Annotated in this window: 42 protein-coding genes and 1 pseudogene; 21 read left to right on the forward strand and 22 right to left on the reverse strand. The window is 36.9% G+C overall.

Annotated elements, in window-relative coordinates; all coding sequences use genetic code 11:
• Positions 1 to 230: 230 nt before the first annotated feature.
• A complete protein-coding gene (gene brnQ / locus ACSC97_RS09200) occupies positions 231 to 1,532 on the reverse strand; it encodes a branched-chain amino acid transport system II carrier protein (protein ID WP_436660570.1) in 1,302 nt (433 codons plus the stop codon).
• A gap of 344 nt (positions 1,533 to 1,876) precedes the next feature.
• On the opposite strand from brnQ, the gene map reads away from it, so the two are divergent.
• Positions 1,877 to 2,671 carry a type I methionyl aminopeptidase gene (gene map, locus ACSC97_RS09205; protein WP_419372145.1) on the forward strand — a complete coding sequence of 265 codons (795 nt, stop codon included), beginning with the start codon at positions 1,877 to 1,879 and terminating at the stop codon, positions 2,669 to 2,671.
• 25 nt (positions 2,672 to 2,696) lie between these two features.
• Here map and ACSC97_RS09210 read toward each other — a convergent pair whose 3' ends face one another.
• On the reverse strand, positions 2,697 to 3,620 hold the full coding sequence (locus tag ACSC97_RS09210) for a LysR family transcriptional regulator (protein WP_004954132.1): 924 nt from the start codon (positions 3,618 to 3,620) through the stop codon (positions 2,697 to 2,699).
• A gap of 52 nt (positions 3,621 to 3,672) precedes the next feature.
• Positions 3,673 to 4,098: a guanosine-3',5'-bis(diphosphate) 3'-pyrophosphohydrolase gene (locus tag ACSC97_RS09215; protein WP_436660572.1), complete on the reverse strand. Its 426-nt coding sequence runs from the start codon at positions 4,096 to 4,098 to the stop codon at positions 3,673 to 3,675.
• 79 nt (positions 4,099 to 4,177) lie between these two features.
• Here ACSC97_RS09215 and ACSC97_RS09220 point away from each other — a divergent pair, with 79 nt between their 5' ends.
• Positions 4,178 to 4,501 (forward strand): hypothetical protein, encoded by a 324-nt coding sequence (locus ACSC97_RS09220; protein WP_004911419.1) that lies wholly within the window; start codon positions 4,178 to 4,180, stop codon positions 4,499 to 4,501.
• Between the two features lie 34 nt (positions 4,502 to 4,535).
• Here the strand turns inward: ACSC97_RS09220 and grxD are convergent, their stop codons facing one another.
• Complete coding sequence (gene grxD, locus ACSC97_RS09225) at positions 4,536 to 4,877, reverse strand: Grx4 family monothiol glutaredoxin (RefSeq protein WP_004772459.1); 342 nt, start codon at positions 4,875 to 4,877, stop codon at positions 4,536 to 4,538.
• 163 nt (positions 4,878 to 5,040) lie between these two features.
• On the opposite strand from grxD, the gene ACSC97_RS09230 reads away from it, so the two are divergent.
• Positions 5,041 to 6,255 carry an aspartate aminotransferase family protein gene (locus tag ACSC97_RS09230; protein ID WP_125299255.1) on the forward strand — a complete coding sequence of 405 codons (1,215 nt, stop codon included), beginning with the start codon at positions 5,041 to 5,043 and terminating at the stop codon, positions 6,253 to 6,255.
• Positions 6,256 to 6,306: 51 nt separating this feature from the next.
• Here ACSC97_RS09230 and ACSC97_RS09235 read toward each other — a convergent pair whose 3' ends face one another.
• The 3 genes from ACSC97_RS09235 to ACSC97_RS09245 form a co-directional block, all read right to left on the reverse strand.
• A complete protein-coding gene (locus ACSC97_RS09235) occupies positions 6,307 to 6,738 on the reverse strand; it encodes a CBS domain-containing protein (RefSeq protein ID WP_348953230.1) in 432 nt (143 codons plus the stop codon).
• Between the two features lie 133 nt (positions 6,739 to 6,871).
• The gene (locus tag ACSC97_RS09240) at positions 6,872 to 7,252 is read right to left on the reverse strand and encodes a DUF2750 domain-containing protein (protein WP_004911409.1); all 381 of its coding nucleotides are present in this window, start codon (positions 7,250 to 7,252) and stop codon (positions 6,872 to 6,874) included.
• A 257-nt stretch (positions 7,253 to 7,509) separates the two neighbouring features.
• A complete protein-coding gene (locus tag ACSC97_RS09245) occupies positions 7,510 to 7,743 on the reverse strand; it encodes a hypothetical protein (protein ID WP_004911406.1) in 234 nt (77 codons plus the stop codon).
• Between the two features lie 226 nt (positions 7,744 to 7,969).
• On the opposite strand from ACSC97_RS09245, the gene ACSC97_RS09250 reads away from it, so the two are divergent.
• The 6 genes from ACSC97_RS09250 (at position 7,970) to ACSC97_RS09275 (ending at position 12,347) form a co-directional block, all read left to right on the forward strand.
• Positions 7,970 to 8,329 (forward strand): hypothetical protein, encoded by a 360-nt coding sequence (locus ACSC97_RS09250; protein WP_004954146.1) that lies wholly within the window; start codon positions 7,970 to 7,972, stop codon positions 8,327 to 8,329.
• 106 nt (positions 8,330 to 8,435) lie between these two features.
• The gene (locus ACSC97_RS09255; RefSeq protein ID WP_004962130.1) at positions 8,436 to 8,765 is read left to right on the forward strand and encodes a hypothetical protein; all 330 of its coding nucleotides are present in this window, start codon (positions 8,436 to 8,438) and stop codon (positions 8,763 to 8,765) included.
• A gap of 118 nt (positions 8,766 to 8,883) precedes the next feature.
• The gene (ftsY, locus tag ACSC97_RS09260) at positions 8,884 to 10,023 is read left to right on the forward strand and encodes a signal recognition particle-docking protein FtsY (protein ID WP_004954150.1); all 1,140 of its coding nucleotides are present in this window, start codon (positions 8,884 to 8,886) and stop codon (positions 10,021 to 10,023) included.
• 245 nt (positions 10,024 to 10,268) lie between these two features.
• On the forward strand, positions 10,269 to 10,865 hold the full coding sequence (locus tag ACSC97_RS09265) for a nitroreductase family protein (RefSeq protein WP_125299253.1): 597 nt from the start codon (positions 10,269 to 10,271) through the stop codon (positions 10,863 to 10,865).
• Between the two features lie 221 nt (positions 10,866 to 11,086).
• Entirely contained in the window at positions 11,087 to 11,764 is a 678-nt protein-coding gene (locus tag ACSC97_RS09270; protein WP_130575810.1) for a YccT family protein, read from the forward strand.
• Between the two features lie 52 nt (positions 11,765 to 11,816).
• Positions 11,817 to 12,347, forward strand: coding sequence for a GNAT family N-acetyltransferase (locus ACSC97_RS09275; protein WP_436660579.1), 531 nt, complete (start codon positions 11,817 to 11,819; stop codon positions 12,345 to 12,347).
• Positions 12,348 to 12,434: 87 nt separating this feature from the next.
• Here ACSC97_RS09275 and ACSC97_RS09280 read toward each other — a convergent pair whose 3' ends face one another.
• The 8 genes from ACSC97_RS09280 to ACSC97_RS09315 all read right to left on the reverse strand — a co-directional run bounded on the left by ACSC97_RS09280 (position 12,435) and on the right by ACSC97_RS09315 (position 18,300).
• Complete coding sequence (locus ACSC97_RS09280) at positions 12,435 to 12,731, reverse strand: cyd operon YbgE family protein (protein WP_130575812.1); 297 nt, start codon at positions 12,729 to 12,731, stop codon at positions 12,435 to 12,437.
• Positions 12,732 to 12,735: 4 nt separating this feature from the next.
• The gene (gene cydX, locus ACSC97_RS09285; protein ID WP_002120988.1) at positions 12,736 to 12,837 is read right to left on the reverse strand and encodes a cytochrome bd-I oxidase subunit CydX; all 102 of its coding nucleotides are present in this window, start codon (positions 12,835 to 12,837) and stop codon (positions 12,736 to 12,738) included.
• A 14-nt stretch (positions 12,838 to 12,851) separates the two neighbouring features.
• Entirely contained in the window at positions 12,852 to 13,997 is a 1,146-nt protein-coding gene (gene cydB / locus ACSC97_RS09290) for a cytochrome d ubiquinol oxidase subunit II (protein ID WP_087546913.1), read from the reverse strand.
• Positions 13,994 to 15,571 (reverse strand): cytochrome ubiquinol oxidase subunit I, encoded by a 1,578-nt coding sequence (locus ACSC97_RS09295; RefSeq protein ID WP_005160020.1) that lies wholly within the window; start codon positions 15,569 to 15,571, stop codon positions 13,994 to 13,996. Before ACSC97_RS09295 ends, cydB begins: the two co-directional genes overlap by 4 nt.
• Positions 15,571 to 15,762 carry a cytochrome oxidase putative small subunit CydP gene (cydP, locus tag ACSC97_RS09300; RefSeq protein ID WP_004677296.1) on the reverse strand — a complete coding sequence of 64 codons (192 nt, stop codon included), beginning with the start codon at positions 15,760 to 15,762 and terminating at the stop codon, positions 15,571 to 15,573. Before cydP ends, ACSC97_RS09295 begins: the two co-directional genes overlap by 1 nt.
• Positions 15,763 to 16,330: 568 nt before the next feature.
• Positions 16,331 to 16,942: an OB-fold-containig protein gene (locus ACSC97_RS09305; RefSeq protein WP_171062101.1), complete on the reverse strand. Its 612-nt coding sequence runs from the start codon at positions 16,940 to 16,942 to the stop codon at positions 16,331 to 16,333.
• Between the two features lie 22 nt (positions 16,943 to 16,964).
• Positions 16,965 to 17,270 (reverse strand): Rieske (2Fe-2S) protein, encoded by a 306-nt coding sequence (locus ACSC97_RS09310; protein ID WP_087545480.1) that lies wholly within the window; start codon positions 17,268 to 17,270, stop codon positions 16,965 to 16,967.
• A 16-nt stretch (positions 17,271 to 17,286) separates the two neighbouring features.
• On the reverse strand, positions 17,287 to 18,300 hold the full coding sequence (locus tag ACSC97_RS09315; protein WP_199955008.1) for an adenosine kinase: 1,014 nt from the start codon (positions 18,298 to 18,300) through the stop codon (positions 17,287 to 17,289).
• A 278-nt stretch (positions 18,301 to 18,578) separates the two neighbouring features.
• Between ACSC97_RS09315 and ACSC97_RS09320 the strand changes: the two genes are divergently transcribed.
• From ACSC97_RS09320 to ACSC97_RS09330, 3 genes are read left to right on the forward strand one after another with little or no spacing between them, the layout of a single operon-like run.
• Positions 18,579 to 21,518: an insulinase family protein gene (locus ACSC97_RS09320; protein ID WP_436660584.1), complete on the forward strand. Its 2,940-nt coding sequence runs from the start codon at positions 18,579 to 18,581 to the stop codon at positions 21,516 to 21,518.
• A gap of 21 nt (positions 21,519 to 21,539) precedes the next feature.
• Positions 21,540 to 22,703: a phospholipase A gene (locus ACSC97_RS09325; RefSeq protein ID WP_436660586.1), complete on the forward strand. Its 1,164-nt coding sequence runs from the start codon at positions 21,540 to 21,542 to the stop codon at positions 22,701 to 22,703.
• The gene (locus tag ACSC97_RS09330; RefSeq protein ID WP_212639514.1) at positions 22,704 to 23,231 is read left to right on the forward strand and encodes a cysteine peptidase family C39 domain-containing protein; all 528 of its coding nucleotides are present in this window, start codon (positions 22,704 to 22,706) and stop codon (positions 23,229 to 23,231) included.
• Here ACSC97_RS09330 and ACSC97_RS09335 read toward each other — a convergent pair.
• The 3 genes from ACSC97_RS09335 to ilvA form a co-directional block, all read right to left on the reverse strand.
• Positions 23,219 to 24,556 carry a TrkH family potassium uptake protein gene (locus tag ACSC97_RS09335; protein ID WP_436660588.1) on the reverse strand — a complete coding sequence of 446 codons (1,338 nt, stop codon included), beginning with the start codon at positions 24,554 to 24,556 and terminating at the stop codon, positions 23,219 to 23,221. The genes ACSC97_RS09330 and ACSC97_RS09335 overlap by 13 nt on opposite strands.
• Positions 24,557 to 25,207: a potassium channel family protein gene (locus ACSC97_RS09340; protein ID WP_340790532.1), complete on the reverse strand. Its 651-nt coding sequence runs from the start codon at positions 25,205 to 25,207 to the stop codon at positions 24,557 to 24,559.
• A gap of 162 nt (positions 25,208 to 25,369) precedes the next feature.
• Complete coding sequence (ilvA, locus tag ACSC97_RS09345) at positions 25,370 to 26,914, reverse strand: threonine ammonia-lyase, biosynthetic (RefSeq protein ID WP_171265899.1); 1,545 nt, start codon at positions 26,912 to 26,914, stop codon at positions 25,370 to 25,372.
• 98 nt (positions 26,915 to 27,012) lie between these two features.
• Here ilvA and rpiA point away from each other — a divergent pair, with 98 nt between their 5' ends.
• A complete protein-coding gene (gene rpiA / locus ACSC97_RS09350) occupies positions 27,013 to 27,684 on the forward strand; it encodes a ribose-5-phosphate isomerase RpiA (protein ID WP_436660591.1) in 672 nt (223 codons plus the stop codon).
• Between the two features lie 2 nt (positions 27,685 to 27,686).
• Positions 27,687 to 28,379, forward strand: coding sequence for a M48 family metallopeptidase (locus tag ACSC97_RS09355; protein ID WP_436660593.1), 693 nt, complete (start codon positions 27,687 to 27,689; stop codon positions 28,377 to 28,379).
• Here the strand turns inward: ACSC97_RS09355 and ACSC97_RS09360 are convergent.
• The gene (locus ACSC97_RS09360; RefSeq protein WP_436660595.1) at positions 28,372 to 29,889 is read right to left on the reverse strand and encodes a hypothetical protein; all 1,518 of its coding nucleotides are present in this window, start codon (positions 29,887 to 29,889) and stop codon (positions 28,372 to 28,374) included. The two genes, ACSC97_RS09355 and ACSC97_RS09360, sit on opposite strands and share 8 nt — an antisense overlap.
• Positions 29,890 to 30,186: 297 nt before the next feature.
• Between ACSC97_RS09360 and argC the strand changes: the two genes are divergently transcribed.
• From argC to ACSC97_RS09385, 5 genes are all read left to right on the forward strand, one after another.
• Positions 30,187 to 31,242, forward strand: coding sequence for an N-acetyl-gamma-glutamyl-phosphate reductase (gene argC / locus ACSC97_RS09365; protein ID WP_171065677.1), 1,056 nt, complete (start codon positions 30,187 to 30,189; stop codon positions 31,240 to 31,242).
• A gap of 81 nt (positions 31,243 to 31,323) precedes the next feature.
• Positions 31,324 to 32,073, forward strand: a complete 750-nt coding sequence (locus tag ACSC97_RS09370; protein ID WP_004911333.1) for a DUF6776 family protein — start codon at positions 31,324 to 31,326, stop codon at positions 32,071 to 32,073.
• A 22-nt stretch (positions 32,074 to 32,095) separates the two neighbouring features.
• On the forward strand, positions 32,096 to 32,506 hold the full coding sequence (gene clpS / locus ACSC97_RS09375; protein ID WP_005402579.1) for an ATP-dependent Clp protease adapter ClpS: 411 nt from the start codon (positions 32,096 to 32,098) through the stop codon (positions 32,504 to 32,506).
• Between the two features lie 279 nt (positions 32,507 to 32,785).
• Complete coding sequence (gene clpA, locus ACSC97_RS09380) at positions 32,786 to 35,071, forward strand: ATP-dependent Clp protease ATP-binding subunit ClpA (protein ID WP_004962073.1); 2,286 nt, start codon at positions 32,786 to 32,788, stop codon at positions 35,069 to 35,071.
• A complete protein-coding gene (locus ACSC97_RS09385; protein ID WP_419378193.1) occupies positions 35,071 to 35,433 on the forward strand; it encodes a YnfA family protein in 363 nt (120 codons plus the stop codon). Before clpA ends, ACSC97_RS09385 begins: the two co-directional genes overlap by 1 nt.
• Positions 35,434 to 35,473: 40 nt before the next feature.
• On the opposite strand, the pseudogene ACSC97_RS09390 reads toward ACSC97_RS09385, so the two are convergent.
• Positions 35,474 to 37,044, reverse strand: a pseudogene (locus tag ACSC97_RS09390) (ATP-binding cassette domain-containing protein).
• Between the two features lie 608 nt (positions 37,045 to 37,652).
• On the opposite strand from ACSC97_RS09390, the gene ACSC97_RS09395 reads away from it, so the two are divergent.
• On the forward strand, positions 37,653 to 38,693 hold the full coding sequence (locus ACSC97_RS09395) for a 3-deoxy-7-phosphoheptulonate synthase (protein WP_039047343.1): 1,041 nt from the start codon (positions 37,653 to 37,655) through the stop codon (positions 38,691 to 38,693).
• 49 nt (positions 38,694 to 38,742) lie between these two features.
• On the opposite strand, the gene ACSC97_RS09400 is transcribed toward ACSC97_RS09395, so the two are convergent.
• Together ACSC97_RS09400 and ACSC97_RS09405 are read right to left on the reverse strand one after the other, a co-directional pair.
• Positions 38,743 to 39,663, reverse strand: coding sequence for an alpha/beta fold hydrolase (locus ACSC97_RS09400; RefSeq protein WP_004911317.1), 921 nt, complete (start codon positions 39,661 to 39,663; stop codon positions 38,743 to 38,745).
• Positions 39,663 to 40,223 carry a PadR family transcriptional regulator gene (locus ACSC97_RS09405; protein ID WP_099948622.1) on the reverse strand — a complete coding sequence of 187 codons (561 nt, stop codon included), beginning with the start codon at positions 40,221 to 40,223 and terminating at the stop codon, positions 39,663 to 39,665. The genes ACSC97_RS09400 and ACSC97_RS09405 overlap by 1 nt, the downstream gene beginning before the upstream one ends.
• A gap of 124 nt (positions 40,224 to 40,347) precedes the next feature.
• Here ACSC97_RS09405 and ACSC97_RS09410 point away from each other — a divergent pair, with 124 nt between their 5' ends.
• Positions 40,348 to 42,372: an FAD-dependent oxidoreductase gene (locus tag ACSC97_RS09410; protein WP_436660599.1), complete on the forward strand. Its 2,025-nt coding sequence runs from the start codon at positions 40,348 to 40,350 to the stop codon at positions 42,370 to 42,372.
• Positions 42,373 to 42,517 lie beyond the last annotated feature (145 nt).

Raw genomic sequence — 42,517 nt, forward strand, 5'->3', positions numbered from 1 at the left:
AAAAGAACTTATTTAGACCAATCATCAAAGACTTCATTGATGACTTTATTCTCGATAAAAATCATCTGCTACCACAGAGAATCTATAAATGATAGTGCGTAAGTCCTAAATCATTAATTTAACAGTTAAAAAGATTTGTCGTAAACAAAAAATGAACGTTGGATAAAAGAACATTTTCTGTATAGCTAAAATCATGTCTGGATAAAACATCATTTTAACGACAAATCATTTTAAATTTTTTCTTTACGCATTCGATCAATAGCAGTAGTTACCACCAGTATGATAAGAGATGGAAGTAGCCATGCCAAATTTTGTTCATTCAAAGGTAGATGTTGAATGAAAACTGGTAAATATTCGTTGAATCCTGCAGCTTTTACCGCTTCGATAATTCCAAAAATGAAAGCAACTGTAGTAACTGATCCAATAACTAATGATGGTTTATTCCAGAATTTCCAGAAAAAACTCAACATAATAACCACGATAGCTGGTGGGTAGATAGCACTAAGCACTGGTACTGAAAATGCAATAAGTTTAGTCAAGCCTAGATTCGAAATTACCAATGAAAAGCCGATCAAGATAAAAACAAGTAATTTATATGGTAGACCAGTCAATTCAGTAAAGTATTCAGCACAAGCACAGGTTAGCCCAATAGCAGTTACCATGCATGCTAAAAAGATTAATCCAGTCAGGAAGATAGAACCTAAGTCGCCAAATGCGTGTTGAACATATGCATGCAAAATAATAGCGCCATTGTCAGCATTCGCAGCAACTTCATGACTACCCAAACCAAGTTTGAATAGGCTGATATATACGAGTGTAAGTCCAACACCTGCAATTAAACTTGCAATAATTGCATATTTAGTTATCAGTTTTGAGTCTGTCACACCACGTGATTGTATTGCTTGAATAATTACGATACCAAAGACCAATGCACCAAGCGTGTCCATGGTGAGATAACCATTAACAAAGCCTTCAGATACTGGACTACTCACATAGTTGTTGATCGGCGGTGAGATATAACCAGTCGGAATAACAATTGCTGCAATACCTAAAATTGCCAGTGCAATAATTTTTAAAGGCGCAAGAACATGCCCTACAGTGTCTAGCAGCTTATTTGGGTAGAGTGATACTGCAGTCACTAAAGCAAAATAAATCACACTATATATAAATAAACTACTACTCGAAGTTCCAAAATAAGGAGCAAAACCAATTTCATATGAAACTGTCGCAGTCCGTGGAGTAGCGAATAATGGACCAACAGAGAGATAACAAACAATTGTTAATAAAAGGCTAGCAAATCGACCTAAAGGAGAACTAATAATCTCAATTGAGCCTTGCATTCGCGATAAAGCCATAATGGTAAGCACTGGTAAACCAACAGCAGTGATTAAAAAACCAAAAGCAGCAAGCCAAACGTGTTCACCTGCTTGTTGTGCGACAATAGGTGGGAAAATAATATTACCTGCACCAATAAACAGTGCGAAGGTCATAAAACCTAAGGCAATAATATCTCCTGTACGAAGATGATTCATAAAATGGGAGGTTTAAAATAAAAGTGCGAATTCTAGACCAAAAATGTTCTCTTTTGAAACTAATTTTATGTGAAAATTGATTGATTTTTGACTAAAAAGAAAGCTTGTAAATCATATAATTAGGATTGGTAAACATAATTGTTTGAAATAATTTTAAAAGTGAAAAAATGGGTTAAACATGATGATATTATGATAAAAATCTAAATTAAATGTACAATTAATTGGTGTTAGTCCATAAAAGGATTGAACATTTGAAAGCTAAGGCGTAAAACTATAGAAATGATGAATGCAACGCCTATGCATTATTTTTTGATTTTATTATTTTTTAATAAGGAATATCTCGAATGAGAGCTTCTACTGTGACCATCAAAACGGAAAAAGATATTGAGAAGTTAAGAATCTCAGGACGTTTAGCGGCACAAGTTTTAGAAATGATAGGCGAGTATATTAAGCCTGGCGTAAGTACAGAATACCTCGATGATATCTGTAATGATTACATTGTAAATACGCTGCAAGTGATACCTGCCAATGTTGGCTACCATGGTTTTACGAAGACTACGTGTATCTCCGTCAATGAAGAGGTTTGTCATGCAATTCCTTCTGCAAAGAAGATTTTAAAAGACGGTGATATTTTAAATATTGATGTAGCTGTCATCAAAGATGGTTACTTTGGTGATACAAGTAGAATGTACTTTGTGGGCGAACCTACACCTGAAGCAAAAAAATTAGTAGAAACAACCTACGAAGCGATGCTTGCTGGTATTCATACTGTGAGGCCAGGTGCTACTTTAGGTGATATTGGTCATGCAATTCAATCTGTAGCACAGCGTGAAGGCTATAGTATTGTCCGAGAGTATTGCGGTCATGGAATTGGGCGCGTATATCATGAACAGCCAAACATTTTGCACTACGGGCAAAAAGGTCAGGGTATGGTGCTGAAGAAAGGCATGGTATTTACGATTGAACCCATGGTTAATGCTGGGAAACCATTTGTTAAAGAGTTGAGTGATGGTTGGACGGTTGTTACTCAGGACAAATCTTGGTCAGCGCAATGGGAGCACATGGTTGCTGTGACTGATGATGGATTTGAGCTATTGACGCCATGGCCAAATGGAACTGGACATTATCCTTCAATTTAAAGGGTTTCGAATCATCAAGGCTTGATTAAAAATCAGGCCTTTTTCTTGTAGAGCACATCGTTAGTTGTTCAACCAGATAATCAATAAATACACGTACGGCAGGTAGCAAACCTCTTCTCGATGGATATACAGCGTGAAAAATACCATGAGGTGCAGTCCACTCTGGTAATACTTTTACTAATTGTCCTGATTTTACAAAATCTTGAGCAATACTATCTGGTAATAAAGCGATACCGCAATTTTGGCTTGCAAGTTCTGCCAACATTAAAAGATTGGAAGCCATAATCACTGGATTAACTTTAATTTTTTGTTGTTGATTATTTGGGCCGCTTAATAAGAATTGTTGATCGAGATGATCTTCTGACATACTAATAATACGGTGTTTGCTCAGTTCTTCAGGTGTATTCAGGTGTCCAAATTCATTAAGATATGCTTGACTGGCAAAAAGACGTTGTTCTATTGCTTCAAACTCTCTCAATACGAGATTGGGGTCATCATCTAATTTAGAACGAACCCTTAAAGCTAGATCAATACCTTCATTAATAACATCAACACGACGGTTACTGACCATCATTTGCACGCGTACTTCGGGATATTTCTTCAAAAAAGCGGGTAGTATTTTCGCCATTTGGTTTTGGGCGATGTCGACAGGAACGCTTACTTTGATCACGCCACGAGGTTCGCTACTTAAGTGATTAACCACATCATGTGCTGCTTGCGCGGCATTCATCATGACTTGTGCGTGTCGATAGACATCCATACCGATATCAGTGACAGCAAAATGTCGTGAACTACGTTGAATGAGGCGAACGCCTAGTTGTTCTTCTAAATTATAGACCCTACGGCTAAGCTTAGATTTTGGGATGTCAGTTGCACGTTCGGCTGCGCTAAAACCACCATGTTCTACAACCAGTGCAAAGCAGTAAAAATCATCTAAATCCGTTAGCATTCCGCCATAAACTCCAGCTTTTATAAGTTCTAGGTTAGTATAAACCGATTGATTAAATACTTTGTGTCAAAATATCGCGAACCAGTTGATATTCTTTAATTCGTTCAAAATCTTTATCTGTAGGTGAGTGAATCCTCGATAAGTCCATATTGTCAGTGATATCTGCAATTTTCACAACACGTGCTATAGGGTTTTGAAGGGTGCGTTTTGCAGCCTCAGTTCGAGGTTCACCCTTTAGTTTAGTCAATGCTAGAATTGCTTCAACAATATCGTTATCACATCCTAATTCATATAGTTCATCTACAGTAGTATTAGTATCTTCGAGAACATCATGTAACACGGCTACAATTTTTTGCTGAATCGTTGAGACGTTCATCATGACGCGTAAAGGATGTAATATATAAGGGGCATTCGCCTTATCGACTTGTCCCATATGCTTTGTAGCGGCAAAAGCGATAGCTTGTTCTATAGAGACCATGTGCTAAATACTCCTGAGCTGAATAGCTTTGATTACGATATTCTTTTAAACTGTTTTTAATTTCTTAAGCTTTATCATCATGTCTTATCAACTTATTAATATTGCCGATTCAACTCAAAATATTGTCTGCCCATATTGTCAACAAGCTGTACTAGATTGGGAACAAGAGCAATATATCCAACCATGTGATCATACGTTATTTATCGCTATGGACTTGGGCTTTGAATATATAGCAGATCGTTTTGAAGAAACTTTGTCACAATCTGTTGATGAAATTCATGAAGATGCCAATATGAATATCTTTTCTAGTATTTCAAAGTCAACATATGAAGATGTAATTATTTTAAAATCAGATTTGGGCGTCGAAGGGATGTTTCGTTATATCGGTTTAAGTTGTAAGTAATAAAAAAGCCAATCAAGAGATTGGCTTTTTAAACTTATGCTTCAGGTGCTGGGCTATATTGCTCAACTAATGGTTTTAATTCACCATTTTGGAACATCTCAAGCATGATATCGCTACCACCAATAAGCTCACCATTTACCCATAACTGTGGGAAAGTAGGCCAGTTTGCAATTTGAGGTAATGTTGCACGAATATCTTGGTTTTCTAAGATATTTACATAGGCAAATGGACGACCAATTTGACTAAGTGCTTCAACTGCACGAGCTGAAAAACCACATTGCGGGAATTGTGGAGTGCCTTTCATGTAAAGTAAAACAGGGTGTTTCGCAATTTGATCACGAATTAACGCTACTGTATCACGCGCTTGTTCCGTCATAGATAGATCCTCAACTAATCTTCCCAAATTATATACCGAAAAATTAGCTGCGGGCTATTGCTAAAGATTTTTCTTGTATAAATGTGAGTTTAAGCTTTCAATCTAGACAGGTTTTTGCTTATATAACCTTTTTCAACACAACTAACGATAGATTGAGTTTGTTATGACTAATATCACTCTTGCTCCTGTGCAACCTGATCAACCTTCACATCTTATGGCTACTTATGGTCGCCAAGCGATCAGTTTTGTTCGAGGACGAGGGGCGTATCTGTACACAGCAGATGGTACTGAATATTTAGATGCTTTGACAGGTATTGCTGTATGTGGTTTAGGTCATGCTCATCCTGTGATTGCAGAAGCAATTGCAGAGCAAGCTGCAACATTAGTACACACCAGTAACTTATTTGAAATTCCTTGGCAGACAGCTGCTGCGCAGAAACTTGCTGAAGTTTCAGGAATGGAAGAAATCTTTTTTTCAAATAGCGGTGCTGAGTCAAATGAAGGTGCAATTAAAATTGCGCGTAAATTTGGTGCGCAGCAAGGTGTGAGTAATCCTAAAATTATCGTTGCTGAACAATCTTTTCATGGTCGTACTTTGGCAACCTTGTCTGCAACAGGGAATAAAAAAGTTCAGGAAGGTTTTGCGCCATTAGTTGAAGGGTTTATTCGAGTTCCATTTGGTGATGTTGAGGCAATCCAAGAAGCTGCGATCAATCATCCAGACATTGTTGCTATCTTGATTGAGCCAATTCAAGGTGAAGGTGGTGTCAATACCGCTCCACAAGGCTTCAGCTATTTAGAAGAAGTTCGCGCACTATGTAATCAGCACAATTGGTTGATGATGCTTGATGAAATCCAAACTGGTAATGGTCGTACAGGTAAATATTTTGCATACCAACACACCAATATAGTTCCTGATGTGATGACAACTGCAAAAGGTTTAGGAAATGGTTTTCCTGTTGGCGCGGTCATGACTCAAGGTAAAGCAGTTGGACTATTGGGTGCTGGTAGTCATGGTTCGACGTATGGTGGAACTGTTTTAGGTTCACGTGTTGTTTACACAGTGATTGACACACTTCAAAATGAAAATGCTGTAGAAAATGCTGCTAAAGTGGGTGCATACATAGTTGAACAGCTCAAAGTGCATTTAAATGATTTGAATGTTCAAGTTCGTGGTTTTGGTATGATGATTGGTATTCAATTACCTAAAGATTGTGCTGAAATTGTTGCAATCGCTCGTGATGAATACAAATTAATTGTTAACGTAACCGCAGGTTCAGTAGTTCGTTTACTTCCTCCATTAAACATGACACAAGAACAAGCAGACGATCTTCTTAAGCGTCTTGTACCAGCCATTCAGAATTTCTTGAAAGGTTGATTTTTGTAAATAAAAAAGGGCAATTTAATTGCCCTTTTTTATATTAATCACTTAGCCAGAAATATACTGTTGTAACTGTTCAATTAAAACGCGCTGATCTTCCATAGCAGCTTTGACTAAATCACCAATTGAAATAAAACCAACTAATTTTTCATTCTCAAGGACAGGTAAATGGCGTAAATGACGATCTGTCATTAAGTTTAAGCATTCTTCAACTGTATTGTTTAAGCTTACAGAAATCACTTTTGAAGTCATAATGTCTGAAACAGGCGTATTATTTGAAGAGCGCTCCATCAAGGCGATTTTACGTGTATAGTCACGCTCAGAGAAAATTCCAACCACTTTTTCATCTTCTGCAACGACTAAAGCACCAACACCTTTATCTGCCATGATTTTAATTGCTTCAAGTACAGTCGCATTTGGTGAAATCGTAAAAATAGATTGTACTGCTTTATTCTTGATGACTTGAGCAACGATTGTCATTATTTATCCACCTGTGTTGTATTGTCATTTTCATTTAACTTAACGGTATTTTTTTTAAATGCAAAGCCCTAATTTATCTTCGATGATGACTTTTTAATGTAAGTGCTTAAAAAGTCATCATTGATTAGATGCTTTATACTGCTGGCATTACAGTGTCTTTTGGCATAAAGAAAAAGTGCTGCATTTGTTGAGTAGAAAGTTTGAATTTTCTGTGCGAAGAATTAAACAAAGCAGGTTCAACTTGTAATCGGGTCAAAGTAGGAAGCAACGATTCGTGAAAATCTTTAGGTGTGATTTTACGTGGTTGGTAATGTTTCCAATGTGATTTTGCATAACGGTGTGCTTGGACGCCATTTAGCCAAAAAGGGAATACGTGACCATCTTGATCAGATTTGATTGCCCAACCTTGATGATAAAGACCCCAAAGTACACCGCAATACATCATTGTTTTTAGGATTGAAATTTTAATCATCAACTCACGAGAAACTGGTTGAAAATGGTTAAACCGATACATATTCTTAAACTTATATAGTTATAAACTCATGTTTTATTATAAGAAATATACTTTGCATTTATGTTTAATCAATTCATCAAAATCGTAAGCAAATATTCTAATTATTTCAATAAATCGTAATCTGCATCACATTTATTGAAAAAAGTAAGCTCTAATTAAATTTTAGATGCTAAAGAAATTACATTTTTTAACTCAGATAAAGATAACTTTTTATCTTTATTACAGGCATAAAAAAACGCCACCTAGGTGACGTCTCTTTATGCTTGTAAGGTTGCCATCTTTTGCCAGTATTGTGCTTTAAGTGAATCACGCTCTACTCGGAAACCTTGATAATACAATTCTGCTAGAAACAATGCTGCTTTACCATGACCTGCTTTTGCTACTTCTTCAAGTTCTTTCACTGCATCTTGAAAGTTTTTTTGCGATTGAATGGTATTAACCGCATTTGCATACACATGCTCTAGTTCGTGTTGTGTGAAATGTTGAATCATATATAACTCCTTATTTTAATTATGATTACCGCAAAATCTATCCAAAGACACTTTACTTTGAATATAAGCTAATTTAACTTTGAATTGTTAAATTATTATGACAAAAATAATGGAATTGTCAAATATATCGAGTGTCTTTCTGTAAATAAAAGCTTACACGATTAAACATTTCTAGCAAATAATTTTAAGTAAAATCAAAGTGAAAATAATAGAAAAGGAGAATAACATGTCAAACGTAATCGATGGTTTAACCTTTGATGTTCCACCATCTGAAAATCAAATTATTGAATTGGCACATCATCATCGAAAATTACTTGATGAGGCTATTTTCCATCAAGAAATTCATTTGGGTGATTATTGTTTAGCTCAGCGTAAAAGGGTTTATGATTTTGCGAGTACGCTTAGCCCAGAGCAAAAAGATCGTTTTTATGAAATTTATAACGGAGAGCTGCGCCGTATAGCAGATGATGATGATTTACATCCAGCAGATGCAGAAAGTGGAGTGGGAATGTTCGCTGTATTTGTTAGTTTAGTGATTATTGCATTTATCCTTTACTTCGCCTTTGTACGTACATTAGTAAGTTGACCTATAACCATCACGTTCAATAAACGATATTTTGGCGGCTTATTGAACGTGAGTCTTGTACTGAGTTACGTAGGCACATACACTACTTCTAATATTGAGGTTAGTCATGCTGTCTAAACATTTAAAACATAAAATCTTAGAGCTAAAATTAGGGCATAAATTAGATCAGTTTAATGTCTATTTAGTGATATTTATTCTAATAGCCATTTTTATTCTTGCATTTAATGCTCTACTACGACCAGTGAATCAGGATCAATATCTGAAGGTTATGCAATTGGCTGAACAAGCTAGCCATCCCAAAACGCAGGCTATGGCTTTGAATGTTTTACAAGCTCAAAAAATTCGTCGGGTTGAATATTTAAAACTATTAAATGCGTTTCAATTTGAATCTACACGTATCCAAGAATATCCTGCACTTTCGCTCGATGATGAGTGAGTTTTAATCAAAGTAATTTATTTATAAATGGGGGATTTGTAGCAGTCGGGAAAATAAAATCTATTTATGCTAGACTGACCATCTTTTTAAAAAGCTGCTTTATTCTCAAGGAATTGACATGCAACAGCAATCGAATATGCAAAATAAATTCTTGATAGATGCTGATATTGGCGATGATGATGTCACATTACCGAGTTTACCTGCTGTCGATGTTCCCATTATTGAGCCAGCTGTAAAAACAACAGTTGAGACAACACCTGCACCAGCTACTAACGTCGAAATAACTGAGCAACACCAATCAGTATCTTCAGAAGAGGAAGAAGAAACCAAATCAACAGGTTTCTTTGGACGTATGAAGGATGGATTAACCAAAACTCGTCGTAGTTTTACCGATGGTATGGTCAATATTTTGATCGGTGGTAAAGAAATCGATGATGAGCTATTAGAAGAAGTTGAAGAACAACTTTTGGTTGCAGATATCGGTGTTGAGGCAACAAAAACAATTATCGCAAATCTGACAGAGCGTACAGCACGTGGAGATTTGATCTATTCACATGCTTTGTATAAAGCATTGCAAGAAGAGTTGGTAGCATTATTGGCTCCTCGCGTGAAGCCATTACATATTGATCCTAATAAATCTCCTTATGTCATTTTAATGGTGGGTGTAAATGGTGTTGGTAAGACAACAACCATCGGTAAGCTTGCAAAACGTTTACAGGGTGAAGGAAAGAAGGTCATGCTTGCCGCTGGTGATACTTTCCGTGCCGCAGCGACTGAACAATTGCAGATCTGGGGTGAGCGTAACGATATCCCAGTTGTTGCACAGGGTCATGGTGCAGACAGTGCTTCTGTGATTTTTGATGCATTCGAAAGTGCCCGTGCAAAAGGCATCGATGTTCTCATTGCTGACACGGCAGGGCGTTTGCAAAACAAATCTAACTTAATGGAAGAGTTAAAAAAAGTTAAGCGCGTAATGCAAAAGATAGATGCGACTGCACCACATGAAATTATGCTTATTGTGGATGCTGGTACAGGGCAGAATGCGATCAATCAAGTACAGCTTTTTGATGAGGCTGTTGGCTTGACTGGTATTACAATTACTAAGTTAGATGGTACTGCTAAAGGTGGTGTCTTATTCAATATCGCAAGTCGTACTCATGTGCCGATTCGTTATATCGGTGTTGGGGAAAAGATTGACGATTTGCGTCCTTTCTCTGCTAAATCATTTGTTGCTGCTTTGTTCGAGACTGAGAAATAATTTTTAATTATTTAGCTTATTCTTTTAAAAAGAGGTTCTTAGAGCCTCTTTTTTATATTCAAAGCAATGAAAGGAAATTATGGTAAATCTACAGTTTTATTGTGATCTAAAAATAGGCAACCATATATGGTCGTTTCAAAAATAAAACGATCTGTTATATTTTTTGGTCTACTAATAAAAAATAAGCCGTTATACACTACATTCAATCCAAGATAACACCCAAAGGGTAAAAGAGGAATAACAACATGAGTAACTTTTTAAACAGCATCAAAGCTCGTCGTACGATTTATGCAATTGGCAAAAACGTGACAGTAGATCAAGCGAAAATTGAAGAAACGATTCGCGAAGCAGTAAAACAAAGCCCTTCAGCATTTAACTCACAAACATCTCGAGTTGTGACGCTTTATGGTGAATCACATACAAATTTCTGGAACATCGTTCGTGAGACTTTACGTAAAATCGTACCAGCTGAAGCATTTGAAGGCACAAATCAAAAAATTGATAGCTTCGCAGCAGGTTTCGGTACTGCATTATTTTATGAAGATCAAGATGTTGTAAAAGGTTTACAAGAACAGTTTGCTTTATATGCTGATAATTTCCCAGTATGGTCTGAACATTCAAGTGCGATTGCTCAGTTTGCAACTTGGACGGCGCTTTCTGAAATTGGTATCGGTGCATCATTACAGCACTATAATCCGATTGTGGATGCGGAAGTTGCTGAGACTTATGATATTCCTGCAAATTGGAAATTACGTGCTCAGTTAGTATTTGGTTCAATTGAAGCGCCAGCAGGCGATAAACCATTTATGGATGACGCTGCACGTTTCAAAACTTTTAACTAAGTTTTCAAGATTATTAAAAAAAGGGCACTTTCAAGTGCTCTTTTTTGTTTTGAAGTAATGGGTTCGTCTAAAGTTCTATTTTTTATATCACCAAAAAAGATGTATATCTAATAAAAGCCGAATTGTAAGCACGGTCGGTTTGGTTTATTGTCATAAAATAGTCACAATCTCGTAGCATAGTGCATACGGGTTTATAAATAGTTTATATCGAGAAGAGTCTAATGTCTTTAAGAGTTGGTGTTGCTGCTTTAGGTTTATTTTTAAGTGGTTCAGTTTTTTCAGCAGTTACAATCACTGCACCAGAAGAAATTGTCATTCTTGCTGTAAACGGTCAAGAAGTAAATAATGGTCTTCTCGCATCAAAAAAGAATAACTATCAAGTTGATCCTGGTAATTTGACGGTCAATGTACGCTATCGTGAATATTTTGAGCATTTAAATGGTGAGCATGACATCGTTAAATCTGGCGTTGTAACTTTACAAGCTACAGAACTTAAGGATAACCAGTCTTATGTACTTGGATTAGTGAATGCGCCTAAAAGTTTTGAAGCTGCAAAGAAATACGCTGAACAACCAACAGTTGCTTTGTATGATCAAAACAAAAAATTAGTTGTGCAGCAAACAGGTGCGAATAATGAAGCTCAACCATGGTTCACTGGTAGTAATTTAATTAGTCGTACTCTAGATTTAACTAGTAAGAATAAAAATAATGCAGTAAATCAACCAGCACCAGTTTATGGTGCAGCAGCAACTAATCAAGTTATCGAAGCACCGATAGCAACTGTTGCGAGTACAAATTCGATCAAATCCATAGATCAGCAATTGGTTGATTTATGGCAGAAAGCATCTAAAGCTGAACGACAAAAGTTTATGGCTTGGTTGGCAGGTCAAACTAATTAATTTTTTAGTATCTGTTTAAAAACCGATGTTATCATCGGTTTTTTATTGGCTCATGATTATTAAAATGTACTTAGATATAAGAAAAGCAAGAATTGAAGATAAAGATCTTTTGGTTGAAGTAATTAATGCGGCTTATCGAAATCAATTTGGTCGAAGTTGGACAACAGAAAAAGACTACGTAAAGGGTGCACGTATATCTAAGCAGCAATTAATTTCTGATCTTAATAATAAAAATTTTGAGTTGTATACAGCCCAATTTGAAGAAAAAATAATTGCTTGCATTGGACTGACCCTCATGCGTGAATTTGTAGAAATAGGGACATTTGCAATTGATCCTGATCTACAAAATTTAGGCATAGGGCATCGAATGTTGAGTTTTGCTGAAAAATATATACTTGACACTTATGCCGATGTTTTGAATATTAATCTTTATGTACTTAGTGTACGTAAAGAACTTATTGAATATTATGAACGTAGAGGATTTAATCGCACTGGTGTTGTTGATGATTATCCTATATCTGCGGAGGTAGGAATACCATTAATCCCAGTAAGTCTAGTTGAAATGACTAAAAGAATTAGGTGATTGGTTTGTGTGTGTGAAGTAATTTAATTGTAATTACGTTATGTGAAAAAAGAGGAAGTATGAACTTCCTCTTTTAATATTGATAAATTAATTACCTAACCAAATAAAATATCCCAAAAGCATTAAAGGCCATGCGATAAAAGGGCTAAATAAACATTTCCATAACCAAAATCTAGGTACAAATCCTACACCATGAATAAAACCACCTGAAATCCCAATCATGACTAACATGAGTATGCTGTGATTATAGTGACCATTTTCATCTAGCATGAGTGCAGGATGGACTAATAAAATTGCAGCAAGAGGCAATGCCAACAAAAAGGAAACGGTCATTGCAACAATTTGCGCTTTACTATTCTTTGGTGTTGACATGACTTGAGCCATTTTATTATTCCTCATCTAAGTCTTGGTGATGTTCAATATAGAGTGCACTGAGTACACCTGCGAAGCATGCCATCAAAATGCCTAGAATCCATGCAAAATACCACATTTCACATCTCCTCATTAGTACAAACTATGTGAATTTTCTTCAATGTGTTTGTTAGTGATGACACCCCACATTTTGTAATAAGACCAAGAGGTATAGATCAAAATGAGAGGAACAAAAATACAAGCAGCAACAGTCATTACACCAAGAGTTTTGTGACTAGAAACAGCATCCCACATCGTTAAACTTGATGTTGGGTTGATACTTGATGGCAATAAGAATGGGAATAATGCAAAACCAGCAGTTAAGATAGCACCCACAATCATCAGACTCGTACCTGTAAAGCTTGCAGCTGCCTTACGTTTTCCAGCACTAAGAATAACCAATAATGCACCTAGGATTGCAACAATTGGTGCAGCCATAGTAATTGGGTAAGTTGAGTAGTTATTCAACCAACCATGGTTTGCATTTGTTACCACTTCTTTTGCAAGTGGGTTTAATGCAGCATTAGTATTAACAGCAGTAGCATAACTATAGCCTGAGATATTTCCAAACAATAACCAAGCGCCAGCCGCTAAGAAACATACAAGGAATGCGATTGCCATAATTTGAGTTGCTTTAGCCGAACGGTTATGTAAATCACCATCAGTACGAAGCATTAACCATGCGCCGCCATGAGCAGATAACATTGACAAACTCACGATACCACAGACAAGCGCAAATGGATTCAATAATGCAAAGAAGCTGCCTGTGTATTCAGAACGTAAGGTGTCGTCTAAGCTAAATGGTACGCCCAAAAATAAGTTACCAAATGCAACACCGAATACTAGTGCTGGTACAGCACCACCAATGCATAGACCCCAATCCCAAGAAGTACGCCATTGGGTATTTTCTAATTTAGAACGATAGTCAAATCCAACGGGTCTGAGGAATAGCGCAAATAGAACGAGTAGTAATGCCCAGTACATGCCAGAGAAAGCGACAGCATAAACCATTGGCCATGCAGCAAAAAGTGCACCACCAGCGGTAATAAACCAGACTTGGTTACCATCCCAGTGTGGTGCAATCGTATTGATTGCAGCACGTCTTTCAGAATCAGTTTTACCTACAAATGGCATCAGCGCCATTGAGCCCATATCAAAACCATCGGTGAGGGCAAAGCCAATCAGTAATACACCAACCAATACCCACCAAATAATTTTTAGGAGTTCATATTCGATCATGATTGAGCCTCCCCAGTTTTTGCAGCTAGTTTTTCAAAATGATATTTACCAGTGTGCAACGAACTTGGACCTAAACGAGCAAATTTGATCATTAAGTACATTTCAATAATGAGCAGTACCGTATAGAACGCAGCAAGTGCAATAATTGATCCCCATACATCACCTGTGCTTAAAGAAGATGCAGATAGATGTGTTGGTAAAACTTCACCAATAGACCATGGTTGACGACCACCTTCAGCTACATACCAACCTGTTTGAATTGCAATCCATGGTAGTGGAAGAGCAAATAGAGCAAATTTAAGTAACCACGGTTTTGTTTCGGCATTACGTTTAGCGACTGACCACGCAGCCAGTAGGAAAAGTAATAACATTAATGCACCAGAAGCCACCATCGCACGGAACGAGAAAAACAATGCAGCGACATTTGGAATGGTATCTTTAGTTGCTGCTTTGATATGTTCTTCAGTTGCGTCAACAACATTCGGTGTATATTTCTTTAATAGCAGACCATAGCCTAAGTCTTTTTGATTTTTTTGAAATGATGCAAGTAACTCTGGGGACTGATCGCCTGCACGGAGTTTTGTTAATTCGCTATACGCCACCATACCATTACGAATACGGATTTCATGCTCTTTCATCAAGTCATGTAAGCCAGTAACTTCTTTGTCTGTCGAGCGAGTTGCAATGATTCCCATAACATATGGAATTTTAATTGCATAATCGGTACGCATTTCTTTTTGGTTAGGAATACCAAATAAAGTAAATGCGGCAGGTGCGGGTTCAGTGTGCCATTCAGCTTCAATTGCAGCGAGTTTAGTTCTTTGCACATCACCCAATTCATAACCTGATTCATCACCAAGTAAAATGACGCAGAAAGTTGAAGCTAAACCAAAAATTGCAGCAATCGCGAAAGAGCGACGAGCAAAGGGCATATCACGTTTCTTTAGCATATAATAGCTTGAGATGGCGAGTACAAAAACTGCACCTGTGACATAACCGGCAGAAACGGTATGTACGAATTTTACTTGAGCGACTGGGTTGAAAATCAACGCTCCGAAGTCTACAAGTTCCATACGCATGGTTTCATAGTTAAATGCGGCACCAACAGGGTTTTGCATCCAACCATTTGCGATGAGAATCCACAAGGCTGACATGTTAGAGCCAATCGCCACTAGCCAAGTTACACCTAAGTGTTGAACTTTAGAAAGACGATCCCAGCCAAAGAAGAATAGACCAATAAAAGTCGATTCTAGGAAGAAAGCCATTAGGCCTTCAATTGCAAGCGGTGCACCAAAGATGTCGCCTACATAGTGAGAATAATAAGCCCAATTGGTACCAAACTGGAATTCCATCGTTAAACCAGTAGTTACACCTAAGGCAAAGTTAATCCCGAAGAGTTTCCCCCAAAATTTGGTCATGTCTTTGTAAATTTCTTTACCAGAAATCACATAAGTGGTTTCCATGATGGCAAGAATAAAAGCTAGACCTAAAGTTAGAGGGACGAAAAGAAAGTGATACATTGCGGTCATTGCGAATTGGAACCGCGAAAGATCGACCACGCTTTCAGAAATCATCAACGTGTCTCCTGAGTTTTGGACATATCGCCAGCAATACGCTCGGCAACTTCATTGTTAAAATCTTTTGGAATCGTTGGGGCATCAAACCAGATATGTTTAACCACCATGAGAAGCACAACTTTAATAATAAGAATGATTGTGATCTCTCTGATTAATCTTCGATTTGGATCTTGAGAACTCATGTTCATAGAACTTCGCCTCATATTTAAAAACATGTAAAACATTATTAAATAAAATCCATTAAAAATAAACCTTTAAGGGCTTTAAAATGAATTAATTTAATATTTTTATAAAAATCAATTAATTATATGGATTTTGATCAAATTTTGAAAATATTATTATTACCCAACTAAAATAATATGAATTAATTTGAAAAACTGATTAAAACAGTTGTATTTATATTTTTAAATCTGATTAAAAAGGTTTGGTTTATAATTAATTTAAGAAAAATTAAACCAACTAAAATAGTATGGATATAAAAAATATAATATTTACAATCATTTAAGGAATTGATTACATAATTAAGTAATTTTTATAATGGATTCTGCACAAAACCTAGTGTATTGGTAGAGTTTGCTTTAAAAAATGTGTGAAATATCATCCTTCATTTTGGTTTGAAAGTTAGATCAATAGATTGATGAAAATGGAAGAGGTGATTAAACGTTTTTTACTTTTTCTTTATGTAACAAATTGTAATTTTAATGATGAATGAAAAAAATTCTAATCGCTTCAATTAGATTTCAACGGATTTTGGGTTCAGTCTGCGGTAAATAGTTTATTTGAAATAGAGATTTTTTTAGCAATATAGTACGAATTGGATTTCTGACTGATCAACAACACTTGAGATTGTAACTCTAATTCACCATATTCTGGCTCTACTTGCACATAATACAGTTGACCAAATTCATTGCGAACACGTGCTTGTGCAGAGAAGCCTGGACGTGCATTTCCTGTTGAGATTGTTGCTAAACGACCCACTAAGTTAATGTGAGTATGTGTGACTTTAGGCTTAATCACTTGGTCAAGACAATTAATCATAAACACTGTAAAAAAGATGTCGATAATCAAAGCAGGAACAAAAAGATAGTAAGGCGAGATAAAGTAGTGTTGTAAAGCAAAAAATGAAAGCTCTAGAAAATAACCTGCAAAACTAAAATTGATGAGTAAAAATACAAATATTAAGTATTTGGAAAATTTTACATCTAATAGCGGTGAATTTAATAACCACTCTGGTGTCATTTTCTTTACGAGATGACTTGGACGTAACCCAATAAAAATACCAATTGTTTCTGCAATGCTGAGCAAAATCAAAGCCACTACGCTCATGTGAAATGGCATAAGGTAGTAATTTAAAAAAAACTCAGTCATCGCAGAATTCATGATTTAGGTATTAGTCAATATAAATACCACCATCAGAGTGTACTTCCAAATTTACTTTTTCAAGGAATTCACCTAGACATGGTCCTGAAATACATTCACCAGTTTCTACTGAGAATAATGCTCCATGAGTTGAGCATTGGATATACTCACGATCCTGATCTAAAAATTGATTTTCTAAATACTCAAGTTCAGTTTGCAAATGTGGGCAAACATTTTGATAAGCGTAAAAGCTACCATCTTTCTGAGTAATAAAGATTGTTGTTCCTTTCATGGTGTCATATGCACGAGACTCACGATCTGGAACTTCTTCAGTCATGCAAATTTTTTCCATCTTAAGCACATTCCTGTTGAGCATTTTTAAATTGTTCAAAAAGTTTAGCGTAGTTTTCTACACTTAAACGAGGACCAAATTGAGCGACAACTTCACTTGATATCAAGATTGCGAGCTGTGCTGCTGCATCCAGTGAAAGTCCAGCGTTAATTGCATATAAAAATGCACCCGCAAAGGCATCACCAGCACCATTCGTGTCTACAGCATTCACATGGCGACCTGCAACATGAAATTGCTTTGCAGGATCAATAATGACTGCGCCATTTGCCCCTTGAGTAATCACGATATGTTGGTTGTTAGATTTTAAAGCCTCAATTGCTGCATCGAGCGTTTCAGTGTTCGTGAACATAAGTGCTTCTTGTTCATTACAGAATAATAAATCTACACCATCGTCCATTAACTCTTCGAGACCTTGACGTGCATATTGCACCATCGCAGGATCTGAAAGAGAAAGGGCGATTTTAACACCATGCTCTTTAGCAAGAGCACGAGCTTGTTTGACAGCTGCTCTTGCTGTGTCGCTCGTAGATAAATAACCTTCGATATATAGCCATTTAGCAGTTTTTAAGGGTTCAAAATCTATTTGTTCAGCAGTCAATTCTGCTGTGATGCCAAGAAAAGTGTGCATTGTACGTTCAGAATCAGGGCTGATCAGTACCATGCAGGTACCTGTAACACCATTGCTGATTGACTTACTTGTTGTTGTAATCCCAGCTTCATTTAGTCCATTTAGATAAATAGAACCTAATTCATCGTTACCTACACGGCAGCCATAAAATGCTGAACCACCTAATGCACTGAAAGCTACCGTTGTATTTGCTGCAGATCCACCACTTGCCTGACCTTTATAAGTTTGCGTTTTTTGTAGCTGTTGAAAAAGAGCTGTTTGTGTTTCACCATCGGTCAACTGCATCGTACCTTTTTGCAAAGCATGTTCTGTTAAGAACTCATACGAAACTTTAAATTCTTGGTCAATGAGTGCATTACCAATTGAAAAAAGATCAACAGTTGCCATGTTTGTCATCACAGTTAAAAATCAAAACATAAAGTTTACACGAATGCTCAAGATTACAGTAGTTTGTTGAAGAAAATTCACTTCTTTTAAGGTGAGCTTTCCATGCTTATTATTTTTAATGTTCAAGGACTGGAATTAAAAAATATCAGACATCAATTTTGTGTCACTCGCTGCATTTTTCTACAAAAACATAGTAATTTACATGGATATCTGTAGGGATTGTTCGGTAGACTCAGTATCATAAATTGTAATCATTTTATTAGATAATTGGAGAACTCATGACTGTCGATGTTTCTGAAAGCATTAATCAAACTATTCATCCTGCGTTTCAGCTATTACGTCAACACCATGTAGAAGCACTTGATATTCAAGTATCTGAATATAAACACAAAGTGACAGGCGCAATTCATTACCATTTGGCAACTTCTCACGACGAAAATGTCTTTTTAGTTGCGTTTAGAACTCAGCCAATGGATTCCAAAGGCGCTGCACATATTCTTGAACATACTGCATTATGTGGTTCAGAAAAATTTCCTGTACGTGACCCATTCTTTTTAATGATCCGTCGCTCATTAAATACATTTATGAATGCATTTACAGCCGCAGATTGGACAGCATATCCATTTGCCACTCAGAATAAAAAGGACTTCCAAAACTTATTATCTGTTTATTTGGATGCTACATTTGCTGCAAATTTAAATCCTTTAGATTTTGCGCAAGAGGGTATTCGTATTGAGTTGGAAAATGATCAGGCAGTTTACAAAGGTGTAGTCTTTAATGAAATGAAAGGTGCAATGAGCTCACCTACAGATCAACTTTACCATCAACTAGCTCATCATTTATTCCCTGAAACTACCTATCATTACAACTCTGGTGGTGATCCAAAGGATATTCCTGATCTGACGTATGATCAGTTAGTTGATTTCTACAAAACTCATTATCACCCAAGTAATGCCGTATTTATGACCTTTGGTAATCAAAGTGCTTATGATTTACAAGAGCAATTTGAAACTTTAGCGCTTCATAAATTTTCTAAAGGTACAACTTTATATTCAAAACCAGAAAAGCGACTCACAGCTCCACTTGAGGTGATTGAGAATTACGCGGTTGATAGTGAAGATTTGAAAGATAAAACTTATCATGTTTTATCTTGGTTATTGCCTGAAACAAGTGACATTAAATTGCGTTTAGGTATGCGTTTGGTTGAAGGGATTCTTCTTGAAAACTCTGCTTCACCATTACGTCACTATTTGGAAACTTGCGGATATGCACAATCAACTGGTCCGTTGATGGGCGTTGATGATAGTAATTTTGAAATGACTTTCTATTGTGGTGTTCAAGGCTCAAATCCAGAACACGCAAATGAATTCCGTGATGGTGTGTTAAAAGTTTTGAATGATGTTGCTGCTAAACCAGTTGATACGGATTTAGTCGACGCGATATTGCATCAAATCGAATTGCATCAACGTGAAATTAATGGCGATGGAACACCATACGGACTTAGCTTGATCTTAAATGGTTTAGGTAGCGTTATTCACCATAATGATCCTGTTCACGTTTGGGATGTTGATTCTGCGATAGAACAAGTCAAAGAAGAACTCAAAGATCCAATGTGGCTATCTAATCTAATTCAAACGCATTTGTTAGATAATCCACATCGTGTACAAATGACGCTGGTACCAGATGCCACTAAATCAATTAAAGAACAACAAGCTGAACAAGCACGTTTAGCTGAAATCACTGCAAATCTAAATGATGAACAGAAGATTGAGATACAAAAGCAAACTGAAGCTTTAAAGCAGCGTCAGGATACACCTGATGATTTAGATTTATTACCAAAAGTTGGTTTGGAAGATATTCCAGCAGAGTTGCAAATTGTACAAGGTCAATTACGTGAGATCATTTCAAATGGATTAGACACTCCATTGAATCTCTATCATGCTGGAACAAATGGTATTTACTATCAACAAGTTTTAATCCAAATCCCAAATGAAATTGTGCAATCGCCATATTTTAATTTGCTTTCAATTTTGATGGGCGAGGTTGGTGCAGGAGAATATGATTATTTAGAACTTCAACAAATTCAAACTGCCGTCAGTGGTGGTTTGGGTATGGGAGCTTCATTACGAAGCAAAGTTGATGATAAAGATCGTATCAGCGCATGGTTAACTTTAACGACCAAATCACTTACTCAAAAATTAGATGCGATTCAGTTGTTGAAGTTAGCATTTGAGAAATTAAGATTTGATGAAAAAGATCGAATCATTGAGCTGTTACAACAACGTAAAACTCGCTGGCAGTCCCGTTTATCAGGTTCTGGACATAGTTATGCTATGCAAACTGCCTCACGTCAAATGAGTGCATTAGCACGCCGTGATTATCATAATACGGGTTTAGGTGCATTAAACTGGTTAAGTGATTTAGTGGCTAAAATCGATAATGATGAAGCAGCTTATCAGGCATTAATCGATGAGCTTAAGGCGATTCACCGAAAGCTTTTACAAGCACCAAAACAGTTCTTATTGGTTTGTGAAGAACATCATTCAGACCGTTTAGTGGAAGAAATCCAAAATGTCTGGGATAAGTTAGATGTCAGCAAAGAACCCGTAACATTAACCACTGTGGACCACGTAGATACAAATTATGATGAAGCTTGGTTAATTCAGTCAAATGTTCAGTTCTGTGCATCCGCTTATCAAGCTGTAGATGTTGCACATCTTGATGCGGCTCCACTTATGGTATTAGCGGCATATTTGCGTAATGGTTATTTGCATAGTGCTATTCGTGAAAAAGGTGGGGCGTATGGTGGTGGAGCAAGCTATGATGGTAATGCCTGTGCTTTCCGTTTCTATAGCTATCGTGATCCACGTTTAGCAGAAACCTTTAATGATTTTGAAGCGAGTATTCAGTGGCTACTAAATGCTGAACAAAAAGAACATCAACTTGAAGAAGCAATTCTTGGATTAGTGTCTGGTATGGATAAGCCTGGGTCACCTGCTGGAGAGGCAATAACGGCATGTTATGCATTACTACATGCACGCACACCAAAGTTCCGTAAACTTCTACGTGAACGATTATTGCATGTTACTTTAGCTGATTTACAAAGAGTTGCTAAAGAATATCTATTGGAGCAAAAACCTGTGAGAGCAGTAGTGGCTCCATTTGCTAAACGTGAGGAGTTACAAAACTTAGGTTTTGAAATTCAGCAAGTCAATTAAAAGAAAAAATTGGAGACCGCTATGACGTTCAAAAAAATTGAACGTGCTCAATTGGAACTAAGTATACTCGCTATACTTAGTTCTTTTGCTGCATCAAACACCTTTGCACAAGTCGCAGAACCCGCCACTCCAGCTACTGTCGAAGCATGTGTTGCATTAAGCTCAAGTGCAGACCGCTTGGCTTGCTATGACAGCATGTTTAAAGCTCCAACCGTCATTGAGCCACAGGTTGCAGAACCAATGGTAGCGGCTGTACCTCTCGTTAAATCAAAAGAGTTAGAAAAAAGCCCACCTGAAAGTTTAAAAGATAAAGTGGTTCAAAAGGTCAGCGATTTGAATCTGATTGGCGCTGCTCCGAAATTTGATCCAAATGTATCTTTACTAGATCGACGTTGGGAGTTATCTGAAGAGAGTAAACTGGGTGTTTGGAATATTCGTGCGTATCAGCCTGTTTATTTACTGCCAGTTTTTTGGACAAGTGATAAAAACGAATATCCAGAGAGTCCGAATCCAAATAACACAGTGACAGATAAGCAAAATTTGACTTCTTCTGAAGCTAAATTCCAGATTTCCTTAAAAACCAAAGCTTGGGAAAATATTTTCGGAAATAATGGTGATCTATGGTTGGGCTATACACAATCATCACGCTGGCAAGTATATAACTCAGAGGAGTCTCGTCCATTTCGAGAAACCAACTATGAGCCAGAAGCGAGTTTAATGTTTAGAACAAATTATGAACTTCTAGGGTTAAATGCACGCTTATTAGGTGTGACGCTGAATCACCAATCAAATGGTCGTTCAGATCCATTATCAAGAAGTTGGAATCGAGTTATCTTCAATCTTGGTTTTGAGAAAGATAATTTTGCTTTGATGCTGCGTCCTTGGTATCGAATTGAAGAAGATGTGAAAGATGATAACAACCCTGATATTAAAGATTATATTGGGCGCGGAGATTTGACAGCTTTCTACCGACACAAGGAAAATGATTTTTCACTTATGTTGCGCCATTCACTGAAAGGTGGTGATAAGTCACATGGGGCTGTGCAGTTTGATTGGGCATTTCCAATCAAAGGTAAGTTAAGTGGTCATCTACAACTGTTTGATGGCTATGGTGAGAGCTTGATCGACTATAATCATCGAGCAACTTATGTTGGACTTGGCGTTTCTTTGATGAACTGGTACTAAATGAGTTTAGACATTCCTGATCCATTATTGCAGCTTGAGGCAAATTGTGGAGTTTTTGCAGTCTGGTTGATTCTAAAGCAATATCAATCAAATATTGATATTGCTGAGCTTATTCAATTATGTCGGCATGATTACAACGAAGGAACCTTTACAATCGCTTTGGCTGTGGCCTTGAAAAAGCTAGGATTTGAAGTCTCATTCTATACCGCTCCTGACCCTGATATTGATGAAATTGAAAAGCAAATTTACTTAGAGGCAAAGCAACTTCAGATCCCAATTAGACCTGCTTTGACGTATGAGAAGATTCAGCAAGCCTATGAAGATGGCAAATTTGTTATTGTGTTTTATGACACATTAGATGGGGCGGGAAATCAGTCGTTGATCTATTCTATTGATGAGCAAGAAATTAGTTTTTGTGATCATTTTGAGGTTATGTCAAAGGCTGTATTCGAGCAACAATACCAAGCTGATGAAATTTGTCAGCAAGCTATCGTGGTCGAGCAGCCTTTAAACTTCTATCCAATCTGAATATTTGCATTTGCATGTTTCAAGCGGCTCTTTTTAGGTGTTGCTATGAGATATGCAAGGGTGAGTGGACCTAGTCGTCCCGTATACATAAGCAAGCTTAATACAAATAAACTACCGTCATGTAATTCGCCTGTCACACCACGAGAAAGTCCAACCGTACAAGCAGCTGAGACGACTTCAAACATCAAATCTAAAACATCTAATTCTGGTTCAAGCAGAAAAAGCGTAAAACATCCGATAAATACTAACATGCCTGTAATCGCAGCTACGGCTAAAGCTTTATAGGTCGTTTCATGAGAAACTGAGTGATTAAAAATACGAATTTCTTCGTTACGCCGTAAAAATGAAACAACAGTAAGTAACAAGATCACAAATGTTCCAACTTTTATACCGCCTGCCGTACTTAAAGAACCACCACCAATAAACATCAATAGCATAGTAAGTAGCGCGGTACTGTGCTCCATTGCACTGGTATCGATGGTATTAAAACCTGATGAACGAGGAACAGTAGCCTGAAACCATGAGTTCATCGCTTGTTCACCTAATGTCATTGGACCAAGTGTTAATGGGTTATTTGATTCTAAAAGCCAAATAAGAATAAAAGCGATAAGATTTAAAACAAGAATAGTGCTGAGTATAAGTTTGCTATTCGGTGTTAATTTACTCCATCTTTTATTCTGTTTTACATCAATCAGCACTAGAAAGCCGATACCACCCAGCGTATAAAGCATACTAATGGTTAAACAGATCAAATAGTGACTTTGAAAGTTGATTAAACTATTGTCAAATAAAGAAAAGCCTGCATTGTTGAAAGCGGAAATACTGTAGAAAATCGAATAATATAATCCTCGCCCTACACCATACATTGGAATAAATGATGTGCTCAGGATGATTACACCAATCAATTCAAATAATAAGGTATAGAGTACAACGCCTTTTGCTACGAATGTAACTTTAGATAAGCTTGTTTGCCCTAGACTGTCTTGAGCCATCATTTGTTGTTTAAGACCTAATTTGGGTGCCAAACTAAGAGCAGCCAAAATCGCGAAGGTCATAAAACCTAAACCACCAGATTGAATCAATAATAAAATTATAACTTGTCCGAGATGGTTAAATGATTCATTTAAATTCACCACAGATAGACCAGTAATCGTGACCGCTGAAGTTGCAGTAAACAAAGCATCCATCCAGCTTAAGTTTCCTTTGTTTGCAATCGGAAGTTTAAGCAGTAATGTTCCAATAATGATAAAGCTTAAGAACCCAATCGCGAGCAATGTCGGTGGGCTAAGATTAAATATCTTTTGCGAATTTATTTTTATGGTCATTTAGAGGAAGCATCCCGATAATTTTTTTAGATGGGTGAGTAATCCTTCTAATATGAGTACGTCACCTGTTTGTAAGGTAAAACTAGAGTCGATTTCATAAATAATTTGTTCATCACGTTTAAGTAGTAAAAGTTTGATATGAGGTTCTTGTTTGAGAATGCCTGATAGATTTACCTTGTTTAGTTTCTCATGCACAGGCACTTTAATGATGTAATGATCATGATCGAGTGCCATGTAGCGGCTAACCATAGGATAGTTAAGCGCTTGCGCAACTCGAACCCCCATGTCTTCTTCAGGATGAATAATTTTAGTGATATTTAAGTGAGAAAGAATTGCGTGATGAGCTTTGGTTTTAGCTTTTACTAAGATTTTTTCTACACCCAAATTTTTGAGGTTTAATACACACAAAATACTTGCTTCAATATCTTCACCAATTGCAACAACAACGGCATCACAATTTTGAATATTCAATTCTTCTAGTACGTGCTCATCTGTAGCGTCAGCAATAACGGCATGAGTGATTTGATCAGCCAAATTTTCCACATTGCGCTTGATCGTATCAACTCCAATAACATCATGATTCAATTTAGTGAGTTCTAATGCAACAGTCGCCCCAAAACTTCCTAAACCAATGACTGCAAACTGTGCCATAACAATCCTTAACTAAATGAAAAAAATATCTTTTTAACTATTTTAAGACGGAATAATTTGAGCGTGTGTAATCATTTGTGTGCAAAGAAAATCAACTTATAAAAATACAATATTCAAAATAAAACCGACATATTTGTCGGTTTTAAATCAGATCAGATTTACTTATTTGAGGAAACGTTTATATCCAATATTATCGCTAATTTCAGCATATGGATATGTGATTTGCTCTAAAGTTTCAATCAGGCCATCTGGATTTTGCTTCGCATCAGTTGCCTCTAAACCAACCAAAACACGACCTTCAGCTGCACCATGATTACGATAATGGAATAAAGTGATGTTGTGGGTTGGGCCGAGACGCTCAAGGAAGGTTAATAGTGCTCCAGGTCGCTCAGGGAATTCAACACGGAATAGACGTTCATTTTCAATGTTAGCGTGTCCACCGATCAAATAACGGATGTGAAGTTTAGCTACTTCATCATCAGATAAATCATCTACTTCATATTGCTGTTTGAGCATTTCATGAATTTCATGGCGTTCAGTTTCACCACCTTTCAAGCTAATGCCGACAAACACTTGAGCTTGATTGCTATCACTTGCACGATAGTTGAACTCAGTAATGTTGCGTCCTTGCAATGAACGGCAGAAATTCAAAAAAGCACCTTTCTGTTCTGGAATCGTAACAGCGTAAATTGCTTCACGACGTTCACCGAGTTCGGTGCGCTCAGCAATATAGCGTAAGCGATCAAAGTTCATGTTCGCGCCACACACAATTGAAACCATGTTCTTATTATTTAATTGGTGTTCAGCTACATACTTTTTGATACCAGCTAAAGCCATTGCACCAGATGGTTCAACAATACTACGGTTTTCATCAAAAGTATCTTTAATTGCAGCGCAGATTTCATCTGTATTTACTGTCACGATATCAGGCTCTACGATAGGTCCTGAATTATCAGACTTGCGTAGACGAACCATTTCGAAAGGTAATTCGCCTATTTGTGCTACTGCTGTACCATCCGCAAATAAGCCAACATGAGGTAGAATTACACGTTCATTTGATTCTAGTGCAGCTTTTAAACAAGCTGATTCTTCGTATTCAACACCAACAACTTTAACATGTGGTGCAACTTCACCTAAATATGCTGCAACTCCAGCAATCAAGCCACCACCACCAACAGCAACAAAAACATATTCAACATCACGCCATTGACGCAATATTTCATTTGCTATGGTTCCTTGACCTGCAATGACCAATTCATCATCGTAAGGCGGAATGAAAACTAAACCTTCATCTTCTGCGCGTTGTTTGGCATATTTGTTCGCAACATCAAAGCTATCGCCGTGTAAAACGACCTGACCACCAAGATTTTTTACAGCCTGAACTTTAATATCAGGTGTTGTACTAGGCATAACAATGATCGCATGAATTCCTAGTTTTTTTCCTGACAGAGCAACACCTTGAGCATGATTACCCGCAGATGCGCAGATAACACCACGATCCAATTGATCTTTTGGTAATTGACTAATTCTGTTATAAGCACCGCGTAATTTGAAAGAGAATACAGGCTGTAAATCTTCACGTTTAAATCGAATATTATTATTAATTTTTTGACTAATTCGTGGAGCTGCTTCTAGCGGTGTTTCAATCGCAACATCATAAACCGTTGCTTGTAAAATTTGTCGTACCACACGAGACAGCATGTTCATCTTCCCTATAACAGTTTAAAATAGTCAGTCATTGTAGCAAACCCCTGTGCATTTGCGCTGTTTTCTTGCAGCAAATGTCAAAATAGTTGAGTGAAGTCATGAGTCTATATGCAACCCAAGATGAAAAAAAACAAGCTGCGGCAAAAGCAGCTTTAAAGCATTTGCCTAAAGGCGGCATTTTGGGCGTAGGAACAGGAAGTACCGTTAATTTTTTAATTGATTTATTACCTGAATTGCAATTAGAAGCTGCAGTTGCGAGTTCAAATGCGACAGCAGAGCGCTTAAAAAAACTTGGCATCGAAGTTGTAGATATGAATTCAGTAGGTGGTCTAGATGCTTATGTTGATGGTGCAGATGAAATTGATCGTCATATGCACATGATCAAAGGTGGCGGTGCTGCTTTAACTCGTGAGAAAATTGTTGCTTCAATTGCGAAAAAATTTGTATGTATTGTTGATGACTCAAAGTGGGTTGATCAATTAGGTCGTGATTTTCCTTTACCTGTTGAAGTCATTCCGATGGCGCGATCAGCTGTTGCACGTAAAATTGTAGCTTTAGGCGGTGATCCTGTTTATCGTGAAGGTGTTGTGACAGATAACGGAAACGTAATTTTGGATGTTTATAACTTAAATATTTTAAATGCGATTGAGTTAGAGAAAGCACTCAATAATATTCCTGGTGTTGTTACAAATGGAATTTTTGCTTTAAATGCAGCTTCTATTGCAATCGTAGCTACCAATAATGGTATCGAAGAACGTACTGCACAATAATAATGCAATCTGTAAAATCAGACGAGAAACTACCAGAAATTAAAATGGTTCGACACGCAAGAGCTAAGAATTTACGCCTGCGTGTGGATCCAACTGGGATTCGTTTGACCGTGCCTTTATTTTGTTCACAGCGACAAATTCAGATGTTTCTCAGTCAATCAGAACAATGGTTGATTGAGACATGGGAAAAACAACAAAAGCAAAATCCCAAGTATTCAGAATTTCCTGAAAACTTACAATTGTTTTATCATTCAAAACCATTTTCTGTAATTCAACAATCTCAACGTACGATTTTTAAATTTGATTGGGAAAATAACATATTGCATGTTAAAAATGATCAGATTGAAAGAGCACTACAATCTGCTGTTTTATCTTACAGTAAAGAATTTTTACCCATATTCCTAAATGAGATGAGTAGAGAAATTGGGTTGAGTTTTAGGGACTGTTCAATTCGAAAACCAAAAACACGATGGGGTAGTTGTAGTTCGCAGCATGACATCATGCTAAATGCGGGTCTAGTACTTATGCCTGAATATTTAGTTCGATCTGTATGTATACATGAATTGGTTCATACGGTTCACTTTGACCATAGTGCAGTTTTTTGGGCTGAAGTTGAAAAACATGACCCAAATTATTTGGAGAACCGCAGGCAACTGAAAAATAATCAATTACCTGCGTGGTGGTATGTTAAATAAACTTACATTCAAGTTGTGTTTTTGATAATTGATCAGGTGCCTTTCGTACATCTAAACCATAACTAGCACTTTGAACTTGATTTTCCTTAATTTTTACTTGAAGGAAAGCATATTCTAATGAAACATTATTTGGTTCAGTTGAGCTACTATTTAGAATATATTCTCTTGTCGTTTTGTTGACTTGTAAAAGATTATCTGTACTGTCTGCATCAAGTACTGAATGATAAATTTGAGTTCCTTTGATAAGTTCAACCGCACCATTAGCACGTATATTGAGTGTGCAGTTATTCGTATTGTCTTTATAACTACCAATTAAATATTCAATAGATGGCAAGTTGGGGTTTAGATTGTTAACGCCAGTTATTCCTTGTTTGCAGGCAAATAATGACCCATTACAAGTCTCAGTACTATCTATGAAACCAACAGCTCGGCGATAGTCTCCAGCACCAGACACTCTGAATACTTGTGAGGAGTTAAATCTAGGTTCCTCACCAGCATACAATTTATCCTCTAATTGACGATAGCCATCAGGATTAACAGTCGCTTGTTGGTAATTGTTTGCAAGTTTCAAAACCGCTTGTTTTAAAGAAGATGCGAATAAATTTCTGGTGTTCTCTTGATTCTTGGCAATATCAATAAGATTGTTTTTTGCAGGATCAACATTATCGGGTGGTGTTACCACTAATGTTTTTAAGACACTATTGTCACCGCGAATAAGTTTTGCATCCAAATAGCCATCTTTTAAATCCAGTGCAATGTTTTTTGTAAATTCATCATATGAGTTTGTTGGATATACATTCGCCCATTGTTGAATATAACCAAAACTAAAATAAGTGTTTATATATAGTGCAAGTCGAGAGACAATATCCTGTTGTGTGAACACATTAAGTTGGTTAGATGTATTTAAATTAGGAAAGTCATTGCGGTGAAATGCTCTGAGAAGTGCTGTGTTTACATCTTGAGTGGCTAAAGATAAATGTAGCTCACTAATTTGAGTTGGATCTACTGTCTCATTTGGTAAATGACCAGACCGGATTAACGCACGCTGGTAGATAGCCTCAGAACTTGGATTGATGAAGATTGGTTGTGTTAAATTGCTAGTATCTACTTCGATCAATGCATGTTGTGTAATATTCAACGGTTTGTATAGACCACTTAGAAAATCAAAAACCAAAGAACTAGGTTTTGTTGATAATTCAATTCTATAAAGACGTTTAGTGTTTAAAACTGAAGGTAGTGTAACTGTAAGATTAGATGTCGTGCTCGCTTGTTGCTCTAAGACAAGTGTGTTGTCAAAGTTATCATATAACTTAACGACTACATCACGCATCTCAACAGGAACTTTGATATCGAAATTCTTTGGTTTAGGAACAGTTACTATAGGTGCTGGATCATTTTTTGCTTCACTTTCACCACTACCACAACCAACCAAGGCTGTACTGATTAGTAAAGTGCTAACACCTAGACATAAAAATTGATTTAATCTTTGTTTTGTTCTCAAAGAAGGCATTCCAGCTCTCCAAAATTCTGCATCCATGAAAATTGTTATTTCCGCTTGGGTTTTATTCTATGCGAATATCCTAATCATTCAATAGAAATTCATGATCAATGGTCGTTTGCTATCATTTTTTATAATTTAGATGCTTAAGTTTGACTTGTTCTGTGCAATTAAGCCATTCGATGACAATTCTTTAATCAGACTTGAATATAGCTCTCTTATAGAAATCTTCATACGTGGTGCAGACTTATAGATTGAGAAATATGAGTCAAACTGCCATACTAGCCAACAAATTCAAGTATTGAGGTGCTGCACGTGATTTCTGTTGGTATTGTTGGGGGAACTGGATATACAGGCGTTGAATTATTACGTCTTTTATTAAGACATCCGCAAGCCCGAGTTGATGTTTTAACATCACGTACAGAAGCAGGAAAACGTGTAGCTGATATGTTTCCAAGTCTTCGTGGACACACTGAATTAGAGTTTTCTGATCTTGATCTAGATCGTCTCAAACAATGTGATGTTGTTTTCTTTGCAACTCCACACGGTGTAGCAATGCAACATGCTCAAGAATTGATTGATGCTGATACTAAAGTTATTGATCTAGCTGCGGACTTTCGTTTGCAGAATCTTGCTGAATTTGAAAAATGGTATGGTATGCAACACAGCTGTCCAACTGTTTTAACTGAATCGGTTTATGGTTTGACAGAGCTTAATCGCGAAAAAATCAAAAATGCGAGAGTAATTGGTAATCCAGGATGCTACCCGACAACAGTTCAATTGGGTTTGGCTCCTCTTCTAAAGAATGATACAACCCTCATCAATACTCAAAATATCATTATTGATGCGAAATCAGGTGTATCGGGTGCTGGACGAAAAGCAAGTCTTGGCATGATTTATAGTGAAAATGCAGATAACTTCAAAGCATATGGAGTTGCAGGTCATCGACATCATCCAGAGATAGTTGAAGCGCTTGAAAATATTTCTGGGCAAAAAGGGCAATTCAATCAAATTTTATTTGTACCACATTTAGTGCCGATGATTCGTGGCATGCTAAGTACTATATATGTAGATTTAACAGAGCAAGGTCAGCAGTTGGATATCCAAGCTCTATATGAAGATTTTTATAAAAATGAAAGATTTGTTGATGTTATGCCTGCTAATAGTTCACCTGAAACTCGTAGCGTACGCGGAGCGAACGAATTACGTATCGCTTTATATCGTTTGCAAGAAAATAAGCTGATTATTCTTGTCGCACAAGATAACTTGGTTAAAGGTGCCGCTGGTCAAGCGATTCAAAATATGAACTTAATGTTTAATTTTGATGAAGCTGCTGGCTTAGAAGGTATTGGTTTATTACCATAAAAAACGGTTTTGTACTTCACACACATTTAAATTTCGATTTAAATGTGTGTTTTGATGTAAGTCATAACGATAGAGATGATGATGGATAACGTTGATCCGACTATTTCACCAGATAGTTCCGCTAACAAAAATAACTTTCTCAAAACGAATTTACCTTTAGTGATTGCTGCTACAGTATTAATCGGTGGCAGTTTTATGCTTGGTTATACCGTAGGTCATCGTCAAGGATTAACAGTTGTTGGTTATGATGCAGATGCAGAGCAGTTGGTTGAAGTTGTACAAAAGCAAAAAACTGCTTTAGATTCAGTTAGCAAAAGTTTAAATGCAGCAGTTCAAGAAAGAGATATGGCTGTAGGAAATGCTGATGAGCTGTTTAAAGCGATAAATCAAGCAAATGCTGATAAAACTCAATTTGAAACAATGAATGCAATTTATCGTGAGACATTGAGACAGCGTGGCGGCGTTAGCTTAACAATTCAGAATCTAGCCGTTAAATCACTTCCTGAAAATGCTTATGAGTATCAAATTGATTTAATCCAAGTAAGTCCAAGCAAGCGTCGTGCTGTAGGTACAGTTGAGTTGCGATTGATTAAAGATACGGAAATACTCGTAGTGCCATTAGAAGACAAGAACTTTAATTTTGATGATTTTGAACGATTGACTGGCCGTTGGACAATGCCAAAAGGTTTTGTCCCTCAGTTTATTGAAGTAAGATTATCAAGTGGTGCTACACCTGTGATTAAGAGATTTAGTTGGCAGCGTGGTCAACCAGTAGATGTAAGCTCTGCATTTGTTTCTGAAATTCCACAAGCCGAAGCAAATGCCCAATAATTTAGTAGATCAAGTAACCAATATGCGAAGATATAAACGTCAGATGAGTTTAAGTGAAGTGAAAAGTTCTTTTCAGCAGTCAGGATTGATTGATTGGCACTTAGGTCCACGTTTGAGTGACTCGCATGAGGATCATGAAGGAGAGGTTGTTGTGCAAACAGCTCCTCCTGAATTAAAACGCCCACCTTTATACGCAGTTGTTTTATTGAATGATGATTACACGCCAATGGACTTTGTAATTGAGATTTTACAAAGTTATTTTGGGATGGATTTTGATCAAGCGAGTCAAGTGATGTTGACCGTTCATTACGAAGGTAAAGGCACTGCGGGCGTATATCCAAGAGATATTGCTGAAACCAAGGCGAATCAGGTAAATAATTATGCTCGATCGCAGGGTCATCCATTACTTTGTCAAATTGAGCCAAAAGCATAATTTTCTATAAATTTAGAATTAAAAAATAGATTTGCTGTCAATTTAAACAGTTGATTGACTTTTATGCTGTTTGTAATTGAATTTTTACAACAATATGCTGTTTTGAATCTTGACCAAGATGCTCAACTAATGCTAACAGTAGATTATGAAGCAAAGAGTATAGTAGCCGCCAAATTTCATTGCGATTACAGCAGCTCAAGCGGATTAAATCCATAATTAGCTCTTTCATGAAAATTCATATATTTCGGAATGAAAGAGCCCAAGAGATAAGGGGGTTACATGCTCAGTCGTCAATTAGAAGTATCGTTACGTTTGGCTGTTAGCATGGCTCGTCAAAAGAGACATGAGTTTTTGACAGTTGAACATTTGTTGCTTGCCTTGCTAGATAATGACTCTGCCGTAAATGCTTTAAAAGCATGCGGTGCAGATATCGTTACTTTGCGTAAAGAATTAGAGGAATATGTAGAGCAACATACCCCAAAACTTGGTGATAATAACGAACAAGCTCCTCATCCAACAGAGAGCTTTGATCGTATTCTACAAAGAGCAATTTTCCATGTGCAATCGAGTGGCGGTGATCGTACTGTAGAAGGTGCTGATGTACTCGTTGCGATGTATTCTGAACGAGACTCTTTTGCGGTTTATTTATTAAAACGCCATCAAATCAATCGTCTTACTTTAACTCAGTACTTGTCTCATGGAACTCGCAAAGATGAGATTCAAGTTGAAGAAGAAGTGGAAGATATTGAAGGTGAAAATGCAGCCTCTGCGAATGCTGGCCCTTTAGAACAATATACGCTTAATCTTAATATTGAAGCACAAAAGGGTAAAACAGATCCATTAATTGGGCGTGAGAAAGAAATTGAGCGCGCTGCACAAATTTTATGCCGTCGCCGTAAAAACAATCCGCTGTTAGTTGGTGATCCAGGTGTTGGTAAAACATCTATTGCTGAAGGTTTGGCATGGTTGATTGTGAATGGTAAAGCACCAAAACCGCTTGCTAACGCTGAAGTTTATAGCTTAGACATCGGTGCTTTGGTTGCAGGTACAAAGTATCGTGGTGACTTTGAAAAACGTTTAAAACAATTGTTAAATGCTTTGAAAAAGAATCCGAACGCGATTTTATTCATTGATGAAATTCATATGATTATTGGTGCAGGCTCAAGTATGGGTAGCACTATGGATGCATCGAACTTAATCAAACCAGCTTTGGCAAATGGTAGTTTACGTTGTATTGGTTCAACAACTTTCCAAGAATACCGTCAAGTATTTGAAAAAGATCATGCATTATCACGTCGATTCCAAAAAATTGATGTGAATGAGCCGAGTGTGGGCGAAACAATCGAAATACTTCGTGGCTTAAAAAGTAAGTTTGAGGATTTCCATCACGTTGAATACGAAGACAAAGCACTTGTTGCAGCAGTAGAGTTGTCAGCTAAGTTTATTCATGATCGTTTCTTACCAGATAAAGCAATTGACGTAATTGATGAAGCTGGTGCTCAACGTCGTCTTAAAGCTGAAGCTGATGGATCAATGATTTCTGTAGAAAACATTGAAGATATTGTTTCTAAGATTGCGCGTATCCCACCTAAGACTGTTTCTAAAGATGATAAGACTGTTTTAGAGAACTTAGAGCGAGATTTAAAACGCGTTGTATTTGGTCAAGATGAGGCGATTACAGCACTTGCTTCAGCAATTAAATTGTCGCGCGCAGGTTTAAAAGCACCTGATAAGCCTGTCGGTAGTTTTGTATTTGCTGGGCCTACAGGTGTAGGTAAAACAGAGGTCACTAAACAACTTGCTAAATTACTAGGTGTTGAGTTAGTACGCTTTGATATGTCTGAATATATGGAGCGTCATGCTGTGTCGCGTTTAATCGGTGCGCCTCCAGGGTATGTTGGTTATGATCAAGGTGGTTTACTGACTGATGCGATTCATAAAAATCCACATTGTGTACTGTTGCTTGACGAAATTGAGAAAGCACATCCAGATGTATTCAACTTGTTATTACAAGTAATGGATCATGGTGCTTTAACTGATAACAATGGTCGTAAGTCTGATTTTAGAAACGTAATAATTGTACTCACGACAAATATTGGTGCAGAAAGCATTTCTCGCGCAAGTATCGGCTTTACAGAGCAAGATCACAGTGCAGACAACCAAGATGCAATGAAACGAGCATTTTCTCCTGAGTTCCGTAACCGTTTAGATGGTGTGATTCAGTTTAAAGCACTTCCTACGACTGTGATTGAATCAGTAGTTGATAAATTCTTAACTGAGTTACAAGCACAGTTGGATGAAAAGCAAGTTGTTCTTGAAGTTGATCAAAGTGCACGAGATTGGTTGTCAACCAATGGTTATGACCGTCTCATGGGTGCTCGCCCAATGCAGCGTTTAATTCAAGAGCATCTGAAAAAGCCGCTTGCTGAGATGATCTTGTTCGGAGAGCTTGCTGAGCATGGTGGTAACGTTGCTGTTTCTGTGAAAACAGAAGATGGTAAAGATGTTGGTCTGAAACTAGAGGTATTTGAAGATCATATTAATCCTAGTGCTGAACCTGCTTAATGTTTGAACTGTCATTTTCTATAACCCAAATACTCAAAGTGTTTGGGTTATTTTTCATTACAGCTATCGCTGAGATTTTAGGTTGCTATTTTCCATACTTGATTTTGAATCAAGGAAAGTCACATTGGTTGTGGGTGCCAACAGCATTAAGTTTAGCGGTTTTTGTATGGCTGCTAACATTACATCCAGTAGCTTCAGGTCGTATTTATGCGGCATATGGCGGGATATATATTTTTACAGCACTGTTGTGGTTACGTTACGTCGATCAAGTGATGTTATCCCGTTGGGATATTTTAGGTGTACTTATCGTGTTATGTGGTGCGGCAATTATTATTTTACAACCACAAGGTTTAGTTCGCTAATCATCAGCATGACAAATTCATTTGCCATGCTGATTTAAGATTAATTCAATAAATAACTTTCTTCTATGCCACATTCTTTTACAAAGAGCTCATCATGAGAAACTAAGATGACGGAGCCATGAAATGAACGGATAGCACGAGCTAAAAGTTCTCGTGATTGTATATCTAAATGGTTGTCTGGCTCATCTAAGAGTAAAAGTTCAACTGTTTGGAATTTCAAAGCAACTAAAGCGACCTTTAATCGCTCACCACCACTTAGAGAACTTATTGGAGCAAATGATTTTTCTCTACGAATTTGTAGATTTCCTAAAGCTGTTCGTATTTGTTGCTCAGATAGATTTGAGTCAATACTTTTAAGAAACTCATAAGCGGATATATTTTGATTGAGTAAACAAAAATTCTGATCTAAATATACTAATTTCGCATTTGAATAGATTTCTCCAGCTATAGGTTTGATTAAACCTTGAATAGTTTTAAGAAAAGTCGATTTACCGCAACCATTTACACCCCTCAAATGTATTTTTTCTCCTGCTTTAATCGCAAGCTGAATTGGATTTGTACTGGCGTAAGCTATTTTTAATTCATAACAGCGTAATATTTCTCCTGATATTTTTGTAGGTTGTGTAAACTCAAAAGATTGTGATTTGTAATATTCCAGTTGATGTTGTTTATGCTGTAACTCATCTTTCGCTTGAGTAAGCTGTTTGATCTGTTGTTTTTTTAGTTGAGAAAGTGATTGTTCAGATTGCTCCTTTTTTGCATCAAGTAATATTGTCGCTTGAGATCCTGATGCTCTTAATTTCTCACCTGTTTTCTTTCTTTTTGTGCTTTCATTTGGCTTTGATGTTGTTGCTCTTTAAGTTGTTTCAAATCACGCTTTTCTTGTAGAACTGAATGAGATAATGCTTGTATTTGCAACTGATGTTGTCGGTGATATAGATCATAATTTCCTCCATAGTAGTGCAAACCTAAGTGGTTTAAATTGAAAATACCTTCTACATGAGCGAGTAGTAGGCGATCATGACTAATTATGAATCCGCCTGTTGGATGTAGTTCCATTTGCTGAACGAGCCATTTTCTTCCTTGCGTATCCAAATGATTACTCGGTTCATCTAGTATTAAATAATGATCTTTAAGTAAGAATAAACGACATAGTGCAAGTTTAGTCTTTTGTCCTTCACTTAATTGATTTGTACTTTTACCTAGATCAGTGGGTAAGTCTGCACTTTCTAATAGTTGTTGCCATTCATAAGGTAAATGCCAAAGATGTTCAACTTGATCAAAATCAGTCAATGTTGCAGTCCCATTATTAATGCGTTCAAAACAAAAATATAAGTCTTCTATTTCCAGTGTCTCAGCAATAGTCGCTGATTGGATACGTTGAAACTGGTGAAGATGTTGATGTGGGTGTAACCAAGATATTTGACCTGAATAGGGTAGAGTTGTTTTTTCTCCATAAAGAATAGACATCAGAAGAGATTTGCCTTGTCCATTTCTTCCAATTAAACCAGTGAATTGTCCAATTGGAAGTTGGAAAGATAAATTAGTAAATAGTTTGCTTTGTGCTAGTTCTAGCGATAAATTTGAAACGACACATGCCTGTTGAGTCATAAGAAACCTCATAAACAGGATATGCAAAAATAGATCGAAATCAGTTTTAGAATATGAGTGGTTAAACCATAGATAAGTCTATTTTGCACATCAAAAAAGAAATTGAATTTGATGATGTAAAATAGGACTTACTTCATTGGCGTATACTCGTGGTGATGGATTTTTGTGCTATTTTATTGGAGCATCACTAAAAGATCAATTACTGTCTATTTTTTAGATAAAATTAAAAAAACATAAAAAGTGCTTGTCAAATGCAGAAATAGTGCGTAACTTAGAACTAAGGAACAGTTTTTAAGATATTTGAAATAAACATGTTAAAGCATACTGTAAACACGAACGCATACTTTTACTTTTGGCAATATATCTAGTTGCCTGATGCGTTTCGGGCAGCGAAAGGGTTGCCCAACCAGTTAATACCTGATCGGCAACACCGATCAGGTTTTTTTATGCTTTAAGATTCATTAATTTAGGAGAAATACTATGTATACATCAAACATTTCATATTTTAGCAAGATTTCTTGGTTTTACTTTGCAAAAAAATCAACATCACTTAGATCACTCTTGCTCAAATAAATACTCGGGCTGATTTCAGTCCAAAGGAAATGAAAATGAATGCTTTAAATACTGCTTTGAAACAATCATCACAAACGCAAATAAAAGAATCAATGCTTAGCTTGCCATCACAACTCAAAGCGCAGTATCCATTGTCTGCAAATTTAGTGCAGCAAATTTCAAAACATCGTCAAACGATTCAGAATATTTTATCTGGTCATGATCCTCGACTTATGGTGATTACAGGTCCATGCTCGATTCATGATCCTATCGCAGTACTTGAATATGCTGATCGCCTACAAAAACTCCAAGAAAAAGTTAAAGATCAAATATTTCTTGTAATGCGTGCTTATATTGAAAAGCCACGTACAACAGTTGGCTGGAAGGGTTTTTTATATGATCCAAACCTAGATGGATCATCAGATTTACAATTGGGATTAGAAAAATCTCGTGAGCTATATATTCAGCTTATTGAAAAAGGTTTGCCGATCGCGAGTGAAATTTTAAGTCCGATGGCAACAGGTTATTTTGATGACTTGCTGGCTTGGGGAGCGATTGGGGCACGTACAAGTGAATCTCAGATTCATCGTGAGATCGCAAGCCATATGCCATATAGTATTGGTTTTAAAAATGGTACTGATGGTTCGATTCAGATTGCTTTGGATGCAATTCAATCTGCTTTAAATGGTCATCAATTCCTTGGAATGACTCAGCAAGGTTTACCTGCTATTTTGCATAGCAATGGCAACCCTTTACCGCATTTAATTTTGCGTGGTTCAAACCATGGTACAAATTATGATTTGGCTTCAATTCAAGCGATGCACTTTAAACATAAACATTTGCCTGCATTAGTAATTGATTGTAGTCATGGCAATAGTGGTAAAGACCCATTACAGCAACCAAATGTACTTAAACAAATTATTGCAGAGCGTGCGGAATCCAAAGTACGTGGTGTGATGATAGAAAGCCACTTGGTTGATGGAAATCAGAAGATTTCATGTAATATGACTTACGGTCAGTCGGTAACGGATGGTTGTTTAGGTTGGGATAAAACTGAACAAGTTCTCTTGGAAATCGCTGAGCAAATGAGATCTTGATTGATTATAAAAAAGCCAATCTTGTTGATTGGCTTTTTTATTGTATTTTTTATGCAGCATCTAATGAATTACTACTAAGAAAACGCCCAATTTCTTGAGAGAATTTTCTTGGTTCAGTAATTAAGGGAGTATGCCCTGAACGTTCAAAATAGATCGTTTTAGCATTTGCTAGACTATTAGCAACTAAAGTTTGTCCAGTTTCAGGATAAAGTGTAGAGTCACGACCAATAAAGAAGGTTGTTGGGCACTCTAATTGACTGATGGCATCACGGTAATCTTCATCATGATTCAGATAATTTTCAACATACCAAAGTAAATAGTCTAGTCGTTGAATAGGTAGTAAATACTTTTGTAAAACTGGTCGATTTAATGCCAGTTTAAAGATTTTTGGACTATAAGCATTATTGCTTTGTAACTCAATAAATGCACCCCAAAGACTTACAAGTTGATATCGAATGTCTTTAGGTAAATCTTCAAGCCTTTTTGCAGACTTATAATCCAATAAAAGTGTTTGAATATCGAGAAGTAAACTTTTGAATTGAGAATACTTTGTCCCAAATAGACCATATTGCCAAGTATCATCAACAGCAATTTTTGGTGTTTGATCAATATGAAGGTAGGCTTTAATTTTTTTAGTTAAATCACCATGTTTCATTCCATGCATAGCAGTCGTTGCACCCATAGAATATCCCATCAGGATAAACTGGTCTAAATTAAGCAGTTTGATGAGTGCGTCTACATCATTCCAATGGCTTGAGATAGCATCCATTGATGGAATTCCACAATTTTTAGAGCCGCCGAATCCTCTCCAATCTGGGATAATAAATTCATATTGATTGCGATTGGAAAATAAAAAAGGTAGCCATTGCCAGCTTTGCATACCAAGTCCTGATAAGACGAGTACAGGTTCTCCTTCGCCAACACGTCGTACAAATAATTTTTCTTTATCAGGCATGGTGTAAAACGGCATTATTTTTCTCCAATCTTGTCCGCTTCCTCAAACTTTTTGAGCTGAGGGATCATTTTCTCTAACCATTTTATCCATTCATTTTCTTTAATAATACCGAGTTCAAGAATCATTTTATGAATAAACAAAATACGATTTGTTGGCTCGTTATTTTTAAAGTCTTTGTCATGAATGGCTTGGTACAATTTTAACTTCTCTTTGTGTAACTCTAAGTGGCGAATCAATTCAGGTAATATCGTATTGCCACCTAATTGTGCTTCAGCCCTCAACCTAACCATCAAATCATCTCTTAGTTGCGCGGGTTCACTTTGTTGCTCGATCCATGCAGCTAATTGTATGCGACCTAATTGTTCGACTTGATATGTTTTTTTACGACTGTTTGTTGTTTCTTCTTCAATGGTTGATATCCAACCTTTTTTGAGCATTCCATTGAGTTCACGATAAATTTGTTGATGTGTCGCGTTCCAAAAGAAGCCCATAGAGCGATCAAAACGACGAGCAAGTTCGAAACCAGTGCTTGGTTTTTCTAATAAACTCGTCAATAAAACATGGGCAAGAGACATAAACATCCAAAAATAAAATGTGACTATTAAGATTATGCAAAATGTTGCATAAAAATCAAATATTGTTTATAACTTTATGCAACAAGTTGCATTAGCAAGCAGATTGCTAGCCATAGGAGAATTTATGTCAGCTTATCCACATTTACTTCAGCCACTTGATTTAGGCTTTACGACTTTAAAAAACCGCGTGCTTATGGGGTCTATGCATATTGGTTTAGAAGAAGCGCCACAAGGCTATGAACGTATGGCAGCATTCTATGCTGAACGTGCAAAAGGTGAGGTTGGATTAATTGTTACAGGTGGTGTATCTCCAAACGATGATGGTGTTGTTTTTGCGCATGGAACAAAATTAGATTCAATCGAAGAAGCAGAAAAACATAAAGTGATTACCCAAGCTGTACATGATGCAGGTGGTAAGATTGCTATGCAAATTCTTCATACAGGGCGCTATTCTTATCAAGCAAATAACGTTGCACCTTCTGCAATTCAGGCTCCAATCAACCCAATTAAGCCAAAAGCATTAAGTTCTGCAGAAGTCCAACAAACCATTGATGACTTTGCGAATTGTGCAAAATTAGCACAATATGCAGGTTATGATGGCGTAGAAATCATGGGCTCAGAAGGCTACCTGATTAATGAGTTTATTGCCGCACGTACCAACCATCGTGATGACGAGTGGGGTGGTAGCTACGAAAATCGTATCCGTTTTCCAATCGAAATTGTTAAACGTACGCGTGATTTAGTGGGCGAGAACTTTATTATTATTTATCGGTTATCTATGCTCGATTTGGTAGAAGGTGGTTCTAGCTTAGAAGAAGTGATTCACCTTGCTAAAGAAATTGAAAAAGCAGGTGCAACAATTATTAATACAGGGATCGGCTGGCATGAAGCACGTATTCCAACGATTGCTACAAAAGTACCTCGTGCTGCATTCACTTGGGTAACCGAAAAACTTAAAGGAAGTGTATCTATTCCATTAATCACTTCGAATCGTATTAACACACCTGAAATGGCTGAGCATGTTTTAGCATCAGGTCATGCTGATATGATTTCAATGGCTCGTCCTATGTTGGCGGATGCAGAATTTGTATTAAAAGCTAAAGAAAATCGTAGTGATGAAATCAATACCTGTATTGGTTGTAACCAAGCATGTTTAGACCATATTTTCTCTATGAAGATTGCGACATGTTTAGTCAATCCGCGTGCATGTTATGAAACTGAACTAATTTTCAAGGAAACAAATGCCGTAAAAAATATTGCAGTAATCGGTGCAGGGCCTGCAGGGTTGAGTTTTGCAACTTATGCAGCTAGCCGTGGTCATAAAGTTAAAATTTTTGATTCAAGTAATCAAATTGGTGGACAGTTCAATATCGCTAAAACGATTCCAGGAAAAGAAGAATTTTACGAGACACTGCGCTACTTCAAGCGTCAAATCGAATTACAACCAAATATTGAGTTGGTATTGAACCATACAGTAACTTATGAAGAGTTAAGCAAAGCAAACTATGATGAAATTGTTGTTGCTACTGGTGTAACACCACGTCAATTACAATTTGAAGGCATTCATCATCCAAAAGTTCTAAGTTATATCCAAGTACTTAAAGAGCGTGTACCAGTAGGAAAACGTGTAGCGATTATTGGTGCTGGTGGTATTGGTTTTGATACTGCTGAGTATTTAAGTCACGAAGGTGAAAGCGGTAGCTTAAACCCTGAAAAATTCTATGCAGAATGGGGAATTGATACAGCGTACGAGCATGTTGGTGGTCTGAAACAACCTGAACTTGAAAAATCTGAACGAGAAATTTATTTATTACAACGTAAATCTTCGGCAGTAGGTGCAGGTCTGGGTAAAACAACTGGCTGGATTCACCGTACAGGCTTAAAACACCGCGATGTAAAAATGATCGCAGGTGCAAGTTATGACAAAGTAGATGATCTAGGTTTACATATTACTGTTGATGGAAAAACAACAGTATTAGAAGTTGATAACGTTGTAATTTGTGCGGGCCAAGAATCATATACAGCGATGTATGATCAACTCAAAGCTGATGGTAAAAATGTTCATCTTATCGGTGGTGCAAAAGAAGCAGGCGAGTTAGATGCCAAGCGTGCAATTCGTCAAGGTGCTGAACTAGCAGCAATTCTATAATAAATAAAAGGGTGTTTTCTATTTTAAGAAAAGGCTTTGTTGCACAAACCTATCTGTAAAGGCTTTTTCAGCGATATAATTTTCAAATGAAGAAGCCTACACACAAAATCTACCGCACAACCAATTGGCCCGCATATAACCGAGC

Origin of the sequence: Acinetobacter sp. P1(2025) (genome assembly GCF_051390655.1) — a bacterium.
Taxonomy (GTDB): Bacteria; Pseudomonadota; Gammaproteobacteria; order Pseudomonadales; family Moraxellaceae; genus Acinetobacter; species Acinetobacter junii.

Excerpts from the sequence above, each read along its gene's own strand:
- ACSC97_RS09330 (WP_212639514.1), top strand. The coding sequence starts at position 22,704 with ATGAGTTTAGACATTCCTGATCCATTATTGCAGCTTGAGGCAAATTGT.
- ACSC97_RS09275 (WP_436660579.1), top strand. The coding sequence starts at position 11,817 with ATGATTATTAAAATGTACTTAGATATAAGAAAAGCAAGAATTGAAGAT.
- cydX (WP_002120988.1), bottom strand. The coding sequence starts at position 12,837 with ATGTGGTATTTTGCATGGATTCTAGGCATTTTGATGGCATGCTTCGCA.
- ACSC97_RS09400 (WP_004911317.1), bottom strand. The coding sequence starts at position 39,663 with ATGCCGTTTTACACCATGCCTGATAAAGAAAAATTATTTGTACGACGT.
- ACSC97_RS09335 (WP_436660588.1), bottom strand. The coding sequence starts at position 24,556 with ATGACCATAAAAATAAATTCGCAAAAGATATTTAATCTTAGCCCACCG.
- ACSC97_RS09245 (WP_004911406.1), bottom strand. The coding sequence starts at position 7,743 with ATGATTCAACATTTCACACAACACGAACTAGAGCATGTGTATGCAAAT.
- ACSC97_RS09325 (WP_436660586.1), top strand. The coding sequence starts at position 21,540 with ATGACGTTCAAAAAAATTGAACGTGCTCAATTGGAACTAAGTATACTC.
- ACSC97_RS09340 (WP_340790532.1), bottom strand. The coding sequence starts at position 25,207 with ATGGCACAGTTTGCAGTCATTGGTTTAGGAAGTTTTGGGGCGACTGTT.
- ACSC97_RS09385 (WP_419378193.1), top strand. The coding sequence starts at position 35,071 with ATGTTTGAACTGTCATTTTCTATAACCCAAATACTCAAAGTGTTTGGG.
- ACSC97_RS09295 (WP_005160020.1), bottom strand. The coding sequence starts at position 15,571 with ATGATTTCTGAAAGCGTGGTCGATCTTTCGCGGTTCCAATTCGCAATG.
- ACSC97_RS09265 (WP_125299253.1), top strand. The coding sequence starts at position 10,269 with ATGAGTAACTTTTTAAACAGCATCAAAGCTCGTCGTACGATTTATGCA.
- ACSC97_RS09255 (WP_004962130.1), top strand. The coding sequence starts at position 8,436 with ATGCTGTCTAAACATTTAAAACATAAAATCTTAGAGCTAAAATTAGGG.
- ACSC97_RS09370 (WP_004911333.1), top strand. The coding sequence starts at position 31,324 with ATGGATAACGTTGATCCGACTATTTCACCAGATAGTTCCGCTAACAAA.
- grxD (WP_004772459.1), bottom strand. The coding sequence starts at position 4,877 with ATGACGGAACAAGCGCGTGATACAGTAGCGTTAATTCGTGATCAAATT.
- ACSC97_RS09280 (WP_130575812.1), bottom strand. The coding sequence starts at position 12,731 with ATGGCTCAAGTCATGTCAACACCAAAGAATAGTAAAGCGCAAATTGTT.
- ilvA (WP_171265899.1), bottom strand. The coding sequence starts at position 26,914 with ATGAACATGCTGTCTCGTGTGGTACGACAAATTTTACAAGCAACGGTT.
- ACSC97_RS09235 (WP_348953230.1), bottom strand. The coding sequence starts at position 6,738 with ATGACAATCGTTGCTCAAGTCATCAAGAATAAAGCAGTACAATCTATT.
- ACSC97_RS09315 (WP_199955008.1), bottom strand. The coding sequence starts at position 18,300 with ATGGCAACTGTTGATCTTTTTTCAATTGGTAATGCACTCATTGACCAA.
- brnQ (WP_436660570.1), bottom strand. The coding sequence starts at position 1,532 with ATGAATCATCTTCGTACAGGAGATATTATTGCCTTAGGTTTTATGACC.
- cydP (WP_004677296.1), bottom strand. The coding sequence starts at position 15,762 with ATGAACATGAGTTCTCAAGATCCAAATCGAAGATTAATCAGAGAGATC.
- cydB (WP_087546913.1), bottom strand. The coding sequence starts at position 13,997 with ATGATCGAATATGAACTCCTAAAAATTATTTGGTGGGTATTGGTTGGT.
- ACSC97_RS09220 (WP_004911419.1), top strand. The coding sequence starts at position 4,178 with ATGTCTTATCAACTTATTAATATTGCCGATTCAACTCAAAATATTGTC.
- clpS (WP_005402579.1), top strand. The coding sequence starts at position 32,096 with ATGCGAAGATATAAACGTCAGATGAGTTTAAGTGAAGTGAAAAGTTCT.
- ACSC97_RS09270 (WP_130575810.1), top strand. The coding sequence starts at position 11,087 with ATGTCTTTAAGAGTTGGTGTTGCTGCTTTAGGTTTATTTTTAAGTGGT.
- map (WP_419372145.1), top strand. The coding sequence starts at position 1,877 with ATGAGAGCTTCTACTGTGACCATCAAAACGGAAAAAGATATTGAGAAG.
- ACSC97_RS09240 (WP_004911409.1), bottom strand. The coding sequence starts at position 7,252 with ATGTATCGGTTTAACCATTTTCAACCAGTTTCTCGTGAGTTGATGATT.
- ACSC97_RS09410 (WP_436660599.1), top strand. The coding sequence starts at position 40,348 with ATGTCAGCTTATCCACATTTACTTCAGCCACTTGATTTAGGCTTTACG.
- ACSC97_RS09310 (WP_087545480.1), bottom strand. The coding sequence starts at position 17,270 with ATGACTGAAGAAGTTCCAGATCGTGAGTCTCGTGCATATGACACCATG.
- ACSC97_RS09210 (WP_004954132.1), bottom strand. The coding sequence starts at position 3,620 with ATGCTAACGGATTTAGATGATTTTTACTGCTTTGCACTGGTTGTAGAA.
- clpA (WP_004962073.1), top strand. The coding sequence starts at position 32,786 with ATGCTCAGTCGTCAATTAGAAGTATCGTTACGTTTGGCTGTTAGCATG.
- ACSC97_RS09215 (WP_436660572.1), bottom strand. The coding sequence starts at position 4,098 with ATGGTCTCTATAGAACAAGCTATCGCTTTTGCCGCTACAAAGCATATG.
- ACSC97_RS09320 (WP_436660584.1), top strand. The coding sequence starts at position 18,579 with ATGACTGTCGATGTTTCTGAAAGCATTAATCAAACTATTCATCCTGCG.
- ACSC97_RS09405 (WP_099948622.1), bottom strand. The coding sequence starts at position 40,223 with ATGTCTCTTGCCCATGTTTTATTGACGAGTTTATTAGAAAAACCAAGC.
- ACSC97_RS09230 (WP_125299255.1), top strand. The coding sequence starts at position 5,041 with ATGACTAATATCACTCTTGCTCCTGTGCAACCTGATCAACCTTCACAT.
- ACSC97_RS09360 (WP_436660595.1), bottom strand. The coding sequence starts at position 29,889 with ATGCCTTCTTTGAGAACAAAACAAAGATTAAATCAATTTTTATGTCTA.
- ACSC97_RS09355 (WP_436660593.1), top strand. The coding sequence starts at position 27,687 with ATGCAATCTGTAAAATCAGACGAGAAACTACCAGAAATTAAAATGGTT.
- ACSC97_RS09305 (WP_171062101.1), bottom strand. The coding sequence starts at position 16,942 with ATGACTGAGTTTTTTTTAAATTACTACCTTATGCCATTTCACATGAGC.
- ACSC97_RS09250 (WP_004954146.1), top strand. The coding sequence starts at position 7,970 with ATGTCAAACGTAATCGATGGTTTAACCTTTGATGTTCCACCATCTGAA.
- rpiA (WP_436660591.1), top strand. The coding sequence starts at position 27,013 with ATGAGTCTATATGCAACCCAAGATGAAAAAAAACAAGCTGCGGCAAAA.
- ACSC97_RS09395 (WP_039047343.1), top strand. The coding sequence starts at position 37,653 with ATGAATGCTTTAAATACTGCTTTGAAACAATCATCACAAACGCAAATA.
- ftsY (WP_004954150.1), top strand. The coding sequence starts at position 8,884 with ATGCAACAGCAATCGAATATGCAAAATAAATTCTTGATAGATGCTGAT.